Source organism: Microbacterium sp. NPDC055903, from assembly GCF_053615555.1.
On the sequence record NZ_JBSHCA010000002.1, the window covers coordinates 113650 to 169181 of the forward strand.

The following is a 55532-nucleotide window of genomic DNA, read 5'->3' on the forward strand; positions in this document are numbered from 1 at the left end:
TCTCCCAGCTCGAGGCGAACGAGATCGGACTGGCGATCCTCGGTCCTCTGCGCGAGCTGGATGAGGTGGCCTACCTGCGCTTCGCGAGCGTCTACCAGGCCTTCGACTCGCTGGAAGACTTCGAGAGCGCGATCACCGACCTCCGTGCCGATCATGACCGTGCCGAGAGGGACGACGCCGACCGGTAATCTGGCAGGGATGTATCCGCTGCTCTTCCGCGCCGTCCTCGCGCGCTTCGATCCCGAGTTCGCCCACCACGCAGGCATGGCGGTGATCCGGGTGCTCGGCGTACCGCCCTTCTCCTGGGCGACCGCCGCCCTGACGAGGCCGGATCCCGATCTCACCGTCAAGGCGCTCGGCCTCGAGTTCCCTTCGCCGTTCGGCATCGCCGCCGGGTTCGACAAGAACGCCGTCGGCGTGCGCGGGCTCGCAGCCCTCGGATTCGGGCATGTCGAGGTCGGCACCATCACGGCGATCCCGCAGGACGGGAACCCGAAGCCCCGGCTGATCCGGCTGATCCCCGATCGTGCCGTCATCAACAGGATGGGCTTCAACAATGCCGGAGCCGATGCTGCGGCGACGCGGCTTGCAAGGCTCCGCAAGCGCAAGCCGAACACCGTCATCGGCGTCAACATCGGCAAGAGTCGCGTCGTCGACGTCGAGAACGCGACGTCGGACTACGTCGCCAGTGCGGTGACGCTGGCGCCTCTGGCCGACTATCTCGCCGTCAACGTCTCCTCGCCGAACACCCCTGGACTGCGCGGTCTGCAGGCTGTCGAGACACTGGCGCCTCTCCTTCGCGCGGTCAAGGCCGCTGCAGGGAGCACGCCGCTGCTCGTCAAGATCGCGCCCGACCTGCCGGACGAGGAGATCGCGGCGATCGCGCAGCTCGCCGTCGCCGAAGAGCTCGCCGGGATCATCGCGCACAACACCACGATCGGCAGGGACGGCCTGACGACCGACCCCGCGAAGGTCGAGGCCGCCGGCGCCGGCGGGCTGTCCGGAGCGCCGCTGCGCGAGCGCTCCATGGAGGTGCTCAGGATCGTCCGGGGTGCGGTTCCCCCGGAGTTCTGCGTGATCTCCGTCGGGGGAGTGGAGACGGCGGACGACGTGCGAGCGCGGCTGGATGCCGGTGCGACCCTCGTCCAGGGCTACACGGCATTCCTGTATCGCGGGCCCCTCTGGGGCCGCCAGATCAACCGCGGGCTGCGCCGGCGCTGACCGGGGTCAGGCCGGGTACTGCCCGCGACGGACCTGCGGCTTCGGCAGGCGCATGAAGCGCATCTGCAGTGCTCGCATCGCGGCGTACCAGCCGTGGCCCTTCTCGAGCTTGTCCTTGCCGAACCTCGCCGCGGCCTTCTTCTTGACGCGTCGCGAGAGCAGCACCATGTCGAGGATCGCGAGGATGAAGTAGGCCCAGAGCCCGACGAACGCGTAGAACGAGATCAGCGGCACAGCCTCGGAGAACAGCGAGGCGATGATGACGATGACCATGAGCGCCATGATCCACTCGGAGAGGTGCCAACCGGCATCCACGTAATCGCGGACCCAGCGCCGCTGCGGGCCCTTGTCTCGCACCGGCAGGTACTTGTCCTCGCCGTTCGCCATGCCGACACGAGCGCGCTCGCGCTGCTCGGCGAGGTGAGCGCGTGCGGCGGCCTTCGCCTCCTTGGTGTTCGCGACCAGCGGGCGCCGACGCGCGGCCTCCTGCTCGGCGCGGGAGGGCGTGGCCCGCCCCTTGCCGGTGCTCGGCGTCTCGACGGCGTCGTCGTTCTTCTCTGGGGTCGAACTGGCCACAGGGCTCCTCAGTCGTACAAGCGGGTTCGCCTTAAGATTACCTGCATGACGTCTCCCGATTCTCAGGTCCCCGTAGATCCCGCTCTCGAAGAGGCCGTGCTCGAGTCGGCCGCGACGGGTCTGCCTCGCGCGCTCGGCGATCTCGGCGCCCTCGTGCGCATCCCCGGCATGGCGTGGCCGTCCTTCGACCAGATCCAGCTCGAGCGCAGCGCCGATGAGATCGCGCGTCTTGCCGAGGAGACCGGTGTGTTCGACGAGGTCCGCGTGCTCCGCGCCGCGATCCCCGGGACGGATGAGGTGGGCCAGCCCGCGATCCTCGCGACGCGCGCGGCCAGGAACTCCCGACCCACGATCCTGCTGTACGCGCACCACGACGTGCAGCCTCCCGGGGATGACGCGCTCTGGGAGACGCCGCCGTTCGAGCCCACCGTGCGGGACGGGCGTCTGTACGGTCGCGGCGCCGCAGATGACAAGGCAGGCGTCATGACGCACATCGCAGCGGTGCGCGCGGTCGCCGACGCTGTCGGAGACGACCTCGATCTGGGGATCGCGCTCTTCATCGAAGGGGAGGAGGAGTACGGCTCCCGTTCGTTCGGCCAGTTCCTCAGCGACAACAAGGACGCGCTCCGTGCGGACGCGATCGTCGTCGCCGACTCGGGCAACTGGGATGCCGAGACGCCGGGTCTTACCGTCTCGCTGCGCGGCGCCGTGCGCTTCACCCTGACCATCAGGACGCTCGAGCACGCCTCGCACTCCGGCATGTTCGGCGGTGCCGTGCCGGACGCGATGCTCGCCACCATCCGGCTGCTCGATTCGCTGTGGGACGCGGACGGCGCGGTCGCCGTGGAGGGGCTGGCCGTCCGGGATGCCGAGACCCCCGTGTACACGGAAGAGACGCTGCGCGACGAGGCGGGGCTCCCCGGTGGGGTCAGCCCGATCGGACGGGACAGCATCCTCAGCAGGATCTGGAACAAGCCCTCGATCACCGTCATCGGCGTCGACGCGACGTCTGTCGATGCGGCATCGAACACGCTCTCTCCGCAGATCTCCGTCGTGATCAGCGCACGCGTCGCTCCCGGCCAGTCCAGCACGGACGCGTACTCGGCGCTCGAGCAGCATCTGCGCGCGCACGCGCCGTTCGGTGCCCAGCTGTCGTTCTCCGACGTCGACCTCGGAGACGGCTTCCTCGTCGACACCGACGGCTGGGCCGTCGAACTCGCCCGAGGTGCGATGCGCGACGGCTACGGCAAGGACCCGATCGATCTGGGAATAGGCGGCTCCATCCCCTTCATCGCCGATCTCGTGCGAGAGTTCCCCGGCGCGCAGATCCTCGTCACGGGCGTGGAGGATCCGCACTCCAAGGCGCACAGCCCGAACGAGTCCCTGCACCTGGACACCTTCCGCAACGCCGTCCGCACGGAGGCGCTGCTGCTCACCCGCATGAACGCCCTGCGCCGCTGAGGCCCTCCGAGCTGCGCACGGCGGTAGAATTCCGATATCGCCGTGCGCGCACGGCCCGGCACAAGGAGTGAGATGAGCGACACCACACTGAGCACCCCCGAGACCGCAGCCGCCCACGGCGTCAAGCTGACCGACGCTGCCGCGACGAAGGTCAAGAACCTCCTCGAGCAGGAGGGCCGCGACGACCTGCGCCTGCGCGTCGCCGTGCAGCCCGGCGGATGCTCCGGCCTGATCTACCAGCTCTACTTCGACGAGCGCTACCTCGACGGCGATGAGACGGTCGATTTCGACGGCGTCGAGGTCATCGTCGACAACATGAGCGTCCCGTACCTGGACGGCGCATCCATCGACTTCAAGGACACGATCTCGGAGCAGGGCTTCACGATCGACAACCCCAATGCAGCGGGCAGCTGCGCCTGCGGCGACAGCTTCCACTGAGCCCGCAGGCCCCGCCAACCTGCGTGGTTGGCATGAATCAGGTGTGAGGTTGCCCTAGACTTGGGTGTGCCCTGTCCGCAATCTGAAAGGTGCATCGTGCCCTCGAAACGCCGCCTTCGTTGGGCCGCTATTCCTCTGGGAATCGCGGCAACCGTGGCTCTTGCGGGATGCTCGCAGACCGAACTCCACGGCTTCCTCCCCGGCTTCGAGGACGGCACGGCCGCCACCAACCAGACCGAGCGCGTCTCCGGTCTGTGGACCACGTCCTGGATCGTCCTCCTCGCCGTCGGCGTCATCACCTGGGGCCTGATGGCCTGGGCCGCGATCGCGTACCGCCGTCGCAAGGGTCAGACCGGCCTGCCGGTGCAGATGCGCTACAACATGCCGATCGAGATCTTCTACACGATCGTGCCGCTGCTGCTCGTGCTGGGCATGTTCTTCTTCACCGCCCGCGACCAGGCGGCGATCGAGACGCAGTGGGAGGACCCCGACGTCGAGATCACCGCGATCGGCAAGCAGTGGTCCTGGGACTTCATGTACGCGGGCGAGGACGATGACCTCTCCGACGCCGTGTGGACCATGGGCATCCAGGCCCAGCCCGACAAGGACGGCAACCTCGACCAGGAGCAGCTGCCCACGCTGGTGCTGCCGGTCGACCAGGAGGTCACCATCCACCTCCAGTCGCGCGACGTCATCCACTCCTTCTGGATCATCGACTTCCTCTACAAGAAGGACATGTACATCGGCAAGGACAACACCTGGTCCTTCATCCCGACGCGTGTCGGCGAGTACGAGGGCAAGTGCGCCGAGCTCTGCGGCGAGTACCACTCGATGATGCTCTTCAACGTCAAGGTCGTCGAGCAGGAGGAGTACGACGCCTATGTCGAGGAGCTCCGTGGCAAGGGCAACACCGGAGACATCAACGACGCGTACGACCGTCTGACGAACGCCCCGGGGACTGGATCGCAGTCCGAGGGCACCGAGGAAGAGGGAGAGTAATCCTCATGTCGACCACCCCTGCCGCAGGCGACTCCCACGCCTCCCGCCCCACCGCCATGCCGGCGCGTCAGGCAGCTCTGCTGAGCTCCTCCCGCGTCGAGCAGAAGGGCAACATCATCGTCAAGTGGATCACCTCCACTGACCACAAGACCATCGGGTACATGTATCTGATCGCGTCGGTGCTGTTCTTCCTCCTCGGCGGTGTGATGGCCCTCATCATCCGTGCAGAGCTGTTCGCTCCGGGGATGCAGATCATCCCCACCAAGGAGCAGTACAACCAGCTGTTCACGATGCACGGCACGATCATGCTGCTGATGTTCGCGACGCCGCTGTTCGCCGGCTTCGCCAACGCGATCCTGCCGCTGCAGATCGGCGCACCGGATGTGGCGTTCCCGCGTCTGAACGCCTTCGCGTTCTGGCTCTTCCTCTTCGGCTCCACGATCGCCGTGGCCGGCTTCCTCACCCCGCAGGGCGCGGCGTCGTTCGGATGGTTCGCGTACCAGCCGTTGGCGAACGCCTCCTTCTCGCCTGGCGCGGGCGGAAACCTCTGGATGCTGGGCCTCGGAATCTCCGGTTTCGGAACGATCCTCGGTGCGGTCAACTTCATCACGACGATCATCACGATGCGCGCTCCCGGAATGACGATGTGGCGCATGCCGATTTTCTCCTGGAACACGCTCATCACGAGCCTGCTCATCCTGATGGCGTTCCCCGTCCTCGCGGCCGCGATCTTCGCCGCCGGTGCCGACCGCGTGCTCGGTGCGCACATCTACGACCCGGCCAACGGCGGTGTCCTGCTGTGGCAGCACCTGTTCTGGTTCTTCGGCCACCCTGAGGTGTACATCATCGCGCTGCCGTTCTTCGGCATCGTCTCCGAGGTCTTCCCGGTCTTCAGCCGTAAGCCGATCTTCGGCTACAAGACGCTGATCTACGCGACGATCGCCATCGCGGCGCTGTCGGTGGCCGTCTGGGCCCACCACATGTACGTCACCGGTTCGGTGCTTCTGCCGTTCTTCGCGCTGATGACGATGCTCATCGCCGTGCCGACCGGTGTGAAGATCTTCAACTGGATCGGAACGCTCTGGCGAGGATCGGTGACGTTCGAGACGCCCATGGTCTTCGCGCTCGGCTTCCTCGTCTCGTTCGTCTTCGGCGGCCTCACCGGTGTGATCCTCGCGGCGCCGCCGCTGGACTTCCACCTGAGCGACTCCTACTTCGTCGTGGCACACTTCCACTACGTCGTGTTCGGAACGGTCGTCTTCGCGATGTTCTCCGGCTTCTACTTCTGGTGGCCGAAGTGGACCGGTCGGATGCTCAACGAGCGCCTCGGCTACGTGCACTTCTGGATGCTGTTCATCGGCTTCCACATGACGTTCCTCATCCAGCACTGGCTGGGTGTCGACGGCATGGTCCGCCGCTACGCCGACTACTCGGCGGCTGACGGCTGGACGTGGCAGAACCAGGTCTCGACCATCGGTGCGATCATCCTCGGCGCTTCGATGCTCCCGTTCTTCCTGAACGTCTGGATCACGGCGCGCAAGGCTCCGAAGGTCACGGTGAACGACCCGTGGGGCTACGGCGCATCGCTGGAGTGGGCGACGAGCTGCCCGCCGCCGCGTCACAACTTCACCTCGATCCCGCGCATCCGCAGCGAGCGTCCCGCGTTCGACCTCAACCACCCCGAGGCGGCGGAGCACCCGGTCGCGGCACCTGAGCCGGCTCTCGCCGGGGCGAACGGAGAGGCCAAGTAATCATGCGCGACAACATCATCCTGTGGTGGGTGCTCACCGCGTTCTTCGGCCTCATGGCCGTCGTGTACACCGGCTGGAACATCCTGGCCCACCAGGATCGCGAGCTCGTCCTCGCGATCGAGTGGGTCGGCACCGTGGCGCTCGTCTTCTCGACGTTCATGGGCGCGATGGTGGCATGGTACCTGGGCCGCACGCACAACGCTCAGGGCGGTGAGCTGCCGGAGGACATCCTCACCAGCGACATCGACGACGGGGACCCTGAGCTCGGCGAGTTCAGCCCCTGGTCGTGGTGGCCGATCGTCCTCGCGGGTTCCGCGGCGATCTTCATCATCGGACTGGCCGTCGGGCACTTCCTGCTCCCGATCGGTCTGGCGATCTTCGTGGTCGCGATCGTGGGCTGGGTCTACGAGTACTACCGCGGCAACTTCGCTCGCTGACGCGAACACATGAGAACGGCCCCCGGAGATCTCCGGGGGCCGTTCTCGTATCCGTCGTCAGGTGGTTCTGCGGACGTAGGGGACACCGGTGGTCGGGTCGATCGGGCGGCGATGGATGCCGTCGGCATCCGCGATCGGATAGCCTTCCCGCACCCAGTACTCGAACCCGCCGATCATCTCCCGCACGGCGTAGCCGAGCTTCGCGAACTCGAGCGCGCCCTTGACGCCGGCGTTGCAGCCAGGACTCCAGCAGTAGACGACGACGTCGGCATCGGCCGGAATCTCCTTCGGGGCGCGCGCAGCGATCTCGCTGTAGTGCATGTGCACGGCTCCTGCGATGCGCCCCTGCGCCCATGCCTCGTCGGAACGGACATCGACGACCACGACCGCCTCGCCGGCCTTCTGGCGGGCGTAAAGATCACTGGCATCGGTTTCGTAGGCGAGCCGGGCGGCGAAGTAGTCAGCACTTTCGATCATGATCCGAGCCTAGGGTGCCAGTCGGTCGGGGGCCGCTGTCCGTCGGTCGAGGATGCGTCGATTCCCGCCATGCGGCGAGGGCGGGCTCTGGCTGGTGCGATCAGGACCCGCGCACAGCGGCGATGGACTCGATCTCGACCAACTGCTCGGGGTATCCGAGCACGGTGACTCCCAGCAAGGTGCTCGGGACATCATGCGTGCCGAAGGCGTCTGCGATGACATCCCAGGCTGCGACGAGGTCGTCGCGCTTCGACGAGGCGACGAGGACGCGTGTGCTGATCACGTCGGTCAGGCGGGCTCCTGCCGCATCGAGCGCCATGCGCAGCGTGGCGACGCAACGCAGGGCCTGCGCGGCGTAGTCGCCAGGAGCGACGACGATGCCCTCGTCATCGAGCGGACAGGCGCCGGCGAGGAAGACGAGGCGTGCGTCCGCCGGAGCCGACGCCGCGTAGGCGTACGGTGCGGCGGCGAGAGAGTCAGACCTGATCAACTGGACAACGGATGACATGGGGCTCCAATGCTACGAAGAAGGCCCCGACGCGCGAACACGTCGGGGCCAGGGGAGGGGCGTCGTTACTCGCCGTCCTCGGACTTCTTCTTGGGCTTCTTCACCGGCTCGGTCGCGACGACCGTGCTCGGCGTGTTCGCCGTCTCGCTCACGTGCGTCTCCGTAGCCACGAGCGGGGCGTCCGGAGCGCCGGCGCGCTCGTGCGCCGCCCGGATCTCCTCGGCCTCGGTCTCCTCGTTGTGCGCCGTCACGTGATGCTGGTGAGCATCGGCCTCATCGATGTCGGCCTGCGTGAGCGGAGCGAGGCGGTCCTCGAAGAACCAGCGCGAGATGGACGAACGCAGGTTCTCGGTCCACGGGATTCGGCCCTTGGCGTTCGGGCGTACGACGAGGGGCTCGTAGCCGTCCACATCGATGAGCTTCCAACGGTCGTAGACGTCGACCGGCTGATGCACCTCGATGAACTCGCCGCCGGGGAGTCGGACGATGCGTCCCGACTCGTAGCCGTGCAGCACGATCTCGCGATCCTTCTTCTGCAGCGCGATGGCGATCCGCTTCGCGATGAAGTATCCGAGCACGGGGCCGACGAACAGCAGCGCCTGGAGCGTGTGGATGACACCCTCCATGGTGAGCATGAAGTGCGTGGCGATGAGGTCGGACGAGGCGGCGGCCCAGAGCACGGCGTAGAAGATCACGCCGGCCACACCGATGCCCGTCCGCGTCGCGGCGTTGCGCGGACGCTGGGCGATGTGGTGCTCGCGCTTGTCGCCGGTGATCCACGCCTCGAGGAAGGGGTAGATGGCGACGGCGACGATGAAGAGACCGAGGACGGCGACCGGCACCAGGATTCCGAACGACCAGGTGTGGCCGAGGAACACGATGTCCCAGTTGGAGGGAGCCAGACGCAGGGCGCCGTCGGCGAAACCGATGTACCAGTCCGGCTGAGTACCGGCCGAGACGGGGGACGGGTCGTAGGGGCCGTAGTTCCAGATGGGGTTGATCTGGAAGAACGTCGCGATCAGCACGATCGTGCCGAAGACGATGAACAGGTAGCCGCCCATCTTGGACATGTACACGGGCATCATCGGGTAGCCGACGACGTTGTCGTTCGTGCGGCCGGGGCCCGCGAACTGCGTGTGCTTGTTGATGATCATCAGCATCAGGTGGACGACGATCAGGGCGATCACCAGAAGCGGGAGGATCAGGATGTGCAGCGTGTACAGACGACCGACGATGTCGGTACCGGGGAACTCGCCGCCGAAGATGAGGAACGACGTCCAGGTGCCGATCAGCGGGATGCCCTTGATCATGCCGTCGATGATGCGCAGGCCGTTGCCCGAGAGCAGGTCGTCGGGGAGCGAGTAGCCGGTGAAGCCCTCGGCCATCGCCAGGACGAACAGCACGAAGCCGATCACCCAGTTCAGTTCACGGGGCTTGCGGAACGCACCGGTGAAGAACACGCGCAGCATGTGCACGCCGATGCCGGCGACGAAGACGAGAGCAGCCCAGTGGTGGATCTGGCGGACCAGCAGACCACCGCGCAGGTCGAAGGAGATGTGCAGCGACGACTCGAGCGCTGCGGACATCTCGATGCCGCGCATCGGGGCGTACGCACCCGTGTAGTGCGTCTCGACCATGGATGCCTGGAAGAAGAACGTCAGGAAGGTTCCGGAGAGGAACACGACGACGAAGCTCCACAGCGCGATCTCGCCGAGCATGAACGACCAGTGGTCGGGGAAGATCTTGCGTCCGAGCTCCTTGACGAAGCCGGAGAGGCTGGTGCGCTCATCGATGTAGTTCGAGGCCGCACCGACGAAGCGTCCGCCCAGCGGCGCCTTGGTGTCCTTGTTGTCCTCTTTGGACAGCGTTGCGGTGCTCAATGGCGCTCCCAGAAGCTCGGGCCGACGGGTTCTTCGAAATCACTGCGTGCGACGAGGTAGCCCTCGGCGTCCACCGTGATCGGCAGCTGAGGCAGCGGACGCGCGGCGGGGCCGAAGATGACCTTGGCGTGGTCGGTCACGTCGAACTGCGACTGATGGCAGGGGCACAGCAGGTGGTGGGTCTGCTGCTCGTACAGGGCGACGGGGCAGCCGACGTGGGTGCAGACCTTGGAGTACGCGACGATGCCGTCGTACGACCAGTCCTTGCGCTCCTCGGACTCGATGAGCTGCTCGGGGCGAAGGCGCATCATCAGAACGATCGCCTTGGCCTTCTCCTCGAGGTAGCCGTCGTGGTGCGAGAGCGTCGCGAGGGGCTCGGGGATCACGTGGAAGGCGGAGCCGAGGGTGACATCCGCTGCGCGGATCGGCGTGCCGTCGGGGTCGCGGACGAGACGGACGTCCTTATCCCACATGGTGTGCTTCAGCAGCGCGACCGGGTCGCCCGCCGTCGGGTCGTCCGGGGTGCTGTGCGGCGCGAGGCCGCGGAACAGCGTGACGCCAGGAATGATCGAGGCGACGATCGCCGCGAACAGCGAGTTGCGGATCATCGTGCGTCGCCCGAAGCCGGACTCCTCATTGGCATCCGCGAACGCCTTGATGGCCGCCTCGCGCGTGGAATCCTTGCCGCGGGTCGGGTGGCGGTGCTCGATGTGCTCCTTGTCGCTCATCAGCGCCTTCGACCAGTGGATGGCGCCCAGGCCTAGCGAGAGGAGGGCGAGCGCGATGCCGAGGCCGATGAAGAGGTTGTTGTAGCGGATCGAGAGCAGCGACTGGTCTTCGATCGGGAACAGCATGTACGCGGCGACGGCCCAGATGGAGCCGGCGAGCGACAGGTAGAACAGCGTGTAGACCGTGCGGACCGCGCGCTTCTCGGCTGCGGGGTCCTTGTCCGTCATCCGCTCGCGGTGCGGCGGCAGCCCCGGGTTCTGCACGGGGTCGCTGACTGCGACACCCAGCCCAGGAGAGGGCTGGTAGGCCCTGTCAAGAGCCTGCGAGTCGTCGTCGTGTGCCATGGTGCTCCTCGTACGTTCCTCTTCGATGTATTTCGTCAGTTGGACTTCGCCGTGATCCACACGGTGATGGCGACGAGTGCGCCGATCCCGAAGATCCAGACGAACAGGCCCTCGGAGACCGGTCCGAGCGAGCCGAGCGATGCGCCGCCGACCTGCACGGCGTCCTGCTGGAAGACGAGGGCGGCGATGATGTCCCGCTTGTCCTCGGCCGACAGGTTCATGTCGCCGAACACGGGCATGTTCTGGGGGCCGGTGACCATGGCGGCGTACATGTGCAGCGCGCTGGTCGACGTCAGTGCGGGGGCGTACTTGCCCTCGGTGAGCGCTCCACCGGCGGCGGCGACGTTGTGGCACATCGCGCAGTTGACACGGAAGAGCTCCGCGCCCCTGGCGACGTCAGCCCCCTCGTCGTCGGCGTTGTGCGGGTTGGCCTCACCATCCGTGATCCACGACTCCGGGTACGTCGGGCCGGGGGCCACGGACTGCACGTAGGAGGAGATCGCCTGGATCTGGTCCTCGGTGAACTGCACCGGCTTCTGCGGGGCCTGCGGACCCTGCATCTGCAGCGGCATGCGACCGGTCGCCAGCTGGAACTCGGTGGCCAGCTCTCCGACGCCGATCAGGCTGGGACCGTTGTCGGTGCCCTGCATGTCCAGGCCGTGGCAGGTCGCGCAGTTCGCCTGGAAGAGCTTCTCGCCATCGTCGACCGTGAGGTTCGACGATGCGACGGTCTGCGTCTCGGTCGCACCGAAGGCGGCGGATGCTCCGGCGTAGACGCCGCCGGTGATCAGCAGGCCTGCTCCGATGAGTGCCATTGCCGCGAAGGGGCTGCGGCGGCCGTTCGAACGGCGCTTCTTCTCTCGTGCCATCTCAGGGATCAGCTCCGCTCTTATTTCAGGAAGTAGATGACGAGGAACAGCACGATCCAGACGACATCGACGAAGTGCCAGTAGTACGAGACGACGATCGAGGACGTCGCCTCCTTGTGGGTGAAGTTCTTCACGGCGAACGCGCGGCCCATGACGAGCAGGAACGCGACCAGACCGCCCGTGACGTGCAGTGCGTGGAAGCCGGTGGTCAGGTAGAACGCGGAGGCGTAGGAGTCGGCGCTGATCGGCATGCCTTCGGCGACGAGCGTGGCGTACTCCCAGACCTGGCCGGAGACGAAGATCGCGCCGAGCGCGAAGGTGAGCCAGAACCACTCGACCATTCCCCAGCCGAACAGGCGGCGACGGCCGGCGAGATTGAGCTGGCCCTTGGGGAGCCGGTAGGGCTGGAGGTCCTCAGCGGCGAACACACCCATCTGGCAGGTCACCGAGGACAGCACCAGGATCGCCGTGTTCACGGCCGCGAAGGGCACGTTGAGCAGGGCGGTGCGGTCGTCCCACAGTTCGCCAGAGGTGCTGCGGAGGGTGAAGTAGATCGCGAAGAGTCCTGCGAAGAACATCACCTCGCTGCCGAGCCACACGATGGTGCCGACAGCTACCGGGTTGGGCCGCTTGATCGTTCGGGCAGCCGGGGCATACGTCGCTGAGGTCGTCACCCCTCCATTATGGCCGATCTGCGAGGGTGATTCTTGCACCGGCGGCCCCCGTTTCGCTGTCTCGGCACTTAGGGGAACCTAAGAAACGCCTGCGAATTCGCGGTGAACTCGCGGGAAACGTGGCCTGGAGCCGACGTCGGATCCTTCTGGAGGAATTCTGCGCGCCGATAGGATCGCACACATGGCTGATTCCCTGACCTGGTCCGATGTGCTCACGACGCTGCTGGAGCGGCGGGATCTCAGTGTCTGGGAGTCGACGTGGGCGATGCGCCAGGTCATGAACGGCGACGTCACCGAGGCTCAACTCGCCGGTTTCCTCGTCGCACTCCGTGCGAAGGGAGAGACGATCGACGAGGTCGTCGGCTTCCGAGACGCGATCCTCGAGGCCGCGGTCCCGCTTCCGGTCTCGCCGAACGTGCTCGACATCGTCGGGACCGGCGGCGACCGGATCGGCACGGTGAACGTCTCCACGACCGCGGCGGTCGTCATCGGGGCGACGGGGGTTCCTGTGGTCAAGCACGGCAACCGTGCGGCGAGCTCGGCCTCCGGATCCTCCGACGTGCTCGGCGCTCTCGGCCTCGAGCTCTCGCTGGATCCTGCATCGGTCGCCGCCGTACTGGATCGGACGGGGATCACGTTCGCGTGGGCCGCCGCTTTCCACCCCGGTTTCAAGCACGCCGGCGCCGTGCGTTCGCAATTGGGCGTGCCGACTGTGTTCAACATGCTCGGGCCGCTCTGCAACCCGGCGAGGGCGGAGGCGAACGCCGTCGGCGTGGCGCGCGCCGAGCTCATCCCGCTCATCACGGGCGTGTTCCGCACGCGCGGGGCGACGGCGCTCGTGTTCCGAGGCGACGACGGTCTCGACGAGCTCACCACGACCGGCCACAGCCGGATCTGGGAGGTGTCGCGCGGCGACGTCCACGAGCACGATCTCGATCCTCGAGACCTGGGCATCCCCCTCGCGGATCTCGCCGATCTCATCGGTGGCTCGCCCCAGCACAATGCGGAGATCCTGCGTCGCACGCTCGCCGGGGAGAAAGGGGCGGTCCGGGACATCGTGCTGCTGAACGCCGCAGCGGGGATCGTCGCCTTCGAGCTGTCCCAGGACGCGACACAAGCGCAGACGCCGATCCTGGAGCGTCTTCGCGTCGCGATGGATGCCGCAGCGGCCGCCATCGACGACGGACGTGCAGCGGCGAAGCTCGACGAGTGGGTCGCCGTCTCCCGCGAGCTCGCCACCGTCTGAGACGCCATGGATCCTGTCGCCGCTCTGCTCGAGATCGCCGGTCTCCTGGAGCGCGAGCGCGCCTCCCGATACCGGGCCAAGGCGTTCCGCCAGGCGGCGGCGACCTTCCAGTCGCTGTCCGAGGACGTGCGGCGGGACCCGGTCAGGCTGCGGGCGACGAAGGGGATCGGTGACTCGACGTTCGAGGTAATCCGCCAAGCGCAGGCGGGGGAGACCCCCGGATATCTCCTGGAGCTGCGCGGGGTCGTCGAGCCTGAGCTCGTATCGGCACTGCGCGGACGCCTCCGCGGTGATCTGCATGCCCACACCGACTGGTCAGACGGCACGACCCCGATCGACGTGATGGTGGATGCGGCGCGCGCCCTCGGACACGAGTATCTGGCGATCACGGATCACTCGCCGCGTCTACGCGTGGCCAGAGGTTTGTCGGCGGAGCGGCTACGCGAGCAGATCCCCCTCGTGCGGGCGGCTTCCGGGGATGGCCTCCGCGTCCTCGCTGGCATCGAGGTGGACATCCTGGAGGACGGCTCGCTCGATCAGGATGCGGAGCTGTTGGGTGACCTGGACATCGTCGTCGCGTCGGTGCACTCCCGGCTGCGGATGGAATCGGGGCCGATGACGAGACGCATGGTCGCCGCCGTCTCCAGTGGCAAGGTGAACGTCCTCGGGCACTGCACGGGAAGGCTCGTCCAGGGGGAGCGCGGGACGCGGCCGGCATCCGTCTTCGACGCGCATGCGGTCTTCGCGGCCTGTGCGGAGTCGGGCGTCGCCGTGGAGATCAATGCGCGTCCAGAGCGTCAGGATCCGCCGGAGGAGCTCATCGCGATCGCCTTGGCCGAAGGATGCCTCTTCGCGCTGGACTCCGATGCGCATGCGCCCGGTCAGCTTTCACTGCTCGATCATGGTGCGCAGCGTGCGGAGGCGGCAGGCGTCCCGGCCGAGCGGATCGTGACGACGTGGGGTGTCGATCGATTGCTCGCCTGGGCGGAGTGAGCAGGGTGGCTGACCCGCCCGGCTCAGGGGTCAGCGATCTAGTGCGGCGACGGCGCGGCTCATCGAGGTGCCGAGATTCCACTGCTCCGCCAGAGCGGATGCAGCATCCACCTGCGAGGCGTCCAAGGCGCGCACAGGCTCTGCAGGGGGAGCGATGTCGAGATCGCAGGCGACGCGGACGACCGTGGGCGCGACGTCGAGGTATGCCTCGGCGGCGATGATCTTGGCGGCGACGCCCGCCGACATACCGACGCCCTCCCTGGCCGCGGCCCGGATGCCGTGCAGGTCGCCGTGCTCCCGCAGCAGCGTGGCTGCCGTCTTCTCGCCGATGCCTGCCACCCCAGGAAGGCCGTCGGAGGCGTCTCCGCGGAGCGTGGCGAAGTCGGCATACTGCTGGGGGAGCACTCCGTACTTGGCGGCGACGAAGGACTCGGTCACGACATCCAGATTGCTCATCCCGCGCGCGGTGTAGATCACGCGGATGTCGCGCGCATCGTCGACGAGCTGGAACAGGTCGCGATCGCCGGTGACGATGTCGACCGGGATCGTGGAGCGCGTGGCGAGTGTGCCGATCACATCGTCGGCCTCATGCTCGGCGACGCCGACGACGGGGATGCCGAGGGTGGCGAGCTCGGCTCGGATGAGCGGGATCTGGGCTTCCAGGGGATCCGGCACCTCTTCGACGTCCGCGCCACCTGTGACGACCTCGACGACGCGGTGCGCCTTGTAGCTGGGAATGAGGTCGACGCGCCACTGCGGGCGCCAGTCGTCGTCCCAGCAGGCGACGATGTGCGTCGGCTGATATGTGCTGACCAGCTTCGCGATCATGTCGAGAAGCCCGCGTGCGGCGTTGATGGGGGAGCCGTCGGGTGCGGTGACCTTGTCCGGCACGCCGTAGAAGGCTCGGAAGTAGAGGGATGCGGTGTCGAGAAGCATCAGCCGGTCGCTCATGTGCCCAGCTTGGCACAGGGGAGCGGTCGGTCAGCAGCCCGGTGAGGCGGGAGCCTGCTCGCAGGTGTGGGCGACGAGTGCGGTGTGCGCCTCGAAGATCCGGATGGACTGGGTGGGCCCCGCTGCGGTCACCTCGCCGGGGATCGGAAACCAGCCGATGCCAAGGTCGATCTCGGCCGAGTAGCGCACGTCGACGCTCGCGGTGTAGTCGCCGCGTTCCGTGTAGGTGTGGCTTGTCGGCGTCGGAGTGAACGCGGCCTGACCCAGCGACTCCCAGCTGCGGCCGGCCTCCGACGTGGACTCCGATTCGCCATCGCCGAAGTCCCAGTCGTATCCCACGGGGGTGAACCGCACCTCGATCGGGTATCCGAGCAACGTTCCACTCACCGTCTGAACCGTGGCGGACGCGACAAAATTCGTCGGGAGCCCCGCGACGCCGACGTTGTCCGGCTCTCCTGCGATGCGGGGCCCGTCGGGAGTGAACTGCGCGAGGTCGTCGATCGTGACCGCGGGGATGGAGGGAGTGTCCTCAGTGGGCTCGCCTGGTTCCACCTCGTCGGCGAGGAAGCAGCCGATGTGCGCGTTCCAGTCGATCAGGCATTTGTCGCGGTCGAAGTCTTCGCCCGTCTGACCGAACGGGCCTTGGATCGGATCGCCCCAGCGGTCGACAGGCACCGACGTACCGGGGGAGCCAGGAGAGCCGGGGGATCCGGGATCGGTCTGGCTGTCGCTGATCGTCACGGCGGTATCACCATCTCCGACTGAACAGAGTCCCGCTCTGACCTCGCTGACGGTGCATCCCGACGATGACGTGGGAGTCAAGAGCATCGCGGTGCCAAGAATCAATATGCTCACGAGCATGTTGCGGGGTCTCCTGTGTCGGATGATGCGATGAGCAACTCGTTCCGGTTGCCTGCGAATACGACTTCAAGAGGCCATAGATCCTCTCTGCTTGGGGGAGTCACATCTGCGCCGGTCTCGTCAAGCACACGCGACAGGCTGACATCCAGGCAAGCGGCGACCACGATTGTCCCAACTCTGTCGTCGATTCTGGCCTCCTGACCAACGAAAGCCGCGATGCGCGTCGCTCCGGCTAGATGGACGCCATTTTCGCGGAGCGTCTCTTGCGCTTGTGTATCCTCTTCGAGGGCTCGCCCAGTGAGGAACAAGCGCGGGTCTGCTGCCTCATCAGAATGGCGTGCGTCTTCGGCCGCGATGTAGGCCCGATACACCTCCTCAGCCTTCGCGAAGGCCTCTTCCTCCGAGGCGAATGCGGCGGTGGGAGTCGGCTCCGGATCGGGCTCGGGCGAGCATCCGAGCATCCCGCCGGCGAGCAGGGCGACGAGCCCGAGCGATGCCGTCCGGGTGAGCCGAGTACGCGAGATCTCCACCCGCACACGGTAACGCGATCACGGTCCGGTCGGCAGGAGTTATCCACAGGAGCGATCCGGGCGTTTCTCTGGTAATCTGAAGTGTCACTCGTGGCGTGCTCCTGCATGCCCAGGTGGCACGCAACCACAATCCATCTGCTTCCGGCGGTTGAACCGTGTCCGCACGGCGTCGGGAGCCCGAGTTCCCATTCAACAAGGACAACCCACTACATGACTACCGCAACGACCGCCCCGGCCACCAAGCAGGTCGCGATCAACGACATCGGATCTGCCGAGGACTTCCTGGCCGCGGTCGAGAAGACCCTGAAGTTCTTCAACGACGGCGACATCATCGAGGGCACGATCGTCAAGATCGACCGCGACGAGGTTCTGCTGGACGTCGGTTACAAGACCGAGGGCGTCATCCCCTCGCGCGAGCTCTCCATCAAGCACGACGTCGACCCGAACGAGGTCGTCAAGGTCGGCGACGAGGTCGAGGCCCTCGTCCTCCAGAAGGAGGACAAGGAAGGTCGCCTCATCCTCTCCAAGAAGCGTGCGCAGTACGAGCGCGCCTGGGGAGACGTCGAGAAGATCAAGGAGAACGACGGCGTCGTCACCGGCACCGTCATCGAGGTCGTCAAGGGTGGCCTCATCGTCGACATCGGCCTCCGCGGCTTCCTCCCGGCCTCGCTCATCGAGCTGCGCCGCGTCCGCGACCTCACGCCGTACCTCGGCCAGGAGATCGAGGCGAAGATCCTCGAGCTCGACAAGAACCGCAACAACGTCGTCCTGAGCCGCCGCGCGCTGCTCGAGCAGACGCAGTCCGAGTCGCGCACGACGTTCCTCAACAACCTGCACAAGGGTCAGGTCCGCAAGGGTGTCGTCTCCTCGATCGTCAACTTCGGTGCATTCGTCGACCTGGGCGGCGTGGACGGCCTCGTGCACGTCTCCGAGCTGTCCTGGAAGCACATCGAGCACGCCTCCGAGGTCGTCGAGGTCGGCCAGGAGGTCACCGTCGAGATCCTCGAGGTCGACCTCGACCGCGAGCGCGTCTCCCTGTCGCTGAAGGCGACGCAGGAGGACCCGTGGCAGGTCTTCGCCCGCACCCACGCGATCGGTCAGATCGCTCCGGGTAAGGTCACGAAGCTCGTTCCGTTCGGTGCGTTCGTCCGCGTCGCAGACGGCATCGAGGGCCTCGTCCACATCTCCGAGCTCTCCAGCAAGCACGTCGAGCTGGCCGAGCAGGTCGTCTCCGTCGGCGAAGAGGTCTTCGTCAAGGTCATCGACATCGACCTCGAGCGTCGCCGCATCTCGCTGTCCCTCAAGCAGGCCAACGAGTCCGTCGACCCGTTCGGCACCGAGTTCGACCCGGCCCTGTACGGCATGGTCGCGGAGTACGACGAGAACGGCGAGTACAAGTACCCCGAGGGCTTCGACCCCGAGACGGGTGCCTGGAAGGAAGGCTTCGACGCTCAGCGCGAGGCTTGGGAGCAGGAGTACGCAGCGGCGCAGGCTCGCTGGGAGGCTCACAAGGTCGCGGTCGCCAAGGCGGCCGAGGCCGAGGCTGCAGCCGGCGACGACTTCGCCGCCGGTCAGACGTTCTCCAGCGAGTCCGCCGGTGCGGGCACGCTGGCCGACGACGAGGCTCTCGCGGCTCTGCGCGAGAAGCTCTCGGGCGGCAACGCGTAAGCATCGCCTCATCGGAACGGGTCGTCACCTTCGGGTGGCGGCCCGTTCCGCGTATCGGGCGAAGATCTCCGTCCGGCATCCTCCGTGCTCATGTGACCGGACATTACGGCCGGATTCGTAACATTCCGCACGGATCGCCACGATAGGGGTATGTTCTCCACGCTCACCTCCGACCGCGCCGTCTCCGCGCCCGTCGACGTCAGTGCGGCGAATGCGGTGCGCATCGAGAGGGTCGATCGGACCTTTCCGCTCGCTGATGGATCTCGTCCCGTGCTGCGCGATGTGGACATCGAACTCGTTCCCGGCGAGATCGTCGCCGTCGTCGGTCCTTCGGGATGCGGGAAGTCGACGCTGCTGCGATTGATCGCCGGTCTCGACGCGCCCACGCACGGAGAGATCCTCCTCGACGGCACGGCTGTCGCGGATACGGATCCCCGCACGGCGGTCGCCTTCCAGGAGCCGCGCCTGATGCCGTGGCGGACTCTCGCACAGAACGTCGAGCTCGGCCTTCCCCGCCGCACACCCCGTCGAGACCGTGCTGCGCGCGTGGGCGAGCTTCTCGAACTCGTCGGACTCTCGCACGCCGCTGATCAGCGTCCGAGAGAAGTGTCCGGCGGTATGGCGCAACGCGCCTCGCTCGCGCGGGCACTGGCCCGCAACCCAGGTGTCCTGCTGCTGGACGAGCCCTTCGGAGCGCTCGATGCGCTCACCCGCCTGCGCATGCAGGACCTCCTCCTCGACATCCACGCCGCGGAGCCGACGACGATCGTGCTCGTCACTCACGACGTCGAGGAAGCGCTCTATCTCGCGGACCGTGTGCTGCTGCTGCGTTCCCTCGCCTCCGACGGGGATGCCGCGGCGTCCATCGCCCGCATCGTCGAGGTGCCGGGGGCCAGACCCCGCGACCGCGCAGACCGCGATCTCGCCGACCTCCGCGCCGAGCTCCTCGAGGGACTCGGCGTCGACATCCACCACCGAATCCCCTCCGAGGAGACCCGATGAACACCTTCGCCCGACGTGCCGTGCCGACGATCGCCCTCGCTGCGACCGTCATGCTCGTCTCCGCCGGCTGCGTCGCCGGCGAGAACGCACCCGCCGAGCCCGCTTCGGATGCATCGGGGGAGTGGTCAGCCGACACCGTCACCGTCGACTTCGCCACCTACAACCCGCTCAGCCTCGTCGTCCGCGATCAGGGGCTCCTCGAGGACATCCTCGGCGACTCCGTCACCGTCGAATGGGTCCAGTCGGCCGGATCGAACAAGGCCAACGAGCTGCTGCGCTCCGGGTCCGTCGACGTCGGGTCCACGGCAGGCTCGGCCGCACTCCTGGCGCGCGCCAACGGATCGCCGATCCAGGTCATCGACATCTACTCGCAGCCGGAATGGTCGGCGATCGTCGTCGGTCCGGACAGCGCCATCACCTCCGTCGAAGACCTGGCCGGGGCCTCCGTCGCGGCGACCAAGGGCACCGACCCCTACTTCTTCCTGCTGCAGGCATTGGAGGAGGCGGGCCTCAGCGTCGACGACGTCGAGGTGCAGAACCTTCAGCACGCCGACGGGAGGGCAGCGCTCGATGGCGGATCGGTCGACGCCTGGGCGGGCCTCGACCCGATCATGGCCGCCGCCGAGGTGGAATCCGGCGACCAGCTGATCTACCGCAACGTCGACTTCAACACCTACGGATTCCTCAACGCCACCGAGGAGTTCATCACCGAGCACCCCGATCTCGCCCAGGCGGTCGTCGACGCCTACGAACAGGCTCGCACCTGGGCGCTGGAGAACCCCGAGGAGACCGCAGCTCTGCTGGCCGAGGTCGCCGGCATCGACATCGCCGTCGCCACCACCGTGATCACCGAGCGCTCCAACCTCGATGTCAGCGGCATCCCTGGTGACGACCAGCTCGCCGTGCTGGAGAAGATCGCGCCCGTCATCGCCGAGTCCGGTGATGTCCAGGGCGGTCAGGATGCCGTCGACGCGGCGCTCGAGGAGATCATCAACCCCGAGTTCGCCGAGAAGGCGGTCGCAGCAGAGTGAGCGCACCGATCCCGGACCAGCGGGTGGTGGTTCCTGCGGTGACGCAGGACACGATCGACGTCGCTGCCGGCCGCGGTCGGCAGGCGGAGCAGGCCAGGCGGGATCTCTGGAGCCGTCCGACGGTGCGCATCGTCGGCGGGCTGCTGCTGCCGGCGGTGATCATCGTCGCGTGGCAGCTCGTCACGACGACCGGTCTCGTACCCGCCTATCGACTGCCCGCACCCGCTGCCGTCATCGCCGCGGGCGTCGAGCTCGCCGAGAGCGGCCAGCTGGCCACCCACATCGCGATCTCCGTGCAGCGGGTGCTGCTCGGCTTCGCGATCGGCGCCGTCATCGGCCTCGCGGCCGCCGCGGTCGTGGGTCTCTCGCGGATCGGCGACGTCCTGCTCAGCCCTTCGCTGGCCGCCGTCCGCGCCGTGCCGTCGCTCGCCTGGGTGCCCTTGCTCATCCTGTGGATGCAGATCGGCGAGGAGTCCAAGGTGACGCTCATCGCCATCGGAGCGTTCTTCCCGGTCTACACGGCGGTGGCGGCGGCGCTTCGGCATGTGGACCCCCATCTCGTGGAGGCCGGCCGATCGTTCAGTCTGCGCGGCTGGGATCTCTTCCGCACCGTGCAGCTGCCGGCGGTCGTGCCCTCCGTGGTGTCCGGGCTCCGCCTCGCCCTCGCGCAGGCCTGGCTCTTCCTCGTCGCCGCCGAACTCATCGCCTCCTCGATGGGCCTCGGCTATCTCCTCAACGACTCGCAGCAGAACGGCAGGGTCGACCGGATCCTGCTGACTATCATCCTGCTGGCGGTTCTCGGTGCCATCACCAATGCGATCCTCGCGCTGACCGAGAAGTATCTCCTGAAGAGGTGGGCATGACCGAGGAGGCGCGACTCGTCGAGAACCGGGTCTACCCGCCCTCGGCGGAGTTCGCCGCCCAGGCCAATGTCACGGCCGAGGCATATGAACGGGCTGCCGCCGATCCGATCGCCTTCTGGGCCGCCGCCGCCGAACGGCTGGATTGGGCGGAGCCGTGGCAGACCGTGCACGAGTGGGAGCCCCCGGTGGACGGGGCGATTCCTGCCGCGCGCTGGTTCCTCGGCGGACGACTCAACGTCGCATACAACTGCGTCGACCGGCACGTCGAGCAGGGCCGAGGCGACAGGATCGCGCTGCATTTCGAAGGCGAGCCCGGTGACCGGATCGGTGTCACGTACGCCGATCTGCAGCGTCGCGTGTCTCAGGCCGCGAACGGGCTGCTCGCTCTCGGCATCGAGCCGGGCGACCGCGTCGTCGTCTACCTTCCCGTACTCATCGAGACGGTCGTCATCGCTCTCGCATGCGCGCGCATCGGTGCGGTGCACTCCCTCGTCTTCGGAGGATTCTCGGCGGAGGCGGTGCGCTTCCGGCTCGAGGACACCGGCGCGAAGCTGCTCGTGACCTCCGATGGCCAGTTCCGCCGCGGACGCGCCGTCGAGGTGAAATCCCAGGCCGACCGCGCTGCCGCCGAGCTGCCGGATCTCGAGCACGTGCTCGTCGTCCGTCGCACCGGCCAGGACGTGCCGTGGACAGCGGGGCGCGATCACTGGTGGCACGACGTCGTCGACACAGCCGACACGACTCACGTGCCCGAGGCGTTCGACGCCGAGCATCCGCTGTTCATCATCTACACCTCGGGGACGACCGGGAAGCCCAAGGGACTCGTGCACACGTCCGGCGGCTATCTCGCACACGCGAGCTGGGCGCACTGGGCGCACTTCGACGCCAAGGACAGCGACGTGCACTGGTGCACAGCCGACCTCGCGTGGGTCACAGCACACACCTATGAGCTGTACGGGCCGCTGTCCAACGGGCTCACCCAGGTCATCTACGAGGGCACGCCGGACACCCCGAGCCGCACGCGCCATTTGGAGATCATCGAACGCTACGGCGTGACGGTCTACTACACCGCGCCCACGCTCATCCGGACTTTCATGACGTGGTTCGGTCCCGACCTTCCCGCAGGTCACGACCTCTCCCGCATCCGTCTGCTGGGCACGGTCGGCGAGGCGATCAATCCCGAGGCCTGGGTGTGGTTCCGGCGCAACTACGGCCGTGACGAGGTGCCCGTGGTCGACACCTGGTGGCAGTCCGAGACGGGGGCTGCGATGATCGCACCGCTGCCGGGTGTGACGACGCTGAAGCCGGGGTCTGCGACGGTGCCGCTGCCCGGCATCGATGCCGCCGTCGTCGACGAGAACGGCGACGAGGTCGCTCCGGGACGCTCTGGCACCCTCGTGGTCCGCAGGCCCTGGCCGGGAATGGCGAGGACGATCTGGGGGAACCCCCAACGCTACCGCGACTCGTACTGGGCGGCCTACGCCGGGCACGGCGAATTCGGCGGGTACTACGTCGCCGGTGACGGCGCGACGCGCGATGCGGACGGCTGCATCTGGATCCTCGGGCGCCTGGACGACGTGGTGAACGTGTCCGGACACCGTCTGTCGACGATCGAGATCGAGTCCGCCCTCGTCGCGCACGATGCGGTCGGGGAAGCAGGCACGGCCGGTGTTGCGGATCCCGTCACGGGGCAGGCCGTCGCCGCCTTCGTCATCGCCTCCGGCACGGGGGAGCCCTCCGTTGCCGCGCTGCGGGAGCAGGTCGCCGTCGAGATCGGTCCCGTGGCCAAGCCCAAGCACGTCTATATCGTCCCCGACCTCCCCAAGACCCGGTCCGGGAAGATCATGCGTCGCCTGCTCGCGCAGCTGTGGGAGGCTGAACAGGATCGCAGAGCGGGTCGCGAACCGGGGCCGCTCGGCGACACGACATCGTTGCAGAACCCCGAGGCCGTCGACGCGATCGCGTCGGTGCTGGCCTCGGCACAGTGAAGGACATCATGACGGATGAACATCGATTCGGTTTCCGCACCAGGGCGCTGCACGCCGGCGGGACGCCGGATGCGGCGACCGGCGCGCGCGCCGTGCCGATCTACCAGACCACGTCGTTCGTCTTCGACGATGCGGCGGATGCGGGGAATCTGTTCGCCCTCCAGAAGTACGGGAACATCTACTCCCGCATCGGCAACCCCACCGTTGCGGCTCTTGAAGAGCGCCTCGCCTCGCTCGAGGGCGGTATCGGGGCCGTGGCGACGGCGTCAGGGATGAGCGCCGAGTTCATCACTTTCGCCGCTCTCGTCGGAGCGGGGGATCACGTCGTGGCATCCGCTCAGCTCTATGGCGGGACTGTCACCCAGCTCGACGTGACCCTGCGCCGCTTCGGTGTCGACACGACCTTCGTCGCCTCGACGGATCCCGCGGACTACGCCGCCGCCATCCGTCCGGAGACCAAGGTCGTCTACGTGGAGATGATCGGGAACCCCTCGGGCGAGATCGCCGACATCGAGGGCCTCGCCGCGGTCGCCCACGAGGCGGGCGTGCCGCTCGTCGTCGACGCGACACTGGCCACGCCGTACCTCGCTCAGCCGCTCGCCCACGGCGCAGACATCGTCATCCACTCGGTGACGAAGTTCCTCGGCGGGCACGGCACGACGCTCGGCGGCATCGTCGTGGAGAGGGGCGGCTTCGACTGGGGGAACGGCAAGTTCCCGCAGATGACCGAGCCCGTCGAGTCGTACGGCGGCATCCGCTGGTGGGACAACTTCGGCGAGTACGGATTCCTCACCCGGCTGCGCTCCGAGCAGTTGCGCGACATCGGCCCTGCGCTGAGCCCGCAGTCGGCCTTCAACCTGCTGCAGGGCATCGAGACGCTGCCGCAGCGGATCGACGCCCATCTCGCCAACGCGAGGATCGTCGCCGAGTGGCTGGACGCCGACCCCCGGATCTCGTTCGTCACCTGGGCAGGCCTCGAGGCGCACCCGCACCACGAGCGTGCGGCGAAGTACCTCCCGCTCGGGCCAGGGTCGGTCTTCGCCTTCGGCGTCGCCGCAGACGACGGCCGTGCGGCCGGGGAGGCCTTCATCGAGAACCTGCAGCTCGCCTCGCACCTCGCGAACATCGGGGATGCCAGGACGCTGGTGATCCATCCGGCATCCACCACCCATCGCCAGCTCAATCCGGAGCAGCTGGTCGCCGCAGGCGTGCCCGCCGATCTCATCCGCATCTCGGTCGGCCTGGAGGACCCGGAAGACATCATCTGGGACCTCGACCAGGCGCTCACCGCGGCGACAGGAGCGACACGATGACCGCCGCTGAGACGTTCGACGCCTGCGCGCTGCCGGCGCCAGCCCAGGATGGAGCCGCCTGTGCGCTCCCCGGTGCAGCGGAGGCGGTGCCGGGGAGGACCTGGCGTGCGCCAGGCCAGCAGGACCGGTTCGCGCTGCTTCGTCGTTCACGCTCCGTCGCGATCGTCGGGGCATCGGACAACCCTGCCCGAGCTTCCTACTTCGTCGGCACTTATCTGCTCTCGAGCTCGCCGTACGACGTCTACTTCGTCAACCCGAGGGCCGAGCGGATCCTGGATCGGCCGGTGTACGCCTCCCTGGCGGACCTGCCCGTCGTTCCCGATATCGTCGACGTCTTCCGCAGGCATGACGACCTCCCCGGCGTCGCCCAGGAAGCAGTGGACATCGGCGCGAAGGCGCTCTGGCTGCAGCTCGGATCCTGGAACGAGGATGCCGCGGCGATCGGAGAGGCCGGGGGGCTGGACGTCGTGATGGATCGCTGCATCAAGATCGAGCATGCGCGGTTCCACGGCGGGCTGCACTTCGCCGGCTTCGACACCGGCGTGATCAGCTCCAAGAGGCAGCTGCTCGCGCGCTGAGCGACAGCCGTACCGGCGCCAGGGGCATGCCAGGATGGACGGCATGCCCCTCATCGCACTCACCGGCGGCATCGCCTCGGGAAAATCGACGATCGCGGACAGGCTCGCCGAGCACGGCGCGGTGATCGTCGACGCCGATCGCATCGTCAGGGAGGTACAGGCACCGGGAACGGCAGTTCTCGCACGGATCGCGGCCGTCTTCGGCGCTGAGGTCATCGACGCGTCGGGAGCGCTGGATCGAGCGGCGCTCGGGGCCGTGGTCTTCGGGGATCCGGATGCGCTCTCGCGACTGAACGGCATCGTGCATCCTGCCGTGCGCGAGGAGTCTCAGCGGCGGTTCGACGCGGCATTCGCCGCAGACCGGGATGCCGTCGTCGTCTACGACGTCCCTCTGCTCGTCGAGGCGCGCGCGGACGACCACTGGGACCTCATCGTGGTCGCGGATGCGCCGGCCGAGGAGCGGGTGCGTCGGATGGTGCATCTGCGGGGCATGACGGAGGAGGAAGCCCGGCGGCGGATCGCCGCGCAGATCTCCGATGAGAAGCGGCGCAGCATCGCCGATGTCGTGATCGACACCTCGGGAACGCTCGCAGAGACTCTCGCCCAGACGGATGCGCTCTGGCGGCGGATGACGGCGCTCTAGCCCGGAGCGCTGGTCGCGGCATCCTCCCGACGGTGTCTCGCCCTGCGCCGGATCTGCACCACGGCCACGACGATGAGGCCGACCAGCAGGACGACGGCGAGGACGGGCACGACGATCGCGAGCGCCGCGAGCAGGAAGGATGCGCCGTCCTCCGCGGTGCTCAGCACGGGGGCGGCCAGCCCGCCGGTGACGGTGTTCGCCGCGACACGCCCCGTCGCCTTCACCACATGCACGATCAGGGCGATGACGATGCCCGTGACGATCGGGACCCAGGTGTTCTCATCGAAGAACGCCGACGGGTCGTCGACGGCGACGGTCTGCGCGCTGGAGCCCGCCCCGAAGACGATGCCGCCCGATGCCGGACGGAGCACGGTCTGGATGACGTCGTTGATCGAGTCCAGGGCGGGGATCTTGTCGGCGACGATCTCCAGCACGAGCAGCCCGCCGAGGATCCACAGCGCGATGTCGCTGGACAGCCATGACCAGCCCGAGGGGAGGGTCACGGCGTCGAGCAGACGATCGGAGAGACCGAGCAGGAAGAGCGGCATCCAGGCGTTGAGCCCGGCCGAGGCCGCGAGGCTGGAGCCGATCAGGAACTCGATCACGGCTCCACTCTAAGGCGGCGACCCCGGTGTCGGAGGTGCGGCCTACGCTGGAAGCATGCAACCCACGCGCAGCGTCCGACCCTTCGAGGTCGTCAGCGAGTACGTCCCCGCCGGTGATCAGCCCCAGGCGATCGCCGACCTCGCCAATCGCATCAATGCCGGCGAGACCGACATCGTGCTGCTCGGCGCGACGGGAACGGGCAAGTCCGCGACGACGGCGTGGCTCATCGAGCAGGTGCAGCGGCCCACGCTCGTGCTGGCGCACAACAAGACGCTCGCTGCGCAGCTCGCGAACGAGTTCCGCGAGCTCATGCCGCACAACGCGGTCGAGTACTTCGTCTCGTATTACGACTATTACCAGCCCGAAGCCTACGTCCCGCAGACGGACACCTTCATCGAGAAGGACTCCTCGATCAACGCCGAGGTCGAGCGCCTGCGGCACTCGACGACGAACTCGCTTCTCTCCCGTCGGGACGTCGTGGTCGTCTCGACGGTGTCGTGCATCTACGGCCTCGGTGCTCCGGAGGAGTATCTACGGGCCATGGTGGCCCTTCAGGTGGGGGAGCGGTACGACCGTGACGCGCTGATCAGACAGTTCATCGCGATGCAGTACAACCGCAACGACGTCGACTTCTCACGAGGCAACTTCCGCGTGCGAGGAGACACGATCGAGATCATCCCGGTCTACGAGGAGCACGCGATCCGCATCGAGCTTTTCGGCGATGAGATCGAGGCGCTGTACTCGCTGCATCCGCTCACCGGTGACGTCATCGAGAAGCTCGACGCCATCCCGATCTTCCCCGCTTCGCATTACGTCGCCGGCACCGACGTGATCCAGCGGTCGATCGGAACGATCGAGACCGAGCTGGAGGGCAGGCTCGCCGAGTTCGAGAGGCAGGGCAAGCTGCTCGAGGCGCAGCGGCTGCGGATGCGGACTACCTTCGATCTCGAGATGCTCCAGCAGCTGGGATTCTGCTCCGGCATCGAGAACTACTCGCGCCACATGGACGGGCGAGAGGCCGGCGAGCCGCCGCACACCCTGCTCGACTTCTTCCCCGACGACTTCCTGCTCGTCATCGATGAGTCGCACGTCACGGTTCCGCAGATCGGCGCCATGTACGAGGGGGACGCCTCACGAAAGCGCACGCTCGTCGACCATGGCTTCCGGCTGCCCAGCGCGATGGACAACAGACCGTTGCGGTGGGACGAGTTCAAGAATCGGATCGGTCAGACCGTGTATCTGTCCGCGACGCCCGGCAAGTACGAGATGGGCATCGCGGACGGCGTCGTCGAGCAGATCATCCGACCGACGGGTCTCGTCGACCCCGAGATCGTCGTGAAGCCGTCGAAGGGCCAGATCGACGATCTGCTCGAGGAGATCCGGCTGCGCGTCGAGCGTGATGAGCGCGTCCTCGTGACGACTCTGACCAAGAAGATGGCCGAGGAGCTCACCGACTTCCTCGGCGAGCACGGGGTGCGGGTGCGCTATCTGCACTCCGATGTCGACACGCTGCGACGGGTCGAACTGCTCAGCGAGTTGCGCGCGGGTGTCTACGACGTCCTGGTCGGCATCAATCTGCTGCGAGAGGGGCTCGATCTTCCCGAGGTCTCGCTCGTCGCGATCCTCGATGCGGACAAGGAGGGGTTCCTGCGCTCCGGGACATCGCTCATCCAGACCATCGGGCGCGCCGCGAGGAACGTCTCCGGTCAGGTGCATATGTACGCCGATCGAATCACCGACTCGATGGCAAAGGCGATCGAGGAGACCGAGCGCCGTCGCGAGAAGCAGATCGCGTACAACACGGAGAACGGCATCGATCCGCAGCCGCTGCGCAAGCGGATCGCGGACATCACCGAGGTGCTCGCTCGGGAGGCATCCGACACGCAGGACATGCTCCGCGGCAAGAGTCGTACCAAATCGGGGAAGGGCAAGAGCCCCACGCCTCAGCTGCGCCGTGAGGGGATCGCGGCAGAGGGCGCCGCTCAGCTCGAGGCGACGATCGAGGACCTCTCGAACCAGATGCTCGCCGCGGCGGAGGAACTGAAGTTCGAGCTCGCGGCTCGCCTCCGCGACGAGGTGCAGGACCTCAAGAAGGAGCTCCGCGCCATGGAACGTGCGGGACACGCCTGAGCGGGGAGGTGACGATGGATCCGAACGGGGCGGAGCTCGCCGACCGGGTGCGCGCACTGCTGATGGCTGAACCTGGGCTGGAGGAGAAGCGGATGTTCGGCACGCGTGCGTTTCTCCTCGACGGGAGGATCCTCGTGGGCGCGCGCAAGGGCGGCGTGCTGCTCGTGCGCCTGACTGAAGAGCGGGGTGCGGTGCTGCAGGACGAACCGGGCGCCGCCGTCGCGAACATGGGAGCCAAGACCATGGGCCCGAGCTGGCTCGACGTGGATGCGGCGGCGATCGCGGACGACGAAGCCTTGATGTTCTGGGTGGATGCCGCGAGGGAGTGCATCCCCGGCGACTGAGTCGAAGTCAGGGGCAGTGGACGAGGGGCTTCGGGCCCGAACGATCGATCTGGTGCGACGACATGGGGGCGCCGCAGAGGGGGCACCCTCGCTCCGCGCGCTCCGCCGCGCTCGGCGGTGGTGTCGATTCGTAGGGGCCGACGGATGCCGGACCGGCGAAGCGGATGAGGTTCGTGTTGACCCAGGCGTACCAGCCGCCGGCCGCACGCACCCGATCGCGGAGGGGAGGTCGTTCCGGATCCTTCGTCATGTTCTTAGTGTACTAATGATTAGTGCCGATTGTATAATCGATGCATGACCACGGACGCCGACCTGCTCGCACTCGAGAACCAGCTGTGCTTCGCGCTCGTCACGGCCGCACGAAACGTCGTGGCGATCTACCGCCCGATTCTCGAGCCGCTCGGTCTCACGCATCCGCAGTACCTCGTCATGCTCGCGCTCTGGGAGCGCGCACCGCGTGCGCTGGGCGATCTCGCGGCCGATCTCGCGCTGGAGCCGGCGACGGCGTCGCCGCTGGTCAAACGGTTGGAGGCGGACGGCCTCGTCAGCCGACGGCGCAGCAGCGAGGACGAGCGCAGGTTGGAGATCGTGCTCACGGAGCAGGGCAGCGCCCTCCGCGCGCGTGCGGTGGACGTGCCTCGTCAGGTGATGGCCGCCGTCGGCATGGACGGTGCGGAAGTCGCCGCGCTCCGCGACGGCGTGCAGCGTTTCGCCGGACGCGCGGCGACGCGCGCGGCTGGGTGACCTCGGTCGCTGAGCGGGACGTGCTCGCGGAGCCGATGTCCGTGGCCCCTCGTAGACTTGTCCGGTGCCCATCGTCCCCGTCTCCAGTCCAGGAAAACTCAGTGTCCGCGGTGCCCGCGTCCACAATCTCAAGAACGTCGACATCGACATCCCCCGCGACTCGCTCGTCGTGTTCACGGGCCTGTCGGGGTCCGGCAAGTCGAGCCTCGCGTTCGACACGATCTTCGCCGAGGGGCAGCGTCGCTACGTCGAGTCGTTGAGCGCATACGCGCGTCAGTTCCTCGGGCAGGTCGATCGGCCCGATGTCGACTTCATCGAGGGCCTCAGCCCCGCGGTCTCCATCGACCAGAAGTCGACGAACCGCAACCCGCGCTCGACCGTGGGGACCATCACCGAGATCTACGACTACATGCGCCTGCTGTGGGCACGCATCGGCATCCCGCACTGCCCGGAGTGCGGTGAGCGGATCCAGCGGCAGACGGTGCAGCAGATCGCCGACCAGCTCATGGAGCTGCCAGAGCGCACGCGCTATCAGATCGTCGCGCCGGTGGTCTCGCAGAAGAAGGGAGAGTTCGTCGACCTCTTCCGCGAGCTCGGCGCCAAGGGGTACTCGCGGGCGATCGTCGACGGTGACCTGATCCAGCTCGCCGAGCCGCCGACGCTGAAGAAGAGCTACAAGCACGACATCGCCGTCGTCGTCGATCGCCTCGTCGCGTCCGACGACATCCTCGGCCGGGTCACGGACTCGGTCGAGACGGCTCTGGGCCTCGCCGGCGGGGTGGTGCAGATCAACTTCGTCGACGAGGAGGGCGACGACGCCTGGCAGTCCTTCTCCGAGAAGCTCGCATGTCCCAACGGCCACGCGATCACGCTCACCGAGATCGAGCCGCGCACGTTCTCCTTCAACGCGCCGTTCGGCGCCTGCCCGGCCTGCTCGGGCCTGGGCACGCGGATGTCGGTGGACATCGATCTCATGCTCGGCGACGAGGACCTCTCGATCCGTGAGGGCGCCATCATCCCGTGGACGACGCAGGGCAAGGGGCTGTTCCAGTACTACGAGCGGCTGCTCGAAGGGCTGGCACGCGATCTCAACTTCGACCTCGACACGCCATGGCGCGACCTGCGCGTCGATGTTCAGGATGCGATCCTCCGCGGTGACAACTACAAGGTCACCGTGAAGTGGAAGAACCGGTACGGGCGGGAGATGCGGTACGCATCCGGGTTCGAGGGCGTCGTGCCGTACATCGAGCGTCAGTACGCGCAGGCCGAGAGCGACACGCAGCGTGCGCGCTGGGGCGAGTACCTCCGCGAGGTGCCGTGCCCGGTGTGCGACGGCAACCGGCTCAAGCCGGAGGTGCTCGCCGTCAAAGTGCACGGTCACTCGATCGCCGAGGTCTCGCATCTGAGCCTGGCTGATGCCCGTGCGTTCATGGAGACCCTCACGCTGACCGATCGCGAAGCGAAGATCGCGGCCCAGGTTCTGCGCGAGATCCGCCTGCGCCTCGACTTCCTCCTCCAGGTCGGGCTCGCCTACCTCAACCTCAGCCGGTCTGCGGGCTCGCTGTCCGGTGGGGAGGCGCAGCGCATCCGGCTCGCGACCCAGATCGGCTCAGGGCTCACCGGAGTTCTGTACGTGCTCGACGAGCCCTCGATCGGATTGCACCAGCGGGACAACCGCCGACTGATCGAGACGCTGCTCACCCTGCGGGATCTGGGCAACACCCTCATCGTCGTCGAGCACGACGAGGAGACGATCGAGGCGTCCGACTGGGTCGTCGACATCGGACCAGGCGCCGGCGTCAACGGCGGCGAGGTCGTGCACTCCGGGCCCTTCGCCGCCCTGATCGGGGAGACCGCATCCATGACCGGCGATTATCTCGCCGGCCGCAGGGAGATCCCGACGCCGCGCAAGCGCCGGAAGGTCGATCGCCGTCGCATGCTCAAGGTCGTCGGCGCCAGGGAGAACAACCTGAAGAACGTCGATGCGGAGTTCCCGCTCGGCGTCCTCACCGCCGTCACCGGCGTGAGCGGGTCCGGCAAGTCCTCGCTGGTGAACGACATCCTGTACCGGGTGCTCGCCTCCAAGCTGAACGGCGCGCGTTCGCTCGCAGGCAAGCACACCCGGGTGACCGGGCTCGACAACCTCGACAAGGTGATCCACGTCGACCAGGCGCCCATCGGCCGCACCCCGCGCTCGAACCCGGCCACGTACACGGGCGTGTTCGACCGCATCCGGACGCTCTTCAGCGAGACGCCGGAGGCGAAGGTGCGCGGCTATCAGCCTGGCCGGTTCAGCTTCAACGTCAAGGGCGGTCGCTGCGAGGCGTGCTCCGGCGACGGCACGATCAAGATCGAGATGAACTTCCTGCCGGATGTCTACGTCGACTGCGAGGTGTGCCACGGCAAGCGGTACAACCGCGACACCCTCGCCGTGCACTACAAGGGCAAGAACATCGCCGAGGTCCTCGAGATGCCCATCGAGGAGGCGGCGGAGTTCTTCGAGCCCATCCAGGCGATCCACCGCTATATGAAGACGCTCGTGGACGTGGGGCTCGGTTACGTCCGTCTCGGCCAGTCGGCGACGACCCTCTCAGGTGGCGAGGCGCAGCGCGTCAAGCTCGCCACCGAGCTCCAGCGGCGCAGCAACGGCCGCAGCATCTACGTGCTCGACGAGCCGACCACCGGTCTGCACTTCGAAGACGTCCGCAAGCTCCTCGAGGTGCTCAACGGACTGGTGGACAAGGGCAACACGGTCGTCGTCATCGAGCACAACCTCGACGTCATCAAATCCGCGGACTGGGTGATCGACCTCGGTCCCGAGGGCGGATCGGGCGGGGGAGAGATCCTCGCCACGGGCACGCCCGAGCACATCGCAGCGGTCGAGGAGAGCCACACCGGACAGTTCCTGGCGGAGATCCTCGGCGGGGGGCGCCAGGCGCGGAAGGCCGGCTGATGGCCGACGTGCTGCCCTACAAGCCCAAGCAGGGCGAGATCCCCACGGATCCGGGCGTCTATCGCTTCCGCGACGCGCAGGGCCGCGTGCTGTACGTGGGCAAGGCCAAGAATCTCCGCCAGCGGCTCTCGAACTACTTCGCACCGCTGCGGACGCTGCATGAGCGCACTCGGCGGATGGTGACGACGGCGGCGTCCGTCGAGTGGACCGTCGTGCCGACGGACGTGGACTCGCTCCAGCTCGAGTACATGTGGATCAAGGAGTTCGATCCGCCGTTCAACGTCCGGTACAAGGACGACAAGTCCTACCCCTTCATGGCCATCACTCTGGCAGACGAGGCGCCGCGCGTCATCGTCACGCGGAACCGCCGCATTCCCGGCGCCAGGTACTTCGGCCCGTACCCCAAGGTCTGGGCGGTGCACGAGACCATCGACCTGATGATCAAGGCGTTCCCCATCCGCACGTGCAGTGACGCGAGCTACAAGCGGGCGATGCAGACGGGGCGGCCGTGCTTCCCCGGTCAGATCGGGAAGTGCGGCGGGCCGTGCTCGATGACCGTGACGATCGAGGAGCACCGCGCCATGGTCGACGATTTCGTCGCCTTCATGGCCGGTGGCGACGAGCGGTTCACGCGCGAGCTCACCCGTCGGATGCGGGAGGCCTCGGCCGCCATGGATTATGAGTCGGCCGCCAAGTACCGCGACAAGCTCGGCGCCATCGAGGCGGTGCTCGGCAAGAGCTCGCTCGTGCTCCCGGCGGATGAGGACGCAGATCTCTTCGGGATCGCCGAGGACGAGCTCTCCGCCGCCGTGCAGCACTTCGTGATCCGCGGCGGGCGTGTCAGAGGCGTGCGCGCCTCGACGATCGAGAAGGAGATCGACCTCACGACGGCCGATCTCGTCGATCAGGTGCTGCAGCGCGTCTACGGCGAGGCGGCGGACGGCGAGATCCCGCGCCGCATCCTGGTGCCCGCGCTTCCCGAAGACACGGCCGAGCTCGAGGAATGGCTCCGCGGTCGGCGCGGGCGTCGGGTCGAGGTTGCCGTCGCCCAGCGCGGCCAGCGGGCCGACCTCATGCGCACCGCCACGCTGAACGCGCAGCAGGCTCTGATCAGGCACAAGACCAAGCGCACGAGCGATTACGTCGCCCGGACCCAGGCGCTCACCGATCTCCAGGAGGCGCTCGATCTCGATGAGGCGCCGCTGCGCATCGAGTGCTACGACATCTCGCACCTGGGCGGCACGAACGTGGTCGCATCGATGGTGGTGTTCGAGGACGGCCTGCCCCGCAAGGATCAGTACCGGTCCTTCAACATCGCCGAGACGACAGACGACACCGACTCGATGTATCAGGTGCTGCGGAGACGACTGGCGTACCTCGACGCGCCAGAGGAGACGGATCCGGCGGATCGGGCGCCGGACCCGTTCAGTGACGAGCCGGTCGAGACGACGCGCAGGAGGCCTCGCTTCGCGTACCCGCCCCAGCTGCTCCTGGTCGACGGCGGCAAGCCGCAGGTCGAGGCCGCGGCGCGCGCGCTGAGGGATGCCGGTCATCCCGAGATCGCGCTGTGCGGCATCGCCAAGCGGCTCGAGGAGATCTGGCTGCCGGGGGAGGACTATCCGGTGATCCTGCCGCGCACGAGTGAGGCGCTGTATCTGCTGCAGCGGCTTCGCGACGAGGCGCACCGCTTCGCGATCACGCACCAGAGGGCGCGTCGGAAGCGCGACATCACCAGTGTGCTCGCGGAGGTTCCGGGATTGGGAGCCGCGAGGATCAAGGTGCTCCTCAAGCATTTCGGGTCCGTCGCACGGCTGAAGTCTGCGGCCATCGAGGAGATCCAGGAGGTGCAGGGCATCGGCCCCGCGCTGGCGGCGAGCATCCACGGGCACCTCGCGAATCGGTAGGGTGGGAAGTACGGGAGGGAGAACCGATGGCAGAGGCGGACGAGGGCCAATTCCTCATCGTCACAGGGATGTCCGGCGCCGGCCGTTCGACGGTCGCCAACGCGCTGGAGGATCTCGGCTGGTACGTCGTCGACAACCTTCCGCCCCAGATGCTCCGACCGCTCCTGGATCTCACGGATCTCGGCGGCGGGGCTCTCCCGAAGGTCGCTGCCGTGGTCGATGTCCGCGGGCGCACCCTCTTCGATGAGCTGCCGGATGTCGCTCGCGCGCTCCGTTCGCGCGGATCCGTCCAAGTGCTCTTCCTCGACGCATCCGATGACGTGCTGGTCCGCCGCTTCGAGTCCGTGCGCCGCCCGCATCCGCTGCAGGGCGACGGCACCCTTCTCGACGGGATCCGCGTGGAGCGCTCGCGCCTCACACTCGTGCGTGAGGCCGCGGATATCGTCATCGACACCTCCAGCCTCAACATCCACCAGCTCGCAACGAAGACGACGGAGATCTTCTCGGAAGAGGGCGCTGCGCGTCACCGCCTCACTCTGCTGAGCTTCGGCTTCAAGTACGGCCTTCCCACCGACGTCGATCTCGTGGCGGACATGCGCTTCCTCCCGAATCCGTTCTGGAACGAGGAGCTCCGAGGTCAGACCGGGCAGGACGAGCCGGTCCGCGACTATGTGCTCTCCCGTGAGGGAGCGCTGCCGTTCCTCGACGCCTACTCCGAGGCCCTCGTCCCGGTGCTCGAGGGCTATCAGCGCGAGAACAAGAGCCACTCGACCGTCGCGATCGGCTGCACGGGAGGCAAGCATCGTTCGGTAGCGATGGCGGAGGAGCTCGCCCGCCGTCTTTCGAACATCCCCGGTGTCGCGGTCAACGTCCGGCACCGGGATCTCGGACGCGAGTAGGGCCTCCGAGGCAGGTGGAAACCCCGCGAGCCGAGTAGGCTTGTCCTTCGCGCCGCGATCCGGCGCGAAGAGCGAAAAGGAGTCTCGTGGCACTCACCACCGACGTCAAGGCAGAGCTGGTCGCCATCCGGAACGCACCCCCGACGGTGCGCGTCGCGGAGGTCACCGCCATCCTCCGGTTCGCCGGAGGGCTGCACTCGATCGCCGGACGGGTCGCCGTCGAGGCCGAGGTGGATGCCGAGATACTCGCGCAGCGTGTCGCCCGCGATCTGGCCGAGATCTACGGCGTGCGGCCCGAGATCGCGCAGGTCCAGTCCTCGAGCGCCAACGACGGCGCGCGCTGGGCGGTGCGTGTGATCGCCGCGGGGGAGACCCTCGCCAGGCAGACGGGCCTTCTCGACCAGCGTCGTCGCGCCGTGAGGGGCCTGCCCAACCGGCTCACCACGGGCTCGCGCGAGGAGATCGCCGGACTGTGGCGAGGGGCGTTCCTCGCCGCGGGTTCGCTCTCCGAGCCAGGACGCTCCGCGCAGCTCGAGGTGGTCTGCCCGTCGTCCGAGGCGGCCATGGCACTCGTGGGCGCCGCACACCGACTCGGCGTCGCCGCCAAGGCCCGTGAGGTCAGGGGCATGCCGCGTGTGGTCGTGCGCGAAGGCGAGGCGATCCGATCCATCCTCACCCAGATGGGTGCGGGCAGGACCGCGGCGGCATGGGAGGAGATCCGCCAGCGCCGCGAGGTCCGCGCGGGCGTGAACCGTCTCGTCAACTTCGATGACGCCAATCTGCGACGTTCGGCTCAGGCCGCGGTCGCGGCATGCGCGCGCGTGGAGCGCGCCCTGGAGATCCTCGGCGAAGAGGTCCCCGATCACCTCAAGGTCGCGGGCGAGCTGCGTCTCGCGCACCGCGACGCCAGCCTCGACGAGCTCGGCCACCACGCCGATCCGCCGCTGACGAAGGATGCCGTCGCCGGTCGCATCCGCAGGCTGCTCGCCATGGCCGACAAGCGTGCGCAGTCCGAAGGCATCCCCGGCACGGAAGCCGCGGTCCCGGTCGGCATCGACGACTGAACTCCGCGTCGTTCTCCGTCATCTCGCGGGAAGGTTCGGCGCCGCAGCGCGGTTGTCGTCACTAGGATGGAGATCGTCCGCTCCGCGCCGCATCTCGGCGTCGCGGAGGACCGGCAAGCGCCGCGGCGCGGCGCGGATTGGATGAAAAGCGACATGGCTGTTTACACGCTCCCTGACCTTCCCTACGACTTCGCAGCTCTCGAGCCGCACATCAGCGGCAAGATCATGGAACTGCACCATGACAAGCACCACGCGACCTACGTGGCCGGTGCGAACGCGGCCCTCGAGGCTCTGGCCGAGGCGCGCGAGACCGGAAACCTCGCCAACGTGAACAAGCTCGAGAAGGACCTCGCGTTCAACCTCGGCGGTCACGTGAACCACTCGATCTTCTGGACGAACCTCTCGCCGAACGGCGGCGGCGAGCCCGAGGGCGAGCTGAAGGCCGCGATCGAGGAGTTCTTCGGCTCCTTCGAGAAGTTCCAGGCGCACTTCACCGCCAACGCACTGGGCATCCAGGGCTCCGGCTGGTCGGTGCTCAGCTGGGACACGATCGGTCAGCGCCTGATCATCCAGCAGCTGTTCGACCAGCAGTCCAACACCGCGCAGGGCACCGTCCCGATCTTCCAGCTCGACATGTGGGAGCACGCCTTCTACCTCGACTACCTCAACGTGAAGGCCGACTACGTCAAGGCCGCGTGGAACATCGCCAACTGGGAGAACGTCGCCCAGCGCCTCGATGTCGCCCGTAAGCAGACCAACGGCCTGCTGGTACTGTCGTAATCAAGACGGGCGTCCCGACGGGACTTCATTCCCGTCGGGACGCCGTCGTCCACGAATCTCCACCAACACCGCGCGAAAGCGCATGAGAAACATCGGGAGACCTGAGTGTCTGTCAAGATCGGCATCAACGGCTTCGGCCGCATCGGACGCAACTACTTCCGCGCGGCGCTCGCGCAGGGAGCGGACCTGGAGATCGTTGCCGTCAACGACCTCACGGACAACAAGACCCTGGCGCACCTGCTGAAGTACGACTCCGTCGGCGGCGTGCTCGACGCGGAGATCAGCTACGACGACGACAGCATCACCGTCAACGGCAAGGAGATCAAGGCGTTCGCCGAGCGCGACCCCGCCAACCTTCCGTGGGGCGAGCTGGGCGTCGACATCGTCATCGAGTCGACCGGCTTCTTCACCAAGGCGGAGCTCGCCAAGAAGCACATCGACGCGGGTGCCAAGAAGGTCCTGATCTCGGCCCCCGGCACGGGTGTCGACGCGACGTTCGTCATGGGCGTGAACGAGGACAGCTACGACCCGGCCGCGCACCACATCATCTCCAACGCCTCCTGCACGACGAACTGCCTCGCGCCGCTCGCCAAGGTCTTCAACGACGAGTTCGGCATCGAGCGCGGCTTCATGATGACCGCGCACGCATACACGGCCGACCAGAACCTGCAGGACGGCCCGCACGGCGACCTGCGCCGCGCACGCGCCGCCGCGATCAACATCACCCCGGCATCGACCGGTGCCGCCAAGGCCATCGGCGAGGTCCTGCCGGAGCTGAACGGCAAGCTGAGCGGTTCCTCGTACCGCGTGCCGGTTCCCACCGGCTCGATCGTCGATCTCACGCTGATCGCGAACCGCGACGACCTGACGGCCGACGAGGTCAACGCCGCGTACCAGAAGGCCGCCGCCGACGGTCGCCTGGCCGGCTACCTCCAGTACAACGCCGACCAGATCGTCTCCAGCGACATCGTGCACAACCCGCACTCCTCGATCTTCGACTCGACGCTTACCAACGTCAGCGGCAACTTGGTGAAGGTCTCGAGCTGGTACGACAACGAGTGGGGCTACTCCAACCGTCTCGTCGACCTGACCGAGTACGTGGCCGAGCGTCTCTGAGAGCCGCGAGAACCGAATATGTCTCTGCGCACCCTGGATTCCCTGGGGTCGCTCGAGGGCAAGCGCGTCATCGTCCGTTGTGACCTCAACGTCCCCCTGAGGGACGGGGTCATCACGGACGATGGCCGTGTTCGCGCCTCGTTGCCGACCCTGAACGCACTCCTCAACGCGGGAGCCCGCGTCATCGTCACCTCGCACCTCGGTCGTCCCGACGGTGCCCCCGATCCCCAGTACAGCCTCGCGCCGGTCGCGCAGCGGCTGTCTGAGCTGCTCGGAAAGCCGGTCGCGTTCGCGCGCGACACGGTGGGCGAGTCCGCTCAGGAGGCCGTGGCTTCGTTGGAGGACGGCGGCATCGCCGTCGTCGAGAACCTCCGCTTCAACGCGGGGGAGACCTCGAAGGACGAGACCGAGCGACGAGCCTTCGCCGAGCAGCTGGCTGCTCTCGGCGACGTGCTCGTCTCCGACGGCTTCGGCGTCGTGCACCGCAAGCAGGCCAGCGTCTACGAGCTCGCGCAGCTCGTGCCCTCCGCTGCAGGGCTGCTCATCGCGGCTGAACTGGATGTGCTCGACCGTCTGACCGAGAGCCCGGAACGTCCATACGCGGTCGTGCTCGGCGGTTCGAAGGTCAGCGACAAGCTGGGCGTCATCTCGCACCTGCTGCCGAAGGTCGACCGTCTGCTCATCGGGGGAGGCATGCTCTTCACCTTCCTGAAGGCGCAGGGCCACGACGTCGCCTCGAGCCTGCTCGAGGAGGACCAGCTCGACACCGTCCGCGGGTACATCGCCGAGGCCGCCGAGCGCGGTGTGGAGATCGTCCTGCCGACGGATGTCGTCGTCGCCGCCGCCTTCGGCGCGGATGCGGCGCACGAGGTCGCTTCTTCCGACGCGATCGCGCAGACCGCCTTCGGAGCATCCGGCATCGGGCTCGACATCGGACCGGAGACGGCCGCCGCCTTCGCGGACGCCGTCCGCGGCTCGAAGACGGTGTTCTGGAACGGCCCGATGGGCGTGTTCGAGTTCCCGGCCTTCGCGGCGGGCACCAAGGCCGTCGCGCAGGCGCTCACGGAGGTGCAGGGTCTCGGTGTGGTCGGCGGCGGAGACTCCGCAGCGGCCGTGCGTCAGCTCGGCTTCTCGGACGACCAGTTCGGTCACATCTCCACCGGTGGTGGAGCCAGCCTCGAGTTCCTCGAGGGCAAGAAACTCCCCGGCCTGGAGGTGCTCGGATGGGTGTGAACTCGCGTACCCCGCTGATCGCGGGCAACTGGAAGATGAATCTCGACCACCTGCAGGCGGTTGCGACGGTGCAGAAGCTGCACTGGACGCTGAAGGACGCAGGTCACGAGAACGGTTCGGTCGAAGTGGCGGTCTTCCCGCCGTTCACCGACATCCGAAGCGTTCAGACGCTCATCGACGCCGACAAGATCCCCTTCGCCCTCGGCGCACAGGATCTTTCGGCGCATGACTCCGGTGCCTACACCGGTGAGGTGTCCGGCGCGTTCCTCGCGAAGCTCGATGCCGGCTACGTCATCATCGGTCACTCGGAACGGCGCGAGTACCACGCCGAGTCCGACGAGGTCGTCGCGGCCAAGGTCAAGGCGGCGCTGAAGCACGGGCTCGTGCCCGTGATCTGCGTCGGCGAGACGGCGGAGGACCTGGAGAAGTTCGGTGCGAGCGCCGTGCCCGCGGGTCAGTTGAAGGCCGCCCTCGACGGGGTGCCGGCATCCGTCGACATCGTCGTCGCGTACGAGCCGGTCTGGGCCATCGGCTCCGGCCAGGCCGCGACGCCGCAGCAGGCTCAGGACGTCTGCGCCGCGTTGCGCGGTGTGCTGGCCGAGACGCTGGACGAGGATGCCGCGGCGCGCACGCGCATCCTCTACGGCGGTTCGGTGAAGTCGTCCAACATCGCCAGCTTCATGCGGGAGCCGGATGTCGATGGAGCACTCGTCGGGGGCGCGAGCCTCGTCGTCGACGAGTTCGCCGCGATCGTCCGCTACCAGAAGCACGTCGGCGTGTGAGTGCAGCGGGGCTGCGGCCCCGCTGCACCGTATACTTGAGCGTTACGCGGGCATTCTGCCCCAGCGAAAGGTTTTTGACTCGTGCAAGTTCTTGAGTTCGTCCTGCAGGTCGTGCTGGGAATCACCAGCGTTCTGCTGACCCTCCTCATCCTGCTCCACAAGGGACGCGGCGGCGGTCTGTCCGACATGTTCGGCGGCGGCATGTCGACCGCGGTCGGTTCTTCCGGGCTCGCCGAGCGCAACCTCAACCGGTTCACCGTGATCCTCGCGCTGGCGTGGTTCGTCTCCATCGTGGCGCTGGGTCTCATCACGAAGTTCGAGGTGATCTGATGGCCACGGGAGGAAACGCGATCCGCGGCACCCGTGTGGGCTCCGGCCCGATGGGGGAGCAGGACCACGGCTACCATGCAGATCGCATCGCCGTGTCGTACTGGGACGGCCTCGGCAACGAGACGGTCCGGTATTTCGCCGCAGGTCTCCCCGAAGAGGAGATCCCGGAGACGATCGATCACCCGCAGTCCGGTCTTCCCGCCGGGCGCGACAAGGCGAACCCGCCTGCCCTGTCGAAGACCGAGCCGTACAAGACGCACCTGGCCTATGTGAAGGAGCGTCGCACCGACGAGGAGGCCGTTCAGCTCCTCGAGGATGCGCTGACGCAGCTTCGCGAGCGTCGCGGTCAGGCCTGAGAACGCTGTGACGGAACCGCCGTGCCCTTCCGGGTGCGGCGGTTCCGTCGTTCCGCGATCGCGAGGGCGGCAGCGCCCCCGGCGATCAGCGCTGCCGCGGACGAGGCGAGCAACACCGAGAAGCCCGATCCTGTCTGCGCCAGCGGATCCTGAGACGGAGGCACCGCGCCGACCACTTCGGTGAGCGTGATGGTGATGGCCAGGTCAGCCGCCGCGCGGGTGGACGACAGGTCCGAACGCGTGTCGAAGGCCACGCGGATCGGCACCCTCCTGCTCTCCCCGGGACCCAGTGTGCCTTCCTGCGCCGTCGGTGCCGCGGTGAGCGCGGCCGCCAGCGCGCGGTCACGCGGATCTGCGTCGTCATCAGCGCTCCAGGCCGATTCGATGGAGAAGGAGGCGGTATCGGCAGAGGCGTTGCGGACCCAGAGGTCGACCTCGAAGCGATCGCCCGGCGCCAGAATCGATGCGCCCTCGAGGAGAGTGAGCTCCGGTCCCTCCGACCACGTGATGCCGTCGGCGCTGAGGCGCAGGAACCCGGCCGGAGCGGCTGCCTCCGCGGGCGTCGCAGGCAGCAGCGTCATGGACAGTGCTCCGAGCAGAATCGCCGAGACGGCCCCGGCGGCGGCCTTCGCGCGGCGTCGCCGCCTGGCATCCTTCATGAGCATCCACGCTCCCCAGCCGATCGCGCTGACGCCGATCACGGTGACGACGATGGACTTGATCGACGGCGTGGCCCAGATCGAGAGATAGCCGAGCCAGGGGATCGCATAGACGACGACGCCGCGGATCTGCACGTCGCGCACCGGTTCCTCGTCGGCGACGTTGTTGTCATCGCCCTTCGTGGTCAGGATCCGCTCCCCGGCTCCGTCGACGCCGGTGCCGACGACGCGATGCGTCACCACCTCCGGTTCGCCGGAGCGCAGCTGATAGGTGATGACATCCCCGACCCGGATGTCGTGGATCGGCGCGTCCCTGACGGCGATGAGCGCACCGGGTGGGATGCCTGGCCGCATGCTCCCGGTGAGGACGGTGTAGCTCTGGGCTCCGAGGACCAGGGGGACGACCACGGTCAGGAAGGCCAGCGCGCAGACGAGGAACAGGACGGCCCAGGTCAGGACCCGCCTGACCTGGCCGCCGCGACGAGCGCTCACGAGATCAGGGTTCCGCATGTCGTCCCGATCGGGAGCACCGTGGCGTTCGCTCCGAAGGCCCGCGAGTTCGGCGAAACCCACGCACCGTTGCCGTTGTTGACGAGTGGATAGACGCGGACGGTGAGCGCGCTCGGCGCGAGGAGGCCGGTGAGCAGATCTCCCAGGACGCCCGAGCTGAGATCGATCGACGTCGTCGTCTGGTCGCGTGTGGTCGATGTCCCATCCGATGAACGGGTGACGACCACGCGGTAGCCCGTCGCACCGGTCACTGCTGTCCACGACACCCTTGCGACGGACACGAGGATGATGGATTGGTTGACGCAGGAGATCGTCGTCGATGCGCTCAGCGTGATTCCGGCGAGGGCGCTCCCCGTGTGCGTGCTCGATGCCGACCAGCGCGCGATCGCGGGCGAGGGGGCGACGCAGAGAAGCCCTCCGATCGCGAGGGCCGCGACCGCCAGCCGGAGTCGTGCGAACCCGCGGCTGCGAGGCGCTGCACGCGTGTTCATCCCGGCGCTCGCTGGGTAAGGGTGAAGACGACGTTCGGAGCCAGGTTCTGCCCCTGGAGCGTCGAGGGCGCCGCCGCAGAGAGCGTGTAGCGCACGCAGACCGTGAGCTGCGCGCCAGGCGACAGCCCTCCCGTCGCCGGGTAGCCTGCCGTGGGCAGCTCAGCGCCCTGGCTGCTGGTGCAGTCGTCCAGTCGGACACTACGTGTGATGTAGGGAGTGAAGGCGGAGGCATTCGTGACGGTCGCCGTCAGTCGCGTGCTCAGGTTCGTGCCCTCTCCGACCACCGTGATGGTCGCGCGCTTCGATACGGTCCCGCCGGGCGAGATGGTTCCCCACGCGGTGCCGCCGTTCCACGTCACCTGGATATCGAGGTTCCCGGTGCGCACGATGCCGACGTCGGCCTCGATGCTGGCCTGCCAGTACGCGGACACGCCGGTCGCCGCCGCGAGGGCCAGGACGACCCCCGCAGCGGTACCGACGAATGCCCTGCGCACTCGCGAGGTCATGAGGTCTCCGTTGTTACGGAGCGACCTGCGTCAGGGTGAGGTCCACGTCGCCGAAGTCGAAGGCGCTGTTGACGAGGTCGCGGTTCGCTGTCGAGGCCGGGAACGTATAGGTCAGGGTGACGGTCGCTGTCGCGCCGTCGTCCGCGACCGTGAGATCCGCCGGGTCGCCGCCCGCGACGGTGACCACGGGGGTGGGGGCCGTCACGCCGGCAGGAAGCGTCGCGCCGTCGAGGACGGCTTCGAGCTCGGCGTGGAGGTTGTCGCCGACGAGCGTGAGCTCCGCGGTCTGCGTGAACGTCACGGTGTCGCCGGGGACGATGCGCACGGTCGTGATGTCCGCGACGGGGGCGGCGGCGCCGCCCTCCGGCGTGAGCGTCCACGCAGGGGCGGCCGCGGCGATCGTGAGGTCCAGGTCACCGGACGTCACGGTTCCGGCGTCCAGCGACTGCTGGGTGGACCAGTAGGCCAGGGTCGTTCCTCCTCCGAGCAGGAGGACGGCTCCTGCGGCGATCGCGACGATCGCCTTGGTGCGTGAAGCATCGCGCCTGGGCGCGGGTGCAGTGGTGTCGTTCATCGTGTATCCCCTCTCCAAAGGCGCACGTGGGTGGCGTGCTTGAGCGTCAGCGTAGCGCTGCGGAGAGGTTCTGGATACCGGTATCTCGCCTAGCGGCAGGTGGCTGCCGCGTCGATCATCGCCTGAGAGGGTTCGCCGTACACGGCGGTGCCGTTGCCGTCGTCGGTGAATCCCATACCGATCGCCCAGGCGGTCGCCCATTCCTCGATGACGTCCTGATCGGAGGAGTCATAGGCGGTCGGGCATTTCACGCTGATCGCATGACCGACCTCGTGAGCGACGAGCGCCTTCGCCCACGCCGCAGGCCATTCCTCGGCGATGTAGTCCGACAGCGCGATCGTGGCGTACCCGGGATCGGCGTACCACCAGGTCGTCCATCCGCCATAGCTGGGCCCGTCGTACCCGGGCACGGTGGCCGACCAATCGAAGTCCAGGAGCAGACCAGGGGCGAGATCGCGAGCGAACGCCTCGATCTCCACGCGCTCGTCCTCGAGCGGCCCCTTCTTCTCCGCGAGCTCGGCGGCCTCGGTGCTCAGGACGGCCGCTGCGGCGGATTCCAGGGCGAGGAAGCGATCGGCGGCATCCTGTGCATCGACCGCGGACGCCGCCAGCGCCGCGGCTTCCCGAAGCGCGATGATCTCAGGGTTGCGCGCGTTGACGTGGGCGGCCTCGAAGCCGCCTGCCGCCGCCGCTGCCTCCTGCACGCCCGAGACGGATGCATCGTCGAGCGCCGATGAGGCATCCTCGACCTCGCCCTGTCGTTTCGCCGCGTCGTCGGCGGTGTCCTCGAGGTCGGCGGTGTCCTGCTGCAGCCTGGTCGTCTCGCCGAGCAGCTCCCAGGGCCAAGACGGCTTCTCGCCCACATCGGGCAGGTCGGTCGCCGCGAGGTCCGCGGCCTTCTCCGCGACACCGTCAGCCTCGACGATCTCCGCTCCCAGCGCCTCGTTCGACGCGGGAGGAAGGAGCGACCCGGTGTCGGCGCGGACGATCTCATCGGCGGCGGCCGTCATGGCGCGCAGGCTCTCGGTGCCCTCCGCCAGCTCGCCTTGCGCCTGAGCGGTGATGTCCGCCGCATCGGTGAAGTCGTCGCGGGCTGCGTCGTAGCCGAGATTCGCGGCCAGCTGTCCGCCTCCGGCCGCGACGAGGGCCACCAGCAACGTCAGTGAGATCCAGAGGGCGCGCCGTGACCTACGCGTACGGCGCGTGCTCTCCGAGGAGAAGACGGACGGAAGCTCGTGACCGCCCGCATCGAGCTGACCGCGCATCGCAGCCCCCGATCGACGTCATGAAGACGATGGAGAGGGGCTGACGAGAATCGAACTCGCGTCATCTGTTTGGAAGACAGAGGCTTTACCATTAAGCTACAGCCCCGGATCCGCGAGAAGAACAACCGCGCGGAGCCGACCGCTCAAGCATAGCGGACAGCCGGGGGTGCTCTTGTCCGTTAGACTCTCCAGGGCTGAATCTGCGCGCGGATTCTCCGGGGCGTAGCTCAGCTTGGTAGAGCGCCCGCTTTGGGAGCGGGAGGTCGCAGGTTCAAATCCTGTCGCCCCGACTCGACACCCAGGCTTCACGTCCGCGCTCCCGCGCGGGAACCACAAGGAGAACACAACAGCATGGCGAACAGCACCGTCGAGAAGCTGACCCCGACCCGGGTCAAGCTCACCATCACGGTCACCCCGGACGACCTCAAGCCCAGCATCGCGCACGCCTACGAGCACATCGCTCAGGACGTGCAGATCCCCGGCTTCCGCAAGGGCAAGGTCCCCGCGCCGATCATCGACCAGCGCATCGGCCGCGGTGCCGTCATCGAGCACGCGGTCAACGAGGGCCTGGATGGCTTCTTCCGCGCCGCGGCGAGCGAGCACAAGCTCCGCATCGTCGGACGTCCTTCCGCGGACATCACCCAGTGGCCCAATGAGAAGGACTTCTCCGGCGACCTGCTCGTCGACATCGAGGTCGACGTCCGTCCCGAGATCGAGGTCCCCTCGTTCGACGGCATCACGCTCACCGTCGACGCGGTCGAGACCGATGAGGCGGCCGTCGACGTCGAGCTCGACCGCCTGCGCGGCCGTTTCGGCACGCTGGTCCCCGTCGACCGCCCCGCCGCGAAGGGCGACTTCGTCGAGCTCGACCTCGTCGCGACCATCGGCGACGCCGAGATCGACCGCGCCGAGGGCGTCTCCTACGAGGTCGGCTCCGGTGAGCTGCTCGAGGGCATCGACGACGCGATCGAGTCGCTGACCGCCGGTGAGGACACCACCTTCCGCTCGAAGCTCGTCGGCGGCGACCACGCCGGCGAGGAGGCGGAGGTCTCCGTCACGGTCAAGGCCGTCAAGGAGCGCGAGCTCCCCGAGGCCGACGACGACTTCGCCCAGATCGCCAGCGAGTTCGACACGATCGCCGAGCTTCGCGAGAGCGTCGCCGAGCGCGTGGGCCAGCAGGGCGTCTTCACCCAGGGCTCGGCGGCCAGGGACAAGCTCGTCGAGACCCTCCTCGAGAAGGTCGAGATCCCCGTCCCGCCGCAGCTCATCGAGGACGAGGTGCACAACCACCTCGAGTCGGAGAACCGCCTGGAGGACGACGTACACCGCGCGGAGGTCACCGAGGCGAGCGAGAAGCAGTTCCGCACCCAGGTGCTCCTCGACACGATCGCGGAGCAGGCCGATGTCCAGGTCTCCCAGGACGAGCTGAGCCAGTACCTGATCCAGTCCGCCGCGCAGTACGGCATGGCTCCGCAGGAGTTCGTCGAGGCGCTGCAGTCGTCGAACCAGCTCCCCGCGCTCGTGGGCGAGGTCGCGCGCAACAAGGCGCTCGCGATCGCGCTCGGCAAGGTCTCCGTCGTCGACACCAACGGCAAGCCCGTCGACCTCAGCGACTTCATCGCTGTCGACGACGAGGACGAGGCTCCGGCCGAGGCTGAGGCCGATGAGAAGCCGGCCAAGAAGCCGGCGGCGAAGAAGGCTCCCGCGAAGAAGGCCCCGGCCAAGAAGGCGGACGACGCCGAGGCTTCGGCCGACGAGAAGGCTGAGAAGGCTCCGGCCAAGAAGCCCGCCGCGAAGAAGGCTCCCGCGAAGAAGGCCGCCGACAAGGCGGAGTGATCGCGAAGCGGTTCTGACGAGGAGGCGGATGCTCAGGCATCCGCCTCCTCGCGTATCCGGGCACGTAGGCAGGAGAAGGCATGAAGAGCTGGGAAGAGCGCATCGACGAGGTCTGGGCCGAGGCATCCGGGACTGTCGTCGCCGCGGAGGTGATCGCCCGCATCGACGAGATCGCCGCGGAGCGCGGCGATCGGGACGCGCGCGCGGTGTTCGAGAGGGCGGGCGCCAGGGATTCCGCTGGCCGGGAGGACGAAGCCGTCGTCCTGTACCGACGCGCACTCGCTCTCGGTCTGGACGACGAGCATCGTCCGCAGGCCGTCGTCCAGCTCGCGAGCTCGCTGCGCAACATCGGCGCTTTCGAGGAGGCGCTCGCTCTCGTCGAGGAGGAGCGGTCGGCGCATCCGGATTCGCCGTACCGGGACGCGGTCGCGGCTGTGCAGGCGCTGACGCTCGCGAGCATGGGGCGCACGGAGAAGGGCCTGTCGATCGCGCTGCTGGCGCTGGTTCCGCACCTGCCGCGCTATCACCGTTCGATGACGGCCTACGCCGAGCAGATCGCCGAACGCGACACCTGATATGCCGACGGCGAACACGGGCTGAGGCGTGCGCCGCCGCCGGTAGATTCGAATCACCGAACACGGAAACAGGAGCTGAAATGGCTGAACCCCTGGTCGCGACGAGCGTCTTCGACAGGCTGCTGAAGGACCGCATCATCTGGCTCGGGTCAGAGGTGCGCGATGAGAACGCGAACGAGATCTGCGCGAAGATCCTTCTTCTCGCCGCAGAGGATCCCGAGAAGGACATCTACCTCTACATCAACTCGCCCGGCGGCTCGATCACCGCCGGAATGGCGATCTACGACACGATGCAGTTCGTGCCGAACGACATCGTCACCGTCGGGATCGGCATGGCCGCCTCGATGGGTCAGCTTCTGCTGACCGCCGGCACCAAGGGCAAGCGCTACATCACGCCGAACGCGCGCGTGCTGCTGCACCAGCCCCACGGCGGATTCGGGGGAACCTCCAGCGACATCCAGACGCAGGCGCAGCTGATCACGTCCATGAAGAACCGTCTCGCCGAGATCACGGCGGCTCAGACGGGCAAGTCGGTCGAGCAGATCAATGCGGACGGCGACCGCGACCGCTGGTTCACGGCAGACGAGGCCCTCGAATACGGCTTCGTCGACCACATCCGCGAATCGGCCACCGATGTCATCGGCGGCGGCGGAACCGACCAGGACGCCAAGTAAGCGGAAAGCGAAGGACAGACATGTACACACCCACCTTCCAGTCCGCGGGCAACCTGCCTTCCAGCCGTTACGTTCTCCCGCAGTTCGAGGAGCGCACGGCATACGGCTTCAAGCGCCAGGACCCCTACAACAAGCTCTTCGAGGACCGAGTGATCTTCCTCGGCGTCCAGGTCGACGACGCCTCGGCGGACGACGTGATGGCGCAGCTCCTCGTTCTGGAGAGCCAGGACTCCGAGCGCGACATCACCATGTACATCAACTCGCCCGGCGGCTCGTTCACCGCCATGACGGCGATCTACGACACGATGCAGTACGTCGCGCCGCAGATCCAGACCGTTGTCCTCGGCCAGGCGGCGTCCGCCGCATCCGTGCTGCTGGCCGCCGGTGCGCCGGGCAAGCGGCTTGCGCTGCCCAACGCCCGCGTGCTCATGCACCAGCCGGCGATGGGTGAGGCAGGCCACGGCCAGGCATCCGACATCGAGATCCAGGCGGCGGAGATCCTCCGCATGCGCACCTGGCTCGAGGAGACCATGGCCAAGCACACCGGCAAGGACGCAGCGCAGGTCAACCGGGACATCGATCGCGACAAGATCCTGTCCGCCGCGGAGGCGCTGGAGTACGGCATCGTCGACCAGGTGCTGACGACGCGCAAGCGCGCCTGATCAGGAGCAGTCCGCGCGAAGGGGCGGCCCGGCATCACGCCGGGCCGCCCCTTCGTGCGTGGGTGACGTCTGCGCGGGTGCGATCCACGGATGCGGGTCCTGGTGGCGCGGCTCTGCTCTTATGAGCAGAGTCACGCGCATGCGCGGGTGCCTCGCTACCCTGGACGGGGAAGGAGGATGCCGTGGAGGAAGAACTCGTGATGGTGCGCGTCGCCGAGCTCTACTACGACGAGGACAAGACGCAGGATGAGATCGGCGCCCTCCTGAAGCTCTCCCGGTGGAAGGTGGGTCGACTTCTCACCCAGGCCAGGGAGCGCGGTATCGTCCGCATCGAGATCGTGCACCCGCGGGCCAGACGCCTGGGGCTGGAGAGGCAGCTCATCGAGCAGCACGGCCTCTCCGCCGCGATCGTCGTCCCGGCTCCCGACGATGACGAAGCCGGTCTGCTCGATCGGGTGGCGCAGGCCGCCGCAGACCATCTGGCCGCGATGCGCCCCGTCCCGAGGACCCTCGGCGTGAGCTGGGGGCGCACACTGCGCGCCGTGGCCGAGGCTCTTCCCGACGGCTGGGCGACCGGCGTGACCGTGGTGCAGCTCAACGGGGGAGTCAGCCTCAATCGGCGCTCGGGCGGAGCCGCCGGGCTGGCCGTGACGATCGCGCAGCGCGCCTCCGGTCAGGTACTGCTCCTGCCGAGCCCGGCGATCCTGGAGCGCGTGGAGACCAAGCAGGCCATCGAGGCCGACCGCACCGTCGCGGCGGTCCTCGAGGCGGCCGCGCACGCGCAAGCATTCCTCTTCACGGCGGGTCCGTGCGATGCGAGTTCCGCGCACGTCGAGAACGGCTACCTCACGGCATCCGATGTCGAGGAGCTGGCTCGACGCGGTGCCGTGGGCGATGTGCTCGGGCGCTACATCGACGCCGACGGCAACGTGGTGGACCCGCAGCTCGACTCCCGGACCGTCGGGATCGGGCTCGACCGGCTGCGCGCGGCGGAGCGGGCGATCTTCGTCACCGCGGGGCGCGCCAAGCACGACATCGCGCGTACAGTCGTCACCAGCGGCCTGTGCAGCGTGCTGGTAACCGATGAGACCACAGCCAGAGCATTGTTGGAGGAACGATGATGACCAAGGAACTCGCCCGCAGGAGCGCGGTGGAGGTGCTCGGAGGCGAACCGGATGACGCGACGCTGCGTCGCTTCCTGCACGGGCTGCCCGGTGTCGACGCGGTCGGGCTGGAGCAGCGCGCCGCGGGGCTCGGCACACGATCCGTGAAGACGAGCTCGAAGGCATGGGCGCTGGACCGGATCATCTCGCTCATCGATCTGACCACGCTCGAAGGGGCGGATACACCGGGCAAGGTGCGGTCGCTCGTCGCCAAGGCCAAGAGCCCTGATGCGTCCGATCCGTCCACTCCGCTCGTGGCCGCGGTCTGCGTCTACGGCGACATGGTGCCGCACGCCGTCGAGGCGCTCGGCGCGCTGCACGGTGATCCGGACGACGGCAGGATCTCGGTCGCCGCCGTCGCGACGGCGTTCCCCTCAGGACGCGCATCGTTGGACATCAAGCTCGCGGACACCGCGGAAGCGGTGGCGGCGGGCGCAGACGAGATCGACATGGTGATCGATCGCGGGGCGTTCCTCTCCGGACGATACGGTCAGGTCTTCGAGCAGATCGCCGCGGTCAAGGATGCCTGCCGGCGAGAGGACGGAAGCTCCGCATCCCTCAAGGTGATCCTAGAGACGGGGGAGTTGAACACCTACGACAACATCAAGCGTGCGTCCTGGCTGGGCATCCTCGCCGGGGGGGACTTCATCAAGACGTCGACGGGCAAGGTCCAGCCGGCGGCGACGCTGCCCACGACATTGCTGATGCTGGAGACCGTGCGCGACTGGTATCGCGCGACAGGCGAACGGATCGGTGTGAAGCCCGCCGGCGGCATCCGCTCGTCGAAGGACGCGATCAAGTACGTCGTCACCGTCGCCGAGACCGTCGGCGAGGACTGGCTGCAGCCGCACCTGTTCCGCTTCGGCGCCTCCAGCCTGCTCAACGATGTCCTGCTGCAGCGCCAGAAGCTCACCACCGGCCACTACTCCGGCCCCGACTACGTCACGATCGACTGAGGAGGACCGTCATATGTCATTCCTGGAATACGCTCCTGCCCCAGAGTCCAAGGCCGTCCTGAACCTCCGCGACAGCTACGGGCTGTTCATCGACGGCGAGTTCGTCGACGGCACAGGGGCGTCCTTCACCACGATCTCCCCGTCCGATGAGACGCGCATCGCCGAGATCGCCGGCGCCTCGGAGGAAGACATCGCCCTGGCGGTCGCCGCCGCACGCCGTGCCTACGAGAAGACGTGGTCGCGGATGAGCGGTCGGGACCGGGGCAAGTACCTGTTCCGGATCGCTCGACTGGTTCAGGAGCGCGCTCGGGAGCTGGCGGTGGCTGAGAGCCTGGACAACGGCAAGCCGATCAAGGAGAGCAGGGACGTCGACGTCCCGCTCGTCGCGGCGTGGTTCTTCTACTACGCGGGGTGGGCGGACAAGCTCGACTACGCAGGACTCGGGGCGAACCCTCGCGCGCTGGGCGTGGCCGGACAGGTCATCCCCTGGAACTTCCCGCTGCTCATGCTGGCGTGGAAGATCGCCCCCGCGCTTGCTGCAGGGAACACCGTGGTACTCAAGCCGGCGGAGACGACTCCGCTCACGGCGCTGATCTTCGCCGAGATCCTGCAGCAGGCGGATCTGCCCGCCGGCGTCGTGAACATCGTCACGGGCGCGGGCGCTGCGGGTGCGGCTCTGGTGCGCCATCCGGACGTCGACAAGGTGGCCTTCACCGGGTCCACGGGCGTCGGGCGCGACATCGCCAAGGCCGTCGCAGGCACCGGCAAGAAGCTGACGCTCGAGCTGGGTGGCAAGGCCGCGAACATCGTCTTCGACGACGCGCCGATCGACCAGGCGGTCGAGGGGATCGTCAACGGGATCTTCTTCAACCAGGGTCACGTCTGCTGCGCCGGAAGCAGGCTTCTCGTGCAGGAATCGATCCACGACGAGGTGCTCGAGCGTCTCAAGAGCCGGCTGTCCACGCTGCGGCTCGGCGATCCGCTGGACAAGAACACCGACATCGGCGCGATCAACTCCGCCGCTCAGCTCGCGCGCATCCGCGAACTGAGCGACATCGGCGAGGCCGAGGGCGCCGAGCGCTGGAGTGCGGAGTGCGCGATCCCGGAGAAGGGATTTTGGTTCGCCCCGACGATCTTCACCGGTGTCGAGGCATCCCATCGCATCGCTAGGGAGGAGGTGTTCGGGCCGGTGCTCTCGGTCCTGACATTCCGCACGCCCGCGGAGGCGATCGCCAAGGCCAACAACACCCCGTACGGGCTGTCGGCCGGTATCTGGAGCGACAAGGGCTCCCGCATCCTCGCCGTGGCCGATCGCCTGCGCGCAGGCGTCATCTGGGCGAACACGTTCAACCGATTCGATCCGTCGAGCCCGTTCGGCGGCTACAAGGAGTCCGGCTACGGCCGGGAGGGCGGACGGCACGGGCTGACCGCCTACCTGAAGGGAGCCTCCGCATGAGCAGGCGTCTGACCGTACCCAAGACGTACAAGCTGGCCATCGGAGGGGCATTCCCGCGGAGCGAATCCGGTCGCACGTACGAGATCCACTCGGCCAAGGGCGACTTCCTCGCCAATGCCGCCAAGGCGTCGCGCAAGGATGCCAGGGATGCCGTGGTCGCGGCGCGTGCAGCGGCGAAGGGGTGGTCCGGCGCTACCGCGTACAACCGGGGGCAGGTGCTCTACCGCGTGGCGGAGATCCTGGAGGGGCGCCGGGCGCAGTTCGTCGAGGAGATCGCGGCCCAAGAAGGCGTCTCCACCGCCGTCGCGGGTGCGCAGGTCGACGACGCCGTCGATCTCTGGGTCTGGTACGCCGGCTGGTGCGACAAGTACGCGCAGGTCGCGGGTAACGCCAATCCCGTGGCCGGTCCGTACTTCAACATCTCTGTGCCGGAGCCCACCGGCGTCGTCGCGATCGTCGCGCCCCAGGAATCCGCGCTGCTCGGTCTCGTCTCCGTCGTCGCGCCCGCTCTGGTCGCAGGGAACACCGTGGTCGTGATCGCCAGCGAGCGCTTCCCGCTCTCGGCGATCAGCCTCGCCGAGGTGCTCGCGACAAGCGATGTTCCGGGAGGAGCCGTCAACGTCCTCACCGGCTCGCCGGCGGAGATCACCCCGTGGCTGGCGTCCCACGCCGACGTCAACGCCCTCGACCTCGCAGGTGCGGGAGAGCTCGACTGGGTCGACTACGAGGTCGCAGCCGCCGAGACGCTCAAGCGCGTACTCCCGCCAGGGGCCGCGGACGCCTCGCCGGCCCGCATCGGCGCCTTCACCGAGACGAAGACCGTCTGGCACACCAAGAGCATGGTGTGATCGTCCCCCTGACACCTCATTCGCGCCAATGCGCGCCGGTGTCCGGGGGAGCGGTTAGGCTCATCAGGAAGATCTCAGGATCCTGAGGAGGATGCGCATGGCTCGTATCGGTGAGAGTGCCGACCTGTTCAAGTGCTCGTTCTGCGGAAAGAGCCAGAAGCAGGTCCAGCAGCTGATCGCCGGCCCCGGCGTGTACATCTGCGACGAGTGCGTCGAGCTGTGCAACGAGATCATCGAGGAGCGGATGGCCGAATCGGAGGCGTCCAGCGTCGCCGAGTTCGATCTGCCCAAGCCGCGTGAGATCTTCTCGTTCCTCGAGGAGTACGTCGTCGGTCAGGAGCCTGCCAAGAAGGCTCTCGCCGTCGCGGTCTACAACCACTACAAGCGCGTGCGCGCACGTGGAACCCTCCAGCCGGCTGAGCAGAAGGCCGAGGAGATCGAGATCGCGAAGAGCAACATCCTCATGATCGGTCCGACCGGCTGCGGCAAGACCTATCTCGCTCAGACGCTCGCGAAGCGACTCAACGTGCCTTTCGCCGTGGCCGATGCGACGGCGCTCACCGAGGCGGGCTATGTCGGCGAGGATGTCGAGAACATCCTGCTCAAGCTGATCCAGGCCGCGGACTACGACGTCAAGCGCGCCGAGCAGGGCATCATCTACATCGACGAGATCGACAAGATCGCCCGCAAGGCCGAGAACCCGTCGATCACGCGCGACGTGTCAGGGGAGGGCGTCCAGCAGGCGCTGCTGAAGATCCTCGAAGGAACGGTCGCCTCTGTTCCGCCACAGGGCGGGCGGAAGCACCCGCACCAGGAATTCCTGCAGATCGACACCACGAACGTGCTGTTCATCGTCGCCGGTGCCTTCGCCGGACTGGAGGACATCGTCTCCTCACGCGTCGGCAAGCACGGCGTCGGCTTCGGTGCCCCGCTCCACGACAAGTCCAAGGATCTCGACCTGTTCAGCGAGGTGCTGCCCGAGGACCTCCACAAGTTCGGGCTCATCCCCGAGTTCATCGGCCGACTCCCGGTCGTCGCCTCCGTCTCGCCGCTGGATCAGGACGCCCTCATCGACATTCTCACCGGGCCTCGCAACGCGCTGGTCAAGCAGTACCAGCGGATGTTCGAGCTCGACGGCGTGCAGCTCGAGTTCGAGGAGGACGCGCTGCGCTCCGTCGCCGATCTCGCAGTGGAGCGCAAGACGGGTGCCAGAGGGCTCCGCGCGATCCTCGAGGACGTGCTCGGGCCGATCATGTTCGAGATCCCGTCCGCGGATGACGTGGCCAAGGTGATCGTGACGCGCGCCGCCGTGGAAGAGGGCGCCGCGCCGACGGTCGTCATGGAGCGCAAGCGCAAGAGCGCCTGATTCAGACCGGCAGGATGAGGTCCGTGCGGAGCGTCTCCGGCGGATCGGTCGGCTCGGACACGTACACCTCGATCGAGATCCCCCGTGGCGAGAGGCCGGCACCCAGCGCCTTCGCGACCAGCGCTGACCAGGCGGCTCCCAGCGCGTCGTAGGCGCCGATGGCCGTCGTCGCGACGGCTGGTCCCACGGGCAGCGCGGATGCGTTGATGCGTACGCCGTCCATCTCGATCGGCGACGACGGGGCGGCGACCACAGCGAATCCGAGCTCCAGGTCGAAGACGTCCATGGGGTTCCCGTAGTAGACCGCGACTGCTGGTCCGTTCGGCACGAGAGCGCCGGAGGCGAAGCAACGGCCCAGGGCCGTATAGCCCTCATCGAACACCTGCGAGAGATCGGCGATCCGGATCCGCTCGTGACGGACGACGGCGAGGGGCTCCGCGTGCAGATCGATCCGATCGGCGGGCCCATATGGCTTCTCTGCGAAGGCTGTCATGGTCACGATCCTGCTCCGCGCGCCGGTCCGAGCGCAAGATCCGGGGTGTCGTTCGCGGTGCCTCAGCCGAGCCCGCGCCTTTTCAGCAGCGGCTCGATCCTTGCATCCCGCCCACGGAAGTCGCGGTAGGCCTCGAGCGGGTCCTTCGATCCGCCGACGCCGAGCAGTCGCCGACGGAATCGGTCGCCGTTCTCCCGCGTGAGGCCGCCGTTCTCCCGGAACCATT

58 protein-coding genes and 2 tRNA genes (2 of these 60 only partly in view) are annotated in these 55532 nt (G+C 67.6%); 40 read left to right on the forward strand and 20 right to left on the reverse strand.

The features are described from left to right. Positions 1–188, forward strand: partial view of a transcriptional regulator NrdR gene (gene nrdR / locus ACWGJP_RS09865; protein ID WP_452329619.1) — the end only. 289 nt of this gene lie to the left of the window's left edge; only the last 188 of its 477 coding nucleotides appear in the window; its start codon lies off the left edge, out of view; the stop codon is at positions 186–188. Between the two features lie 10 nt (positions 189–198). Continuing rightward, on the forward strand, positions 199–1221 hold the full coding sequence (locus tag ACWGJP_RS09870) for a quinone-dependent dihydroorotate dehydrogenase (protein WP_452330361.1): 1023 nt from the start codon (positions 199–201) through the stop codon (positions 1219–1221). Between the two features lie 6 nt (positions 1222–1227). On the opposite strand, the gene ACWGJP_RS09875 is transcribed toward ACWGJP_RS09870, so the two are convergent. Further along, the gene (locus tag ACWGJP_RS09875; RefSeq protein ID WP_452329620.1) at positions 1228–1797 is read right to left on the reverse strand and encodes a DUF3043 domain-containing protein; all 570 of its coding nucleotides are present in this window, start codon (positions 1795–1797) and stop codon (positions 1228–1230) included. 45 nt (positions 1798–1842) lie between these two features. On the opposite strand from ACWGJP_RS09875, the gene ACWGJP_RS09880 reads away from it, so the two are divergent. The 5 genes from ACWGJP_RS09880 (at position 1843) to ACWGJP_RS09900 (ending at position 6883) form a co-directional block, all read left to right on the forward strand. Continuing rightward, the gene (locus tag ACWGJP_RS09880) at positions 1843–3258 is read left to right on the forward strand and encodes a M20/M25/M40 family metallo-hydrolase (RefSeq protein WP_452329621.1); all 1416 of its coding nucleotides are present in this window, start codon (positions 1843–1845) and stop codon (positions 3256–3258) included. Between the two features lie 72 nt (positions 3259–3330). Next, positions 3331–3696 carry an iron-sulfur cluster insertion protein ErpA gene (gene erpA, locus ACWGJP_RS09885; protein WP_452329622.1) on the forward strand — a complete coding sequence of 122 codons (366 nt, stop codon included), beginning with the start codon at positions 3331–3333 and terminating at the stop codon, positions 3694–3696. A gap of 96 nt (positions 3697–3792) precedes the next feature. Then, complete coding sequence (gene ctaC / locus ACWGJP_RS09890; protein ID WP_452329623.1) at positions 3793–4695, forward strand: aa3-type cytochrome oxidase subunit II; 903 nt, start codon at positions 3793–3795, stop codon at positions 4693–4695. Positions 4696–4700: 5 nt separating this feature from the next. Then, positions 4701–6446 (forward strand): aa3-type cytochrome oxidase subunit I, encoded by a 1746-nt coding sequence (ctaD, locus tag ACWGJP_RS09895; protein WP_452329624.1) that lies wholly within the window; start codon positions 4701–4703, stop codon positions 6444–6446. 2 nt (positions 6447–6448) lie between these two features. Next, positions 6449–6883, forward strand: coding sequence for a cytochrome c oxidase subunit 4 (locus tag ACWGJP_RS09900; protein WP_452329625.1), 435 nt, complete (start codon positions 6449–6451; stop codon positions 6881–6883). Between the two features lie 57 nt (positions 6884–6940). Here the strand turns inward: ACWGJP_RS09900 and ACWGJP_RS09905 are convergent, their stop codons facing one another. The 6 genes from ACWGJP_RS09905 to ctaE all read right to left on the reverse strand — a co-directional run bounded on the left by ACWGJP_RS09905 (position 6941) and on the right by ctaE (position 12364). Continuing rightward, the gene (locus ACWGJP_RS09905; RefSeq protein ID WP_452329626.1) at positions 6941–7360 is read right to left on the reverse strand and encodes a rhodanese-like domain-containing protein; all 420 of its coding nucleotides are present in this window, start codon (positions 7358–7360) and stop codon (positions 6941–6943) included. Between the two features lie 100 nt (positions 7361–7460). Next, positions 7461–7868 carry a RidA family protein gene (locus tag ACWGJP_RS09910; RefSeq protein WP_452329627.1) on the reverse strand — a complete coding sequence of 136 codons (408 nt, stop codon included), beginning with the start codon at positions 7866–7868 and terminating at the stop codon, positions 7461–7463. A 65-nt stretch (positions 7869–7933) separates the two neighbouring features. Further along, positions 7934–9748 (reverse strand): cytochrome bc1 complex cytochrome b subunit, encoded by a 1815-nt coding sequence (qcrB, locus tag ACWGJP_RS09915; RefSeq protein WP_452329628.1) that lies wholly within the window; start codon positions 9746–9748, stop codon positions 7934–7936. After that, positions 9745–10821 (reverse strand): cytochrome bc1 complex Rieske iron-sulfur subunit, encoded by a 1077-nt coding sequence (gene qcrA / locus ACWGJP_RS09920; RefSeq protein WP_452329629.1) that lies wholly within the window; start codon positions 10819–10821, stop codon positions 9745–9747. The genes qcrB and qcrA overlap by 4 nt, the downstream gene beginning before the upstream one ends. A 35-nt stretch (positions 10822–10856) precedes the next feature. Then, a complete protein-coding gene (gene qcrC / locus ACWGJP_RS09925) occupies positions 10857–11690 on the reverse strand; it encodes a cytochrome bc1 complex diheme cytochrome c subunit (RefSeq protein WP_452329630.1) in 834 nt (277 codons plus the stop codon). A gap of 20 nt (positions 11691–11710) precedes the next feature. Further along, a complete protein-coding gene (gene ctaE, locus ACWGJP_RS09930; protein ID WP_452329631.1) occupies positions 11711–12364 on the reverse strand; it encodes an aa3-type cytochrome oxidase subunit III in 654 nt (217 codons plus the stop codon). Between the two features lie 181 nt (positions 12365–12545). Between ctaE and trpD the strand changes: the two genes are divergently transcribed. Then, on the forward strand, positions 12546–13610 hold the full coding sequence (trpD, locus tag ACWGJP_RS09935; RefSeq protein ID WP_452329632.1) for an anthranilate phosphoribosyltransferase: 1065 nt from the start codon (positions 12546–12548) through the stop codon (positions 13608–13610). Between the two features lie 6 nt (positions 13611–13616). Beyond that, positions 13617–14603 (forward strand): PHP domain-containing protein, encoded by a 987-nt coding sequence (locus ACWGJP_RS09940; RefSeq protein ID WP_452329633.1) that lies wholly within the window; start codon positions 13617–13619, stop codon positions 14601–14603. A gap of 30 nt (positions 14604–14633) precedes the next feature. On the opposite strand, the gene ACWGJP_RS09945 is transcribed toward ACWGJP_RS09940, so the two are convergent. The 3 genes from ACWGJP_RS09945 to ACWGJP_RS09955 form a co-directional block, all read right to left on the reverse strand. Then, positions 14634–15554, reverse strand: coding sequence for a 5'-3' exonuclease (locus ACWGJP_RS09945; RefSeq protein WP_452329634.1), 921 nt, complete (start codon positions 15552–15554; stop codon positions 14634–14636). A 30-nt stretch (positions 15555–15584) separates the two neighbouring features. Further along, complete coding sequence (locus tag ACWGJP_RS09950) at positions 15585–16295, reverse strand: PKD domain-containing protein (protein WP_452329635.1); 711 nt, start codon at positions 16293–16295, stop codon at positions 15585–15587. 110 nt (positions 16296–16405) lie between these two features. Next, entirely contained in the window at positions 16406–16945 is a 540-nt protein-coding gene (locus ACWGJP_RS09955) for a hypothetical protein (protein ID WP_452329636.1), read from the reverse strand. A 210-nt stretch (positions 16946–17155) separates the two neighbouring features. Between ACWGJP_RS09955 and rpsA the strand changes: the two genes are divergently transcribed. The 8 genes from rpsA to coaE all read left to right on the forward strand — a co-directional run bounded on the left by rpsA (position 17156) and on the right by coaE (position 26031). Beyond that, positions 17156–18613 (forward strand): 30S ribosomal protein S1, encoded by a 1458-nt coding sequence (gene rpsA, locus ACWGJP_RS09960; protein WP_452329637.1) that lies wholly within the window; start codon positions 17156–17158, stop codon positions 18611–18613. A 150-nt stretch (positions 18614–18763) separates the two neighbouring features. Then, the gene (locus ACWGJP_RS09965) at positions 18764–19615 is read left to right on the forward strand and encodes an ABC transporter ATP-binding protein (RefSeq protein ID WP_452329638.1); all 852 of its coding nucleotides are present in this window, start codon (positions 18764–18766) and stop codon (positions 19613–19615) included. Next, entirely contained in the window at positions 19612–20646 is a 1035-nt protein-coding gene (locus ACWGJP_RS09970; protein ID WP_452329639.1) for an aliphatic sulfonate ABC transporter substrate-binding protein, read from the forward strand. The genes ACWGJP_RS09965 and ACWGJP_RS09970 overlap by 4 nt, the downstream gene beginning before the upstream one ends. A 53-nt stretch (positions 20647–20699) precedes the next feature. Then, positions 20700–21509 carry an ABC transporter permease gene (locus ACWGJP_RS09975; protein WP_452330362.1) on the forward strand — a complete coding sequence of 270 codons (810 nt, stop codon included), beginning with the start codon at positions 20700–20702 and terminating at the stop codon, positions 21507–21509. After that, positions 21506–23497 (forward strand): acetate--CoA ligase, encoded by a 1992-nt coding sequence (acs, locus tag ACWGJP_RS09980; protein ID WP_452329640.1) that lies wholly within the window; start codon positions 21506–21508, stop codon positions 23495–23497. The genes ACWGJP_RS09975 and acs overlap by 4 nt, the downstream gene beginning before the upstream one ends. 8 nt (positions 23498–23505) lie before the next feature. Next, the gene (locus tag ACWGJP_RS09985; RefSeq protein ID WP_452329641.1) at positions 23506–24810 is read left to right on the forward strand and encodes an O-acetylhomoserine aminocarboxypropyltransferase/cysteine synthase family protein; all 1305 of its coding nucleotides are present in this window, start codon (positions 23506–23508) and stop codon (positions 24808–24810) included. Then, on the forward strand, positions 24807–25388 hold the full coding sequence (locus ACWGJP_RS09990; RefSeq protein WP_452329642.1) for a CoA-binding protein: 582 nt from the start codon (positions 24807–24809) through the stop codon (positions 25386–25388). Before ACWGJP_RS09985 ends, ACWGJP_RS09990 begins: the two co-directional genes overlap by 4 nt. A 43-nt stretch (positions 25389–25431) precedes the next feature. Continuing rightward, a complete protein-coding gene (gene coaE, locus ACWGJP_RS09995; protein ID WP_452329643.1) occupies positions 25432–26031 on the forward strand; it encodes a dephospho-CoA kinase in 600 nt (199 codons plus the stop codon). Here the strand turns inward: coaE and ACWGJP_RS10000 are convergent. After that, complete coding sequence (locus ACWGJP_RS10000) at positions 26028–26636, reverse strand: DUF4126 domain-containing protein (protein ID WP_452329644.1); 609 nt, start codon at positions 26634–26636, stop codon at positions 26028–26030. The two genes, coaE and ACWGJP_RS10000, sit on opposite strands and share 4 nt — an antisense overlap. A 55-nt stretch (positions 26637–26691) precedes the next feature. Between ACWGJP_RS10000 and uvrB the strand changes: the two genes are divergently transcribed. Together uvrB and ACWGJP_RS10010 are read left to right on the forward strand one after the other, a co-directional pair. After that, a complete protein-coding gene (gene uvrB / locus ACWGJP_RS10005) occupies positions 26692–28767 on the forward strand; it encodes an excinuclease ABC subunit UvrB (RefSeq protein ID WP_452329645.1) in 2076 nt (691 codons plus the stop codon). Positions 28768–28781: 14 nt separating this feature from the next. After that, a complete protein-coding gene (locus ACWGJP_RS10010) occupies positions 28782–29111 on the forward strand; it encodes a TfoX/Sxy family protein (RefSeq protein WP_452329646.1) in 330 nt (109 codons plus the stop codon). A 7-nt stretch (positions 29112–29118) separates the two neighbouring features. Here ACWGJP_RS10010 and ACWGJP_RS10015 read toward each other — a convergent pair whose 3' ends face one another. Further along, the gene (locus ACWGJP_RS10015; protein ID WP_452329647.1) at positions 29119–29361 is read right to left on the reverse strand and encodes a hypothetical protein; all 243 of its coding nucleotides are present in this window, start codon (positions 29359–29361) and stop codon (positions 29119–29121) included. Positions 29362–29405: 44 nt separating this feature from the next. Between ACWGJP_RS10015 and ACWGJP_RS10020 the strand changes: the two genes are divergently transcribed. From ACWGJP_RS10020 to ACWGJP_RS10070, 11 genes are all read left to right on the forward strand, one after another. Next, entirely contained in the window at positions 29406–29855 is a 450-nt protein-coding gene (locus ACWGJP_RS10020; protein ID WP_452329648.1) for a MarR family winged helix-turn-helix transcriptional regulator, read from the forward strand. Between the two features lie 64 nt (positions 29856–29919). Continuing rightward, positions 29920–32808, forward strand: a complete 2889-nt coding sequence (gene uvrA, locus ACWGJP_RS10025; protein ID WP_452329649.1) for an excinuclease ABC subunit UvrA — start codon at positions 29920–29922, stop codon at positions 32806–32808. Further along, positions 32808–34712 carry an excinuclease ABC subunit UvrC gene (uvrC, locus tag ACWGJP_RS10030; protein WP_452329650.1) on the forward strand — a complete coding sequence of 635 codons (1905 nt, stop codon included), beginning with the start codon at positions 32808–32810 and terminating at the stop codon, positions 34710–34712. Before uvrA ends, uvrC begins: the two co-directional genes overlap by 1 nt. 26 nt (positions 34713–34738) lie before the next feature. Next, positions 34739–35611 carry an RNase adapter RapZ gene (gene rapZ, locus ACWGJP_RS10035; protein ID WP_452329651.1) on the forward strand — a complete coding sequence of 291 codons (873 nt, stop codon included), beginning with the start codon at positions 34739–34741 and terminating at the stop codon, positions 35609–35611. A gap of 86 nt (positions 35612–35697) precedes the next feature. Then, positions 35698–36675 carry a DNA-binding protein WhiA gene (gene whiA, locus ACWGJP_RS10040; RefSeq protein WP_452329652.1) on the forward strand — a complete coding sequence of 326 codons (978 nt, stop codon included), beginning with the start codon at positions 35698–35700 and terminating at the stop codon, positions 36673–36675. Positions 36676–36828: 153 nt separating this feature from the next. Beyond that, entirely contained in the window at positions 36829–37455 is a 627-nt protein-coding gene (locus ACWGJP_RS10045) for a superoxide dismutase (protein WP_452329653.1), read from the forward strand. A gap of 105 nt (positions 37456–37560) precedes the next feature. Next, a complete protein-coding gene (gene gap, locus ACWGJP_RS10050) occupies positions 37561–38571 on the forward strand; it encodes a type I glyceraldehyde-3-phosphate dehydrogenase (protein WP_452329654.1) in 1011 nt (336 codons plus the stop codon). 18 nt (positions 38572–38589) lie between these two features. Beyond that, positions 38590–39804, forward strand: coding sequence for a phosphoglycerate kinase (locus tag ACWGJP_RS10055; protein WP_452329655.1), 1215 nt, complete (start codon positions 38590–38592; stop codon positions 39802–39804). Further along, positions 39795–40586, forward strand: a complete 792-nt coding sequence (gene tpiA / locus ACWGJP_RS10060; protein WP_452329656.1) for a triose-phosphate isomerase — start codon at positions 39795–39797, stop codon at positions 40584–40586. The genes ACWGJP_RS10055 and tpiA overlap by 10 nt, the downstream gene beginning before the upstream one ends. Before the next feature lie 81 nt (positions 40587–40667). Beyond that, positions 40668–40916 (forward strand): preprotein translocase subunit SecG, encoded by a 249-nt coding sequence (gene secG, locus ACWGJP_RS10065; protein WP_452329657.1) that lies wholly within the window; start codon positions 40668–40670, stop codon positions 40914–40916. Then, positions 40916–41272 (forward strand): RNA polymerase-binding protein RbpA, encoded by a 357-nt coding sequence (locus ACWGJP_RS10070; RefSeq protein ID WP_452329658.1) that lies wholly within the window; start codon positions 40916–40918, stop codon positions 41270–41272. Before secG ends, ACWGJP_RS10070 begins: the two co-directional genes overlap by 1 nt. Here the strand turns inward: ACWGJP_RS10070 and ACWGJP_RS10075 are convergent. The 6 genes from ACWGJP_RS10075 to ACWGJP_RS10100 all read right to left on the reverse strand — a co-directional run bounded on the left by ACWGJP_RS10075 (position 41263) and on the right by ACWGJP_RS10100 (position 45383). Then, positions 41263–42423, reverse strand: a complete 1161-nt coding sequence (locus tag ACWGJP_RS10075; protein WP_452329659.1) for a signal peptidase I — start codon at positions 42421–42423, stop codon at positions 41263–41265. The genes ACWGJP_RS10070 and ACWGJP_RS10075 overlap by 10 nt on opposite strands. Then, positions 42420–42932: a hypothetical protein gene (locus ACWGJP_RS10080; RefSeq protein WP_452329660.1), complete on the reverse strand. Its 513-nt coding sequence runs from the start codon at positions 42930–42932 to the stop codon at positions 42420–42422. The genes ACWGJP_RS10075 and ACWGJP_RS10080 overlap by 4 nt, the downstream gene beginning before the upstream one ends. Continuing rightward, positions 42929–43438, reverse strand: coding sequence for a hypothetical protein (locus ACWGJP_RS10085; protein ID WP_452329661.1), 510 nt, complete (start codon positions 43436–43438; stop codon positions 42929–42931). The genes ACWGJP_RS10080 and ACWGJP_RS10085 overlap by 4 nt, the downstream gene beginning before the upstream one ends. Positions 43439–43451: 13 nt before the next feature. Further along, positions 43452–44012 (reverse strand): alternate-type signal peptide domain-containing protein, encoded by a 561-nt coding sequence (locus ACWGJP_RS10090; protein ID WP_452329662.1) that lies wholly within the window; start codon positions 44010–44012, stop codon positions 43452–43454. Positions 44013–44101: 89 nt separating this feature from the next. After that, the gene (locus ACWGJP_RS10095; RefSeq protein WP_452329663.1) at positions 44102–45277 is read right to left on the reverse strand and encodes a hypothetical protein; all 1176 of its coding nucleotides are present in this window, start codon (positions 45275–45277) and stop codon (positions 44102–44104) included. A 35-nt stretch (positions 45278–45312) separates the two neighbouring features. Then, positions 45313–45383, reverse strand: a tRNA-Gly gene (locus ACWGJP_RS10100). Between the two features lie 110 nt (positions 45384–45493). Between ACWGJP_RS10100 and ACWGJP_RS10105 the strand changes: the two genes are divergently transcribed. The 10 genes from ACWGJP_RS10105 (at position 45494) to clpX (ending at position 54813) form a co-directional block, all read left to right on the forward strand. Next, positions 45494–45567: transfer RNA gene (locus ACWGJP_RS10105), tRNA-Pro, on the forward strand. A gap of 61 nt (positions 45568–45628) precedes the next feature. Next, positions 45629–47113, forward strand: a complete 1485-nt coding sequence (gene tig, locus ACWGJP_RS10110) for a trigger factor (RefSeq protein WP_452329664.1) — start codon at positions 45629–45631, stop codon at positions 47111–47113. Positions 47114–47193: 80 nt separating this feature from the next. Further along, positions 47194–47688 (forward strand): tetratricopeptide repeat protein, encoded by a 495-nt coding sequence (locus ACWGJP_RS10115; RefSeq protein WP_452329665.1) that lies wholly within the window; start codon positions 47194–47196, stop codon positions 47686–47688. Between the two features lie 80 nt (positions 47689–47768). Beyond that, positions 47769–48362, forward strand: coding sequence for an ATP-dependent Clp protease proteolytic subunit (locus ACWGJP_RS10120; protein ID WP_452329666.1), 594 nt, complete (start codon positions 47769–47771; stop codon positions 48360–48362). Positions 48363–48382: 20 nt separating this feature from the next. Beyond that, the gene (locus ACWGJP_RS10125) at positions 48383–49024 is read left to right on the forward strand and encodes an ATP-dependent Clp protease proteolytic subunit (RefSeq protein ID WP_452329667.1); all 642 of its coding nucleotides are present in this window, start codon (positions 48383–48385) and stop codon (positions 49022–49024) included. A 182-nt stretch (positions 49025–49206) separates the two neighbouring features. Further along, positions 49207–50145, forward strand: coding sequence for a sugar-binding transcriptional regulator (locus ACWGJP_RS10130; RefSeq protein ID WP_452329668.1), 939 nt, complete (start codon positions 49207–49209; stop codon positions 50143–50145). Beyond that, positions 50145–51143: a deoxyribose-phosphate aldolase gene (deoC, locus tag ACWGJP_RS10135; RefSeq protein ID WP_452329669.1), complete on the forward strand. Its 999-nt coding sequence runs from the start codon at positions 50145–50147 to the stop codon at positions 51141–51143. The genes ACWGJP_RS10130 and deoC overlap by 1 nt, the downstream gene beginning before the upstream one ends. Positions 51144–51156: 13 nt before the next feature. Further along, the gene (locus ACWGJP_RS10140) at positions 51157–52599 is read left to right on the forward strand and encodes an aldehyde dehydrogenase family protein (protein ID WP_452329670.1); all 1443 of its coding nucleotides are present in this window, start codon (positions 51157–51159) and stop codon (positions 52597–52599) included. Beyond that, on the forward strand, positions 52596–53447 hold the full coding sequence (locus tag ACWGJP_RS10145; protein WP_452329671.1) for an aldehyde dehydrogenase family protein: 852 nt from the start codon (positions 52596–52598) through the stop codon (positions 53445–53447). Before ACWGJP_RS10140 ends, ACWGJP_RS10145 begins: the two co-directional genes overlap by 4 nt. 97 nt (positions 53448–53544) lie before the next feature. Next, the gene (clpX, locus tag ACWGJP_RS10150) at positions 53545–54813 is read left to right on the forward strand and encodes an ATP-dependent Clp protease ATP-binding subunit ClpX (RefSeq protein ID WP_452329672.1); all 1269 of its coding nucleotides are present in this window, start codon (positions 53545–53547) and stop codon (positions 54811–54813) included. Between the two features lies 1 nt (position 54814). On the opposite strand, the gene ACWGJP_RS10155 is transcribed toward clpX, so the two are convergent. After that, positions 54815–55306, reverse strand: coding sequence for a GyrI-like domain-containing protein (locus ACWGJP_RS10155; RefSeq protein ID WP_452329673.1), 492 nt, complete (start codon positions 55304–55306; stop codon positions 54815–54817). 62 nt (positions 55307–55368) lie between these two features. Beyond that, positions 55369–55532 carry the end of a M3 family metallopeptidase gene (locus ACWGJP_RS10160; protein ID WP_452329674.1) on the reverse strand. The gene runs 1885 nt beyond the window's last position, so the window shows 164 of its 2049 coding nt (coding positions 1886–2049); its start codon lies off the right edge, out of view; its stop codon occupies positions 55369–55371.

What these genes read in the sequence shown, in the direction of transcription:
- ACWGJP_RS09870 (WP_452330361.1), top strand. Translation starts at nt 199, where the DNA reads ATGTATCCGCTGCTCTTCCGCGCCGTCCTCGCGCGCTTCGATCCCGAG.
- ACWGJP_RS09880 (WP_452329621.1), top strand. Translation starts at nt 1,843, where the DNA reads ATGACGTCTCCCGATTCTCAGGTCCCCGTAGATCCCGCTCTCGAAGAG.
- erpA (WP_452329622.1), top strand. Translation starts at nt 3,331, where the DNA reads ATGAGCGACACCACACTGAGCACCCCCGAGACCGCAGCCGCCCACGGC.
- ctaD (WP_452329624.1), top strand. Translation starts at nt 4,701, where the DNA reads ATGTCGACCACCCCTGCCGCAGGCGACTCCCACGCCTCCCGCCCCACC.
- ACWGJP_RS09900 (WP_452329625.1), top strand. Translation starts at nt 6,449, where the DNA reads ATGCGCGACAACATCATCCTGTGGTGGGTGCTCACCGCGTTCTTCGGC.
- ACWGJP_RS09905 (WP_452329626.1), bottom strand. Translation starts at nt 7,360, where the DNA reads ATGATCGAAAGTGCTGACTACTTCGCCGCCCGGCTCGCCTACGAAACC.
- ACWGJP_RS09910 (WP_452329627.1), bottom strand. Translation starts at nt 7,868, where the DNA reads ATGTCATCCGTTGTCCAGTTGATCAGGTCTGACTCTCTCGCCGCCGCA.
- qcrA (WP_452329629.1), bottom strand. Translation starts at nt 10,821, where the DNA reads ATGGCACACGACGACGACTCGCAGGCTCTTGACAGGGCCTACCAGCCC.
- qcrC (WP_452329630.1), bottom strand. Translation starts at nt 11,690, where the DNA reads ATGGCACGAGAGAAGAAGCGCCGTTCGAACGGCCGCCGCAGCCCCTTC.
- trpD (WP_452329632.1), top strand. Translation starts at nt 12,546, where the DNA reads ATGGCTGATTCCCTGACCTGGTCCGATGTGCTCACGACGCTGCTGGAG.
- ACWGJP_RS09940 (WP_452329633.1), top strand. Translation starts at nt 13,617, where the DNA reads ATGGATCCTGTCGCCGCTCTGCTCGAGATCGCCGGTCTCCTGGAGCGC.
- ACWGJP_RS09945 (WP_452329634.1), bottom strand. Translation starts at nt 15,554, where the DNA reads ATGAGCGACCGGCTGATGCTTCTCGACACCGCATCCCTCTACTTCCGA.
- rpsA (WP_452329637.1), top strand. Translation starts at nt 17,156, where the DNA reads ATGACTACCGCAACGACCGCCCCGGCCACCAAGCAGGTCGCGATCAAC.
- ACWGJP_RS09965 (WP_452329638.1), top strand. Translation starts at nt 18,764, where the DNA reads ATGTTCTCCACGCTCACCTCCGACCGCGCCGTCTCCGCGCCCGTCGAC.
- ACWGJP_RS09970 (WP_452329639.1), top strand. Translation starts at nt 19,612, where the DNA reads ATGAACACCTTCGCCCGACGTGCCGTGCCGACGATCGCCCTCGCTGCG.
- acs (WP_452329640.1), top strand. Translation starts at nt 21,506, where the DNA reads ATGACCGAGGAGGCGCGACTCGTCGAGAACCGGGTCTACCCGCCCTCG.
- ACWGJP_RS09985 (WP_452329641.1), top strand. Translation starts at nt 23,506, where the DNA reads ATGACGGATGAACATCGATTCGGTTTCCGCACCAGGGCGCTGCACGCC.
- ACWGJP_RS09990 (WP_452329642.1), top strand. Translation starts at nt 24,807, where the DNA reads ATGACCGCCGCTGAGACGTTCGACGCCTGCGCGCTGCCGGCGCCAGCC.
- coaE (WP_452329643.1), top strand. Translation starts at nt 25,432, where the DNA reads ATGCCCCTCATCGCACTCACCGGCGGCATCGCCTCGGGAAAATCGACG.
- uvrB (WP_452329645.1), top strand. Translation starts at nt 26,692, where the DNA reads ATGCAACCCACGCGCAGCGTCCGACCCTTCGAGGTCGTCAGCGAGTAC.
- ACWGJP_RS10010 (WP_452329646.1), top strand. Translation starts at nt 28,782, where the DNA reads ATGGATCCGAACGGGGCGGAGCTCGCCGACCGGGTGCGCGCACTGCTG.
- ACWGJP_RS10015 (WP_452329647.1), bottom strand. Translation starts at nt 29,361, where the DNA reads ATGACGAAGGATCCGGAACGACCTCCCCTCCGCGATCGGGTGCGTGCG.
- ACWGJP_RS10020 (WP_452329648.1), top strand. Translation starts at nt 29,406, where the DNA reads ATGACCACGGACGCCGACCTGCTCGCACTCGAGAACCAGCTGTGCTTC.
- uvrC (WP_452329650.1), top strand. Translation starts at nt 32,808, where the DNA reads ATGGCCGACGTGCTGCCCTACAAGCCCAAGCAGGGCGAGATCCCCACG.
- rapZ (WP_452329651.1), top strand. Translation starts at nt 34,739, where the DNA reads ATGGCAGAGGCGGACGAGGGCCAATTCCTCATCGTCACAGGGATGTCC.
- ACWGJP_RS10045 (WP_452329653.1), top strand. Translation starts at nt 36,829, where the DNA reads ATGGCTGTTTACACGCTCCCTGACCTTCCCTACGACTTCGCAGCTCTC.
- ACWGJP_RS10055 (WP_452329655.1), top strand. Translation starts at nt 38,590, where the DNA reads ATGTCTCTGCGCACCCTGGATTCCCTGGGGTCGCTCGAGGGCAAGCGC.
- tpiA (WP_452329656.1), top strand. Translation starts at nt 39,795, where the DNA reads ATGGGTGTGAACTCGCGTACCCCGCTGATCGCGGGCAACTGGAAGATG.
- ACWGJP_RS10070 (WP_452329658.1), top strand. Translation starts at nt 40,916, where the DNA reads ATGGCCACGGGAGGAAACGCGATCCGCGGCACCCGTGTGGGCTCCGGC.
- ACWGJP_RS10080 (WP_452329660.1), bottom strand. Translation starts at nt 42,932, where the DNA reads ATGAACACGCGTGCAGCGCCTCGCAGCCGCGGGTTCGCACGACTCCGG.
- ACWGJP_RS10085 (WP_452329661.1), bottom strand. Translation starts at nt 43,438, where the DNA reads ATGACCTCGCGAGTGCGCAGGGCATTCGTCGGTACCGCTGCGGGGGTC.
- ACWGJP_RS10090 (WP_452329662.1), bottom strand. Translation starts at nt 44,012, where the DNA reads ATGAACGACACCACTGCACCCGCGCCCAGGCGCGATGCTTCACGCACC.
- ACWGJP_RS10095 (WP_452329663.1), bottom strand. Translation starts at nt 45,277, where the DNA reads ATGCGCGGTCAGCTCGATGCGGGCGGTCACGAGCTTCCGTCCGTCTTC.
- tig (WP_452329664.1), top strand. Translation starts at nt 45,629, where the DNA reads ATGGCGAACAGCACCGTCGAGAAGCTGACCCCGACCCGGGTCAAGCTC.
- ACWGJP_RS10115 (WP_452329665.1), top strand. Translation starts at nt 47,194, where the DNA reads ATGAAGAGCTGGGAAGAGCGCATCGACGAGGTCTGGGCCGAGGCATCC.
- ACWGJP_RS10120 (WP_452329666.1), top strand. Translation starts at nt 47,769, where the DNA reads ATGGCTGAACCCCTGGTCGCGACGAGCGTCTTCGACAGGCTGCTGAAG.
- ACWGJP_RS10125 (WP_452329667.1), top strand. Translation starts at nt 48,383, where the DNA reads ATGTACACACCCACCTTCCAGTCCGCGGGCAACCTGCCTTCCAGCCGT.
- deoC (WP_452329669.1), top strand. Translation starts at nt 50,145, where the DNA reads ATGACCAAGGAACTCGCCCGCAGGAGCGCGGTGGAGGTGCTCGGAGGC.
- ACWGJP_RS10140 (WP_452329670.1), top strand. Translation starts at nt 51,157, where the DNA reads ATGTCATTCCTGGAATACGCTCCTGCCCCAGAGTCCAAGGCCGTCCTG.
- ACWGJP_RS10145 (WP_452329671.1), top strand. Translation starts at nt 52,596, where the DNA reads ATGAGCAGGCGTCTGACCGTACCCAAGACGTACAAGCTGGCCATCGGA.
- clpX (WP_452329672.1), top strand. Translation starts at nt 53,545, where the DNA reads ATGGCTCGTATCGGTGAGAGTGCCGACCTGTTCAAGTGCTCGTTCTGC.
- ACWGJP_RS10155 (WP_452329673.1), bottom strand. Translation starts at nt 55,306, where the DNA reads ATGACAGCCTTCGCAGAGAAGCCATATGGGCCCGCCGATCGGATCGAT.